The 56,263-nt window shown below is 65.3% G+C and carries 53 protein-coding genes and 2 pseudogenes (2 of these 55 cut by a window edge); 24 read left to right on the top strand and 31 right to left on the bottom strand.

The annotated features are described in order from the left end of the window. The 6 genes from HNQ52_RS07230 to HNQ52_RS07205 all read left to right on the top strand — a co-directional run. Nucleotides 1-535 carry the 3' portion of a glycosyltransferase gene (locus HNQ52_RS07230; RefSeq protein ID WP_183960429.1) on the top strand. It extends 182 nt beyond the left edge of the window, so only the last 535 of its 717 coding nucleotides appear in the window; its start codon lies off the left edge, out of view; the stop codon is at nt 533-535. Continuing rightward, nucleotides 532-861 (top strand): lipid-A-disaccharide synthase N-terminal domain-containing protein, encoded by a 330-nt coding sequence (locus HNQ52_RS07225; RefSeq protein WP_183960428.1) that lies wholly within the window; start codon nt 532-534, stop codon nt 859-861. Before HNQ52_RS07230 ends, HNQ52_RS07225 begins: the two co-directional genes overlap by 4 nt. A gap of 443 nt (nt 862-1,304) precedes the next feature. Then, nucleotides 1,305-1,541 (top strand): 50S ribosomal protein L28, encoded by a 237-nt coding sequence (rpmB, locus tag HNQ52_RS07220; protein WP_183960730.1) that lies wholly within the window; start codon nt 1,305-1,307, stop codon nt 1,539-1,541. 7 nt (nt 1,542-1,548) lie between these two features. After that, nucleotides 1,549-1,716, top strand: a complete 168-nt coding sequence (gene rpmG / locus HNQ52_RS07215) for a 50S ribosomal protein L33 (protein WP_425486485.1) — start codon at nt 1,549-1,551, stop codon at nt 1,714-1,716. Between the two features lie 205 nt (nt 1,717-1,921). After that, complete coding sequence (locus HNQ52_RS07210) at nt 1,922-3,043, top strand: hypothetical protein (RefSeq protein ID WP_183960427.1); 1,122 nt, start codon at nt 1,922-1,924, stop codon at nt 3,041-3,043. Continuing rightward, nucleotides 3,040-4,452 (top strand): MBOAT family O-acyltransferase, encoded by a 1,413-nt coding sequence (locus HNQ52_RS07205; protein ID WP_183960426.1) that lies wholly within the window; start codon nt 3,040-3,042, stop codon nt 4,450-4,452. The genes HNQ52_RS07210 and HNQ52_RS07205 overlap by 4 nt, the downstream gene beginning before the upstream one ends. A gap of 600 nt (nt 4,453-5,052) precedes the next feature. Here HNQ52_RS07205 and HNQ52_RS07200 read toward each other — a convergent pair. Both HNQ52_RS07200 and HNQ52_RS07195 read right to left on the bottom strand, forming a co-directional pair. Beyond that, nucleotides 5,053-5,499, bottom strand: a complete 447-nt coding sequence (locus tag HNQ52_RS07200) for an EF-hand domain-containing protein (RefSeq protein ID WP_183960425.1) — start codon at nt 5,497-5,499, stop codon at nt 5,053-5,055. Between the two features lie 8 nt (nt 5,500-5,507). Continuing rightward, the gene (locus HNQ52_RS07195) at nt 5,508-6,716 is read right to left on the bottom strand and encodes a DesA family fatty acid desaturase (protein ID WP_183960424.1); all 1,209 of its coding nucleotides are present in this window, start codon (nt 6,714-6,716) and stop codon (nt 5,508-5,510) included. A 244-nt stretch (nt 6,717-6,960) separates the two neighbouring features. Here HNQ52_RS07195 and HNQ52_RS07190 point away from each other — a divergent pair, with 244 nt between their 5' ends. From HNQ52_RS07190 to HNQ52_RS17420, 9 genes and pseudogenes are all read left to right on the top strand, one after another. Then, entirely contained in the window at nt 6,961-9,003 is a 2,043-nt protein-coding gene (locus HNQ52_RS07190; protein ID WP_183960423.1) for a sodium-translocating pyrophosphatase, read from the top strand. Nucleotides 9,004-9,142: 139 nt separating this feature from the next. Further along, a complete protein-coding gene (locus tag HNQ52_RS07185) occupies nt 9,143-10,486 on the top strand; it encodes a Fic family protein (RefSeq protein ID WP_183960422.1) in 1,344 nt (447 codons plus the stop codon). Between the two features lie 130 nt (nt 10,487-10,616). Further along, nucleotides 10,617-11,075 carry a hypothetical protein gene (locus HNQ52_RS07180; protein ID WP_183960421.1) on the top strand — a complete coding sequence of 153 codons (459 nt, stop codon included), beginning with the start codon at nt 10,617-10,619 and terminating at the stop codon, nt 11,073-11,075. Continuing rightward, a complete protein-coding gene (locus HNQ52_RS07175; protein WP_183960420.1) occupies nt 11,063-11,467 on the top strand; it encodes a VOC family protein in 405 nt (134 codons plus the stop codon). The genes HNQ52_RS07180 and HNQ52_RS07175 overlap by 13 nt, the downstream gene beginning before the upstream one ends. A 76-nt stretch (nt 11,468-11,543) precedes the next feature. Further along, nucleotides 11,544-11,786, top strand: a pseudogene (locus tag HNQ52_RS07170) (sodium/proton-translocating pyrophosphatase); the annotation flags it as partial. Between the two features lie 259 nt (nt 11,787-12,045). Then, the gene (locus tag HNQ52_RS07165) at nt 12,046-12,513 is read left to right on the top strand and encodes a TIR domain-containing protein (protein ID WP_183960419.1); all 468 of its coding nucleotides are present in this window, start codon (nt 12,046-12,048) and stop codon (nt 12,511-12,513) included. Then, entirely contained in the window at nt 12,513-13,142 is a 630-nt protein-coding gene (locus HNQ52_RS07160; protein ID WP_183960418.1) for an Nmad2 family putative nucleotide modification protein, read from the top strand. Before HNQ52_RS07165 ends, HNQ52_RS07160 begins: the two co-directional genes overlap by 1 nt. 119 nt (nt 13,143-13,261) lie before the next feature. Beyond that, the gene (locus HNQ52_RS07155) at nt 13,262-14,272 is read left to right on the top strand and encodes a pyrophosphatase (protein ID WP_246387646.1); all 1,011 of its coding nucleotides are present in this window, start codon (nt 13,262-13,264) and stop codon (nt 14,270-14,272) included. Next, nucleotides 14,269-14,931, top strand: a complete 663-nt coding sequence (locus HNQ52_RS17420) for a uracil-DNA glycosylase (protein WP_183960417.1) — start codon at nt 14,269-14,271, stop codon at nt 14,929-14,931. Before HNQ52_RS07155 ends, HNQ52_RS17420 begins: the two co-directional genes overlap by 4 nt. Nucleotides 14,932-14,946: 15 nt before the next feature. On the opposite strand, the gene HNQ52_RS07145 is transcribed toward HNQ52_RS17420, so the two are convergent. From HNQ52_RS07145 to HNQ52_RS07125, 5 genes are all read right to left on the bottom strand, one after another. Continuing rightward, on the bottom strand, nt 14,947-15,534 hold the full coding sequence (locus tag HNQ52_RS07145; protein WP_183960416.1) for a Thoeris type III anti-phage system protein ThcA: 588 nt from the start codon (nt 15,532-15,534) through the stop codon (nt 14,947-14,949). After that, on the bottom strand, nt 15,531-16,679 hold the full coding sequence (locus tag HNQ52_RS07140) for a Thoeris type III anti-phage system protein ThcB4 (RefSeq protein WP_183960415.1): 1,149 nt from the start codon (nt 16,677-16,679) through the stop codon (nt 15,531-15,533). Before HNQ52_RS07140 ends, HNQ52_RS07145 begins: the two co-directional genes overlap by 4 nt. A 104-nt stretch (nt 16,680-16,783) precedes the next feature. Continuing rightward, nucleotides 16,784-17,875 (bottom strand): hypothetical protein, encoded by a 1,092-nt coding sequence (locus HNQ52_RS07135; protein WP_183960414.1) that lies wholly within the window; start codon nt 17,873-17,875, stop codon nt 16,784-16,786. A gap of 2 nt (nt 17,876-17,877) precedes the next feature. After that, nucleotides 17,878-18,879 carry an HNH endonuclease gene (locus HNQ52_RS07130; protein WP_221281968.1) on the bottom strand — a complete coding sequence of 334 codons (1,002 nt, stop codon included), beginning with the start codon at nt 18,877-18,879 and terminating at the stop codon, nt 17,878-17,880. Nucleotides 18,880-18,958: 79 nt separating this feature from the next. Next, complete coding sequence (locus HNQ52_RS07125; RefSeq protein WP_183960413.1) at nt 18,959-19,183, bottom strand: helix-turn-helix domain-containing protein; 225 nt, start codon at nt 19,181-19,183, stop codon at nt 18,959-18,961. 120 nt (nt 19,184-19,303) lie between these two features. Here HNQ52_RS07125 and HNQ52_RS07120 point away from each other — a divergent pair, with 120 nt between their 5' ends. Continuing rightward, the gene (locus HNQ52_RS07120; RefSeq protein WP_183960412.1) at nt 19,304-19,588 is read left to right on the top strand and encodes a hypothetical protein; all 285 of its coding nucleotides are present in this window, start codon (nt 19,304-19,306) and stop codon (nt 19,586-19,588) included. Between the two features lie 81 nt (nt 19,589-19,669). Here HNQ52_RS07120 and HNQ52_RS07115 read toward each other — a convergent pair whose 3' ends face one another. The 5 genes from HNQ52_RS07115 to HNQ52_RS07095 form a co-directional block, all read right to left on the bottom strand. Continuing rightward, nucleotides 19,670-20,164, bottom strand: coding sequence for a hypothetical protein (locus HNQ52_RS07115; protein ID WP_183960411.1), 495 nt, complete (start codon nt 20,162-20,164; stop codon nt 19,670-19,672). 135 nt (nt 20,165-20,299) lie between these two features. Then, nucleotides 20,300-23,026 (bottom strand): hypothetical protein, encoded by a 2,727-nt coding sequence (locus tag HNQ52_RS07110; protein WP_183960410.1) that lies wholly within the window; start codon nt 23,024-23,026, stop codon nt 20,300-20,302. A 415-nt stretch (nt 23,027-23,441) separates the two neighbouring features. Further along, nucleotides 23,442-23,705, bottom strand: coding sequence for a hypothetical protein (locus HNQ52_RS07105; protein WP_183960409.1), 264 nt, complete (start codon nt 23,703-23,705; stop codon nt 23,442-23,444). Further along, a complete protein-coding gene (locus HNQ52_RS07100) occupies nt 23,695-24,009 on the bottom strand; it encodes a hypothetical protein (RefSeq protein ID WP_183960408.1) in 315 nt (104 codons plus the stop codon). The genes HNQ52_RS07105 and HNQ52_RS07100 overlap by 11 nt, the downstream gene beginning before the upstream one ends. A 38-nt stretch (nt 24,010-24,047) precedes the next feature. Further along, nucleotides 24,048-25,070 (bottom strand): hypothetical protein, encoded by a 1,023-nt coding sequence (locus HNQ52_RS07095; protein ID WP_221281967.1) that lies wholly within the window; start codon nt 25,068-25,070, stop codon nt 24,048-24,050. Nucleotides 25,071-25,465: 395 nt separating this feature from the next. On the opposite strand from HNQ52_RS07095, the gene HNQ52_RS07090 reads away from it, so the two are divergent. Next, entirely contained in the window at nt 25,466-26,065 is a 600-nt protein-coding gene (locus tag HNQ52_RS07090) for a hypothetical protein (protein ID WP_183960406.1), read from the top strand. Nucleotides 26,066-26,261: 196 nt separating this feature from the next. Here HNQ52_RS07090 and HNQ52_RS07085 read toward each other — a convergent pair whose 3' ends face one another. The 3 genes from HNQ52_RS07085 to HNQ52_RS17100 all read right to left on the bottom strand — a co-directional run bounded on the left by HNQ52_RS07085 (nt 26,262) and on the right by HNQ52_RS17100 (nt 28,646). Then, nucleotides 26,262-27,047 carry a LamG domain-containing protein gene (locus HNQ52_RS07085; RefSeq protein WP_183960405.1) on the bottom strand — a complete coding sequence of 262 codons (786 nt, stop codon included), beginning with the start codon at nt 27,045-27,047 and terminating at the stop codon, nt 26,262-26,264. 164 nt (nt 27,048-27,211) lie between these two features. Continuing rightward, nucleotides 27,212-27,691: an arginase family protein gene (locus tag HNQ52_RS07080; RefSeq protein ID WP_343059234.1), complete on the bottom strand. Its 480-nt coding sequence runs from the start codon at nt 27,689-27,691 to the stop codon at nt 27,212-27,214. 10 nt (nt 27,692-27,701) lie between these two features. Further along, nucleotides 27,702-28,646, bottom strand: a complete 945-nt coding sequence (locus HNQ52_RS17100) for a class I SAM-dependent methyltransferase (RefSeq protein WP_343059233.1) — start codon at nt 28,644-28,646, stop codon at nt 27,702-27,704. A gap of 337 nt (nt 28,647-28,983) precedes the next feature. Here HNQ52_RS17100 and HNQ52_RS07075 point away from each other — a divergent pair, with 337 nt between their 5' ends. Further along, entirely contained in the window at nt 28,984-30,585 is a 1,602-nt protein-coding gene (locus HNQ52_RS07075) for a winged helix-turn-helix domain-containing protein (RefSeq protein ID WP_183960403.1), read from the top strand. Here the strand turns inward: HNQ52_RS07075 and HNQ52_RS07070 are convergent. The 5 genes from HNQ52_RS07070 to HNQ52_RS07050 form a co-directional block, all read right to left on the bottom strand. Continuing rightward, entirely contained in the window at nt 30,560-31,681 is a 1,122-nt protein-coding gene (locus HNQ52_RS07070) for a serine hydrolase domain-containing protein (RefSeq protein WP_183960402.1), read from the bottom strand. The genes HNQ52_RS07075 and HNQ52_RS07070 overlap by 26 nt on opposite strands. 534 nt (nt 31,682-32,215) lie before the next feature. Continuing rightward, complete coding sequence (locus HNQ52_RS07065; protein WP_183960401.1) at nt 32,216-33,586, bottom strand: amidohydrolase family protein; 1,371 nt, start codon at nt 33,584-33,586, stop codon at nt 32,216-32,218. Between the two features lie 69 nt (nt 33,587-33,655). Beyond that, on the bottom strand, nt 33,656-35,062 hold the full coding sequence (locus HNQ52_RS07060) for a sensor domain-containing diguanylate cyclase (RefSeq protein WP_183960400.1): 1,407 nt from the start codon (nt 35,060-35,062) through the stop codon (nt 33,656-33,658). Between the two features lie 11 nt (nt 35,063-35,073). Beyond that, complete coding sequence (locus HNQ52_RS07055) at nt 35,074-36,345, bottom strand: WD40 repeat domain-containing protein (RefSeq protein ID WP_183960399.1); 1,272 nt, start codon at nt 36,343-36,345, stop codon at nt 35,074-35,076. Between the two features lie 182 nt (nt 36,346-36,527). Continuing rightward, nucleotides 36,528-37,325, bottom strand: coding sequence for a DUF2306 domain-containing protein (locus tag HNQ52_RS07050; RefSeq protein WP_183960398.1), 798 nt, complete (start codon nt 37,323-37,325; stop codon nt 36,528-36,530). A gap of 132 nt (nt 37,326-37,457) precedes the next feature. Between HNQ52_RS07050 and HNQ52_RS07045 the strand changes: the two genes are divergently transcribed. The 4 genes from HNQ52_RS07045 to HNQ52_RS17415 all read left to right on the top strand — a co-directional run bounded on the left by HNQ52_RS07045 (nt 37,458) and on the right by HNQ52_RS17415 (nt 45,743). Then, the gene (locus HNQ52_RS07045; RefSeq protein WP_183960397.1) at nt 37,458-38,588 is read left to right on the top strand and encodes a helix-turn-helix domain-containing protein; all 1,131 of its coding nucleotides are present in this window, start codon (nt 37,458-37,460) and stop codon (nt 38,586-38,588) included. 142 nt (nt 38,589-38,730) lie between these two features. Beyond that, on the top strand, nt 38,731-39,903 hold the full coding sequence (locus tag HNQ52_RS07040; RefSeq protein ID WP_183960396.1) for a serine hydrolase domain-containing protein: 1,173 nt from the start codon (nt 38,731-38,733) through the stop codon (nt 39,901-39,903). A 128-nt stretch (nt 39,904-40,031) separates the two neighbouring features. Continuing rightward, entirely contained in the window at nt 40,032-43,034 is a 3,003-nt protein-coding gene (locus HNQ52_RS07035; RefSeq protein WP_183960395.1) for an FG-GAP repeat domain-containing protein, read from the top strand. A gap of 144 nt (nt 43,035-43,178) precedes the next feature. Then, entirely contained in the window at nt 43,179-45,743 is a 2,565-nt protein-coding gene (locus HNQ52_RS17415) for a CHRD domain-containing protein (RefSeq protein ID WP_183960394.1), read from the top strand. Between the two features lie 60 nt (nt 45,744-45,803). Here the strand turns inward: HNQ52_RS17415 and HNQ52_RS07025 are convergent, their stop codons facing one another. The 3 genes from HNQ52_RS07025 to HNQ52_RS07015 form a co-directional block, all read right to left on the bottom strand. Further along, nucleotides 45,804-46,757 (bottom strand): SDR family NAD(P)-dependent oxidoreductase, encoded by a 954-nt coding sequence (locus HNQ52_RS07025; protein WP_183960393.1) that lies wholly within the window; start codon nt 46,755-46,757, stop codon nt 45,804-45,806. A 188-nt stretch (nt 46,758-46,945) separates the two neighbouring features. Next, nucleotides 46,946-47,248: a putative quinol monooxygenase gene (locus tag HNQ52_RS07020; protein WP_183960392.1), complete on the bottom strand. Its 303-nt coding sequence runs from the start codon at nt 47,246-47,248 to the stop codon at nt 46,946-46,948. Nucleotides 47,249-47,380: 132 nt separating this feature from the next. Further along, entirely contained in the window at nt 47,381-47,893 is a 513-nt protein-coding gene (locus HNQ52_RS07015; protein WP_183960391.1) for a P-loop nucleotide/nucleoside kinase family protein, read from the bottom strand. A 148-nt stretch (nt 47,894-48,041) separates the two neighbouring features. Between HNQ52_RS07015 and HNQ52_RS07010 the strand changes: the two are divergent. After that, a pseudogene (locus HNQ52_RS07010) lies at nt 48,042-48,416 on the top strand (transposase); the annotation flags it as partial. Between the two features lie 704 nt (nt 48,417-49,120). Here the strand turns inward: HNQ52_RS07010 and HNQ52_RS07005 are convergent. The 5 genes from HNQ52_RS07005 to HNQ52_RS06985 all read right to left on the bottom strand — a co-directional run bounded on the left by HNQ52_RS07005 (nt 49,121) and on the right by HNQ52_RS06985 (nt 54,228). Further along, the gene (locus HNQ52_RS07005; protein WP_183960389.1) at nt 49,121-49,528 is read right to left on the bottom strand and encodes a hypothetical protein; all 408 of its coding nucleotides are present in this window, start codon (nt 49,526-49,528) and stop codon (nt 49,121-49,123) included. 373 nt (nt 49,529-49,901) lie between these two features. Continuing rightward, entirely contained in the window at nt 49,902-50,450 is a 549-nt protein-coding gene (locus HNQ52_RS07000) for a hypothetical protein (protein ID WP_183960388.1), read from the bottom strand. A gap of 669 nt (nt 50,451-51,119) precedes the next feature. Next, nucleotides 51,120-51,611, bottom strand: coding sequence for a hypothetical protein (locus HNQ52_RS06995; protein WP_183960387.1), 492 nt, complete (start codon nt 51,609-51,611; stop codon nt 51,120-51,122). A 471-nt stretch (nt 51,612-52,082) separates the two neighbouring features. Continuing rightward, complete coding sequence (locus HNQ52_RS06990; protein ID WP_183960386.1) at nt 52,083-52,757, bottom strand: DUF4145 domain-containing protein; 675 nt, start codon at nt 52,755-52,757, stop codon at nt 52,083-52,085. A gap of 85 nt (nt 52,758-52,842) precedes the next feature. After that, nucleotides 52,843-54,228: an RNA-binding domain-containing protein gene (locus HNQ52_RS06985; RefSeq protein ID WP_183960385.1), complete on the bottom strand. Its 1,386-nt coding sequence runs from the start codon at nt 54,226-54,228 to the stop codon at nt 52,843-52,845. A 304-nt stretch (nt 54,229-54,532) separates the two neighbouring features. On the opposite strand from HNQ52_RS06985, the gene bla reads away from it, so the two are divergent. Further along, nucleotides 54,533-55,378, top strand: coding sequence for a subclass B3 metallo-beta-lactamase (bla, locus tag HNQ52_RS06980; protein ID WP_183960384.1), 846 nt, complete (start codon nt 54,533-54,535; stop codon nt 55,376-55,378). A gap of 36 nt (nt 55,379-55,414) precedes the next feature. Here bla and HNQ52_RS06975 read toward each other — a convergent pair whose 3' ends face one another. The 3 genes from HNQ52_RS06975 to HNQ52_RS06965 all read right to left on the bottom strand — a co-directional run. Further along, entirely contained in the window at nt 55,415-55,789 is a 375-nt protein-coding gene (locus HNQ52_RS06975; RefSeq protein ID WP_183960383.1) for a VOC family protein, read from the bottom strand. Nucleotides 55,790-55,802: 13 nt separating this feature from the next. Continuing rightward, entirely contained in the window at nt 55,803-56,078 is a 276-nt protein-coding gene (locus HNQ52_RS06970; RefSeq protein WP_183960382.1) for a DUF2277 domain-containing protein, read from the bottom strand. Between the two features lie 173 nt (nt 56,079-56,251). Further along, nucleotides 56,252-56,263, bottom strand: the end of a protein-coding gene (locus HNQ52_RS06965; RefSeq protein WP_183960381.1) for a TonB-dependent receptor. Its footprint extends 2,739 nt past the window's final position; 12 of the gene's 2,751 nt are visible here — the last part of the coding sequence; the start codon falls outside the window, past its right edge — the gene reads right to left on this strand; it ends in the stop codon at nt 56,252-56,254.

Below are 56,263 nucleotides of genomic sequence, written 5' to 3'. Positions count from 1 at the left end.
GCTGCGCCACCTGCAACAGGGTGGCCAGAGCACCGCGGTGCGCAACGGCGTCAAGGCCGCGCGCGGCCGCTGGATCGCAACGCTCGACGGCGATGGCCAGAACGATCCGGCCGACATCCCGACACTGCTCGCCGCGCGTGACGCCGGCGACCCCGCGACGAAGCTCTACGCCGGCTGGCGCGTGCATCGCAAGGACAGCGGCAGCAAGCGCTGGGCCTCGAAGATCGCCAACGCCATCCGCGCCCGCCTGCTGCGCGACGCCACGCCCGACACCGGCTGCGGCATCAAGCTGTTCGAACGCGAGGCCTTCCTCGACCTGCCCTACTTCGACCACATGCACCGCTACCTGCCCGCGCTGATGCAGCGTGCCGGCTGGAAGACCGTCAGCGTGCCGGTCAACCACCGCGCGCGCGGCAGCGGCGTCTCGAACTACACCAACCTGCACCGCGCGCTGGTCGGCATCGCCGATCTGCGCGGCGTCGCCTGGCTGATCCGGCGCGCCCGGCGTCCCGTCGTCGAGGAACTGCAACGATGAACTCGGAAATCCTCTGGCTGTCGTGGACCGGCCTGCACGTCACGCCGTGGAAATTGATCGGCTACACCGGCGCGTTCCTGTTCGGCGCACGCTGGCTGGTGCAGTTCGTCGCCTCGCGCCGTGCGCGCCGGCCGGTGATTCCGCGCATGTTCTGGTACATGAGCCTGGTCGGCAGCGTGATGACGCTGAGCTACTTCCTGTTCTCGGCCAAGAACGATTCGGTCGGCGTGCTGCAGAACCTCTTTCCGAGTTTCACCGCGGCCTATTCCCTGTGGCTGGACATCAGGCACCGCGGCTGGAACCGCGAGCGGGAGCCGGCAAACTGACGCCGCTCCTCCCGGCAGCAAAAGGCGTGGAAATCGAAAACTCCGCACTTCGCGTTCTTCCTTCTCCCCGCGGGAGAAGGTGCCCGGAAGGGCGGATGAGGGCGCCACCTGTCAATCGGGCGAGGCATCGACTCGGCACATAATTCGAAACGGCGCACCACCGAGCGTCGACGAAGCGCCGCGCCGTGGCGCCCTCATCCGCCTTCGGCACCTTCTCCCGCGGGGAGAAGGAAAGGCAAACCGCTTGCGGGCCCACCTACGCGCAGGCATAATGCGCGGCTCGCTTCGCCCGGCATTCCCGGACAGGCGCCGGCAGCGCGATGCCGGCACCCGCGAAGACACCGCAAGACTCCCGCATCGCGCGCCGGTTTCCATCATGGAAACGCGGCGGGGCCGAGGTTCTCCTGGCCAAGGAGGACACCACGACAACGAACGAGGTGCGTATGGCACGCGTGTGTCAAGTAACCGGAAAGGCGGTGCAGAGCGGCAACAACGTCTCGCACGCCAACAACAGAACCCGCCGCCGCTGGCTGCCCAACCTTCACGAACGCCGCTTCTGGGTGGCGAGCGAGAACCGCTGGGTCAAGCTGCGTGTGTCCAGCCATGCCCTGCGCACCATCGACAAGAACGGCATCGACGCCGTGCTTGCCGAGCTGCGTGCCCGTGGCGAGAAGGTCTGAGGAGTAGATCATGGCATCCAAGCGCGACAAGATCCGCCTCACCTCGTCGGCCGGCACCGGCCACTTCTACACCACCGACAAGAACAAGAAGAACACGCCGAACAAGATCGAAATCAAGAAGTACGATCCGGTCGTGCGCAAGCACGTGATCTACAAGGAAGGCAAGATCAAGTAACCGGTCGACCGCGCCACTGGCGCGGCACGATGGATTCGGGAGCCCGCGCAAGCGGGCTCTTTTTTTGCGTCGGTGAACCCGTTCCCTGCCCCGCACGATGCCCGTGCCGGGCGCACCGCGACCGCTGCGTCGCTGACCACGTGCCGGATTTGTTGCAGCGCCGCCGCGCCTTCATACTGCGCGGCCGTTCACGACCCCGCGACCGATGTTCGATCGCCCCGCCGCCATCGCCGCCCGCCTGCGGGCGCCCGTGCTCCTGGCTCTGGCGATCGCACTGGCGTGGTTCGCGCTCGAAGCGCTGGTGTATCGCAGCGGCGCCTACCTGCGCATTGCCGAACCCGAGTCCAACACCGGCGTCGTCGTCACCAAGCTGCTCGTCGTGGAGCGGCAGTACCGCGCGGATCTGCGCAATGTCCTGGTGCTCGGCGACTCGCGCGTCGGCGAAGGCTTCTCGTCGCAGGCCGCGGCCGGCGACGATGCGTCGATCAACTTCATCAACATCGCCGTGCCCGGCAGCACGCCGCGACTGTGGTACTACCTGCTGCGCGAGATCGACCGGCGCGGCTTCCGCTTCGATGCGATCGTGCTCGGCACCCTGTACCGCGACACGCTTACCGCATCGCGCGCGGACTGGCGCCTGGACCCGCCGCACGCGGCCGCGTTGCTGGGTCTGGGCGATGCCTGGTCGTACCCGGCCACGTTCGAATCGGCGCAGATGCGCGAGCGCGCGCGCCATGCCGTGCTGTTTCCCGCGCTGGCGCTGCGCCAGGATACGCGCGATCTGCTGCGGCATCCGCGCGAGCGCTTGCGCCGGGTCTTCGTCGGTCGTCCGGGCTTTCTGGCCGCGGTGCGCAACTATCCCGGGCGCGACGAGACGATGCCGGCACTGCGTCTTGCCGACGACGGGCGCAGTGTCGTCGACTGGGGCACGGCGACGCCGGAACAACGCGAGCACGTCGACGACTTCCTGCGCAACATCGGCCCGGCGCCGCGGGCGATCGAACAGGCCAACGATCGCTTCCTCGGACGCTGGCTGGGCGCCATCGCGGACCTCGCGCAGCGCCGCGGCGCGCTGCTCGTCACCTATCCGCTGCCGCGCGGGCCGTATCGCGCCGCGCTCGGCGACGAGCGCCCGCTGTCGCCCGCGCTGCGCGCGCTCGATGCGGCGCCGCACGTCGTCGTGCTGTCAGCGAACCTGCTCGCCGCGCTCGAAGCCCCGGAATTCTTCTTCGACGAGCTGCACGCCAATCGCGCCGGGCGCGAGCGCACCGGCGCAATCGTCGGCGAACAGGTGCGAGCGTTGCTGGCGCAGGAAGCGCCGCGATGATGTTCGACACGCTGCAGTTCTGGCTGTTTTTCGCCGCGACGATGCTGCTGCTGGCGACGCTGCGGCAGCGTCCCGCGAAAATCGCGCTGGTGCTGCTGAGCTATGTGTTCTACGGGTTCTGGGACGTGCGGTTCTGCCTGCTGCTGGCGGGCTCCACTGCGGTGAACTACCTGTTCGGGCGCCTGATCGATGCACGCGACGGAGCCGCGCGCAAACGCATGGTCACCTACGCGGTGGTGTTCAACCTCGGCGTGCTGGCGTTCTTCAAATACTTCAACTTCTTCATCGACTCGTTCGCGTCGGTGTTCGGTGTCGATCCGGCCGGCATGGCGCTCAACATCATCCTGCCGGTGGGCATCAGCTTCTTCACCTTCGAAGGCATCGCCTACGCCGTCGACGTGTACCGTCGCCAGCTCAAGGCGGTGCGCGATCCGGTCGACTTCTCGCTCTTCATCGCCTTCTTCCCGCACCTCGTGGCCGGCCCCATCATCCGGCCCACCGACTTTTTCCCGCAGCTCGCGCAGCGCCCGCCGCTGACGAGCGAGGACTCGCGCTGGGGCATGCGCGAAATCCTCAAGGGCCTGATCAAGAAGGTCGCCTTCGCCAATTACTTCGCGCCGATCGCGGACGCGTGGTTCTCCGGCGGCCAGTACGAAGGCGCGGCAGTGCCGGCATGGATCGGCGTGCTCGCGTTCTCGATGCAGATCTACTTCGACTTCTCCGGCTACACCGACATCGCGCGTGGCTGCGCGCGCCTGCTCGGCTACCGCTTCCCGCCCAACTTCGAACGCCCCTATCTCTCGGCCAACATCACCGATTTCTGGCGCCGCTGGCACATCTCGCTGAGCTTCTGGCTGCGCGACTACCTCTACATCTCGCTCGGCGGCAACCGCGTCAGCGTGCCGCGGACCTACGTGAACCTGCTCATCGTCATGGGCCTGGGCGGCCTGTGGCACGGCGCGAGCTGGAACTTCGCGATCTGGGGCCTGTACCACGGCGTCCTGCTGATCGGTCATCGTCTGTGGCGACAGGCGATCGAACGCAGCGGCGTCGCGCGCATCGTCGACCTGCCGGTGCTGGTGCCGATGTGGGTGGCCCTCACCTTCGTCATCGTCACGCTCGGCTGGGTGCCCTTCCGCGCACCGACGCTCGACGCCACGGCGCTCACCTTCGCCGCACTGTGGACGGTGCCCGATCTTTCGTTCGCCGCGATGCACTGGGGCGTGTGGCTGATCCCGCTGGGCACGTTGCTGTTCTGCCTGATCGACCGCAAGCGCCGCCTGCAGGACTGGCTCACGCAACGCGCGCGCCTGCCGGTGGCGGTGATCGCCGCCGTCGCGGCGTTGTGGTTCCTGCAGGTGTTCGCGCAGATCGATGCGCAGGTGCCGTTCGTGTACTTCCAGTTCTGAGCGGCGGCGCACAGGCACGTCGGACACGCGCGACCGGCCGCATCCGCCGATGCCACGCGGCGCAGGGCACGTCGGACGTCGCCGCGGCGAAAGCCGGGGATCAGTGGTTGCTCTGTTGTCCTTGCGTCCCGTGACAACAGCAGGAAACGCCACTGGGCCCCGGCTTCCGCCGGGGCGACGGGCATGGGAGAGGTGCGGGAGCGAATCGCGACGGGCTTCGATGTGCAGTCCACGTTACAGCAGTGTGCGATTCACCGGTTGCATCGCAGGTTCCCGGGGACACCTGAAAATCGTCCTCACCGTCGCCCCGGCGTTCGCCGGGGCGACGGGCATGATGCGGGAGCGAGTCGCGTCGAGCTTCGATGTGCACCCAGCGTTGAAGCAACACGCGATTCAATGCGTGCAGCGGAGGGTCCCGGGCACACCTGAAACCCTCCACACCCCGTCGCCCCGGCGAACGCCGGGGCCCAGTGGCGTTGCTCGGTTTTGCTTGCGTCATCGCAACAACAGGAAAACGCCGCTGGGCCCCGGCGTTCGCCGGGGCGACGGGCATGATGCGAAGAATCCGACTGCAGCATCGCCGCCATCGAACGAGGACACCTACTGCGGCGGCGCCGCCATCTCGCGTGCGTCGAGGTAGCCGCTGTTGTCCAGGTCCTGGCGGTCGAACGCGGCGGAGAGTTCGCGGCGGCGGCCGTCGAGTGTCGGCAGCTTGCGGGCGCGGGTGCCGGGGGGCAGTTCGTCGGCGGTGATCGCGCCGTCGCCGTTGCGGTCCATGCGCATGAAGCCGCGGCTCAGATACTCCTGGTATTCGACGAGCGAGACGCGGCCGTCGCCGTCGGTGTCGAACAGGCGCAGGTATTCGCCGGTGTCGCGTGGGTTCTGCGCGTTGGCGGCACCGGTATCGCGTGGGTTCGGCACGATGGCGGCGCGGGTGTCGCGCGGGTTCTGCGCGGCGACGGCGCCGGACACGAACACGGCGGCGCCCAGCAGGGCAACCGCCGCGAACGTGTTGCGCGCCGCGTGGCGCGCAACGGCGCGCTGCATCACGCCGCTCAGCCGATGCGTGCCGGCACCAGCGCGTAACCGCGCAGGCGGGCGGCGAACTCCTGCAGCGCCTTGATGCCGCTGGCTTCCGCCTCGTGGCACCAGTCCTGGATGCGGTGCAGCGTGGCGCTGGCGTCGTGCGAGCGCTCTTCCAGCACGACCGACAGGCGCGCGCGGAACTCCACCAGCGTGGCCAGGCGCGGACGGTGCTGCACCAGGCCCTGGAGATCGGCACGGGCATCGTGGTCGAGCCAGCGGCCGCCGTCGGCCAGCGCCTTGCGCAGCCGGCGCGGCACATTGCGCAGGCTGTCGCCGGCGTGCGCCGCTTCCTCGCGCAGCGTCGGCAGCATCACGTGGCGGTAGTAGTCGGTCATGGCCTGAAAGCGGTGCGAGAGCAGCGCCTTCAGCGTTTCGGCATCGGGCATGGAGATGTTCGGGCGCACGTCGAGCGACGGCGCCACGCGCAGCACCTTCGCAAGCTTCAGCGCCGACAGCATGCGGATCGCGGCCCAGCCGATGTCGAACTCGAACTTCCGCAGCGCGAACTTGGCCGAGCTCGGAAACGCGTGGTGGTTGTTGTGCAGCTCCTCGCCGCCCACCCACACGCCCCACGGGGTGAGGTTGGTGGCGGTGTCGTGCGTTTCGAAGTTGCGGTAGCCCCACCAGTGGCCGAGGCCGTTGATGACGCCCGCCGCCCAGAACGGGATCCACAGCATCTGCAGCGCCCACACCGCGACGCCGGCAAAGCCGAACAGCGCAAAACTGACGAACAGCAGCAGCACCGGACCCAGCGTCGCGTGCGGGGTGTAGAGCCTGCGTTCGATCCAGTCGTCCGGGCAGCCCTTGCCGTATTTCTCGATCGATTCGCGGTCGGCGCGCGCCTCGCGGTACAGCTCCACGCCGCGCCACATCACGGTGCGGATGCCCTTGAACTGCGGGCTGTGCGGGTCTTCTTCGGTCTCGCACTTGGCGTGGTGCTTGCGATGGATCGCGGCCCACTCCTTCGTGATCATCGACGTGGTGAGCCAGGTCCAGAAGCGGAACACGTGCGCCACGGCAGGGTGGAAATCCACCGCGCGGTGCGCCTGGCTGCGGTGCAGGTACAGCGTCACGGCGAAGATGGTCAGCTGCGTGACGGCGAGGAAATACAGCACGATCGTGCCCCAGCCGGCGCCGGTGAGACCGGTGGCCAGGAAATCGAGAAACGTTGCGGGCATCTGCGGGACTCCTTGGAGATCAACATGATGGGGGCGGCTTTCGGGAAAGTCACCCTTCGCGGGCGTATGGGTTTCGTGAGGGCGGCGGTCCAGCCTGCCCTCCACTCGCAACCGGCTGCGTCCCACCTCGCGCATTGCGCTGCAACATGGCACGGACAGCCCGCTTTGCCATACTCGGGCCACCGGAAACGCGGCCTCGTTGCGAACGTCCGTTCCGGACTCACCACATCTTCGGGGATTTCACATGCTTGAGCAGTACGGCTTGTGGCTGGCGCTTGCCTGCGCGGGATTGGCCATCGTTTACGGAATCGTCTCCACACGCTGGATCCTGGCGCAGCCGGCCGGCAATGAACGGATGCAGCAGATTGCCGCGGCGGTGCAGGAAGGCGCGGGGGCATATCTGCGTCGGCAATACATGACCATCGCCATCGTCGGCGTGATCCTGTTCCTCGTCATCGGCTTCGTGCCGGCGCTCGGCTGGGGCACGGCCATCGGCTTCCTCATCGGCGCGGTGCTGTCGGGCGTGGCCGGCTTCATCGGCATGTTCGTCTCGGTCCGCGCCAACGTGCGTACGGCGCAAGCGGCCACGCTCGGCCTCAACCCGGCGCTCAACGTCAGCTTCAAGGGCGGTGCGATCACCGGCATGCTCGTCGTCGGCCTCGGCCTGATCGGCGTCGCCGGCTACTTCATGTTCGTGCTCAAGGGCCAGACCGGCGAAGACGCGCTGAAAGCCGCGCTCACCCCGATGATCGGCCTCGCCTTCGGCAGCTCGCTGATCTCGATCTTCGCGCGCCTCGGCGGCGGCATCTTCACCAAGGGTGCGGACGTCGGCGCCGACCTCGTCGGCAAAGTCGAAGCCGGCATTCCCGAAGACGACCCGCGCAACCCCGCCGTCATCGCGGACAACGTGGGCGACAACGTGGGCGACTGCGCCGGCATGGCCGCGGACCTGTTCGAAACCTACGCCGTCACCGTCATCGCCGCGATGCTGATCGCCGGCATCGCCTACGCGACGTATGGCTGGAACGGCGTGCTGCTGCCGCTGGTGATGGGCGCCACGTCCATCGTCGCGTCCATCGTCGGCACCTTCTTCGTGAAGGCGCGCGACGGCGGCAAGATCATGAACGCGCTCTACCGCGGCCTCGCCGTCTCCGGCGTGCTCGCGGCCATCGCCTTCTTCTTCGTCATCCGCGACATGTTCGCGCAGGACATCGGCATGCCGCTGTTCTGGTGCGCCATCATCGGCCTGGGCCTCACCGCCGCGATGGTCTACATCACCGAGCTCTACACCGCCACAGAATACGGCGCGGTGCGCCAGGTGGCCGCGGCCTCGGTCACCGGCCACGGCACCAACGTCATCGCCGGCCTCGCCGTCTCGATGAAATCCACCGCCGCGCCCGTGCTGGCCGTGGCCGCCGCCATCTGGGGCTGCTACGAACTCGCCGGCCTCTACGGTGTTGCGATCGCGGCCGTCTCGATGCTCTCGATGGCCGGCATGATCGTCGCGCTGGACGCCTACGGCCCCATCACCGACAACGCCGGCGGCATCGCCGAAATGAGCGGCATGGACCCGGAAATCCGCAAGACCACGGACGCCCTCGACGCCGTCGGCAACACCACCAAGGCGGTGACCAAGGGCTACGCCATCGGTTCGGCCGGCCTCGCGGCGCTGGTGCTGTTCGCGGACTACTCGCACAAGCTCAACGAGAAGTTCATGGGCACCGAAACCATCGTGAACTTCTCGATCGACAACCCGAACGTGGTGATCGGCCTGCTCATCGGCGGCATGATCCCCTACCTCTTCGGCGCCTTCGCGATGCAGGCCGTCGGCCGCGCCGCCGGTGCGGTGGTGGAGGAAGTGCGCCGCCAGTTCCGCGAGATCCGCGGCATCATGGAAGGCACCGGCAAGCCGCAGTACGACAAGGCCGTCGACCTGCTCACGCGCTCGGCGATCAAGGAAATGATCGTCCCCTCGCTGCTGCCGCTGATCATCCCGATCCTCGTGGGCCTCATCCTCGGCCCGGATGCGCTGGGCGGCCTGCTGATGGGCACCATCGTCACCGGCCTGTTCGTGGCGATCAGCATGTGCACCGGCGGCGGCGCCTGGGACAACGCCAAGAAATACATCGAGGAAGGCCACCACGGCGGCAAGGGCTCCGACGCACACAAGGCCGCCGTCACCGGCGACACCGTGGGCGACCCGTACAAGGACACCGCGGGCCCGGCGATCAATCCGTTGATCAAGATCATCAACATCGTGGCGTTGCTGTTGATTCCGGTGCTCTGACGCCCGCCTGAAGGTCCGGACGCATCAAAAAAGGCCCCGACGCGTCGGGGCCTTTTCTTTGCAAAATCAAACAGCTGGAACACAACTACCAATTTTCTACCAATTCATGTAGGTTTTAGTAGAAAATTGACAGGACCGCATGAAGCTCCCCGTTCCCGCCCTGCGCCTCGGCCACCTCGTCCAGCAGCACCACGGCAGGATCGGGCACATTGTCGGGCTGCGTCTCGGTGCCGAGGTGAAGCGTCGCTACGAGCACTGGGATCACCTGCGGCATCTCACGCCGCCTGACGGTCTGCACATCGAGGAGTGGTGGCTCGGCATCAAACTCGCCCGAAACGCGCTGAAGAAGGAACTTCCGCTCCACGACAAGACAGGCATCCCCTTCAGCATTGCCCTGAGCGACAGCATCCAGCGCCGCCTCTTCCTCGTGGCGCGTGATGCCGCGGGCGCGCTGCAGGGCACGGACGCGATGTCCTCCGGCACCGTGCGCGAGCGCTACCTGATCCGCTCGCTGATGGAAGAAGCGATGACCTCCTCGCAACTGGAGGGCGCGTCCACCACCACCCCCATCGCCAAGGACATGCTGCGCTCCGGCCGTCCGCCGCGCGATCACGGCGAACGCATGATCGCCAACAACTATGCCGCGATGCGCGAGCTCATGCGTTGGCGCGATCAACCGTTGACGCCAACCACCATTTTCGAGATTCACCGCCTGCTGACCGACGGCACGCTCGACAACGCAGACGACGCCGGCCGTTTCCGCACCGAGCACGAAGACATCGCCGTGCTCGACCACGCCACCGGCACCGTATTGCACGTTCCACCGCCGGCCGCGGAATTGCCTGCGCGCCTGCAGGCGCTGTGCGACTTCGCCAACCAGGGCGACGACGGCGAACACTTCGTTCACCCGGTGATCCGCGCCATCCTGATCCACTTCATGATCGGCTACGACCACCCCTTCGTCGATGGAAACGGCCGCACCGCGAGAGCGCTGTTCTACTGGTCGATGCTGCGCGCAGGCTTCTGGATGACGGAATACTTCTCCATCTCCAGCATCCTCAGAAAAGCGCCGTCGCAGTACGTGCGCGCCTACCTGCACACCGAATCCGACGAGGGCGACACCACCTACTTCGTCGACCATCAGCTCGACGTACTGCTCAAAGCCATCGAAGGCGTGCGCGCCTACATCGCGCGCAAACAACGCGCGCAACGCGACGCGGAAACCCTGCTGAAACCCGGCAGCAAACTCGCACGACAGCTCAACCACCGCCAGCGCGCACTGCTGCTCAACGCGCTGAAACACCCGGAGAAAACCTTCACCATCGCGATGCATCGGCAAGCGCATGACATCGTCTACCAGACTGCGCGAGCCGACCTGCTGGGGCTGGTGAAAGCGAAGCTGATGCGGCAACACAAGCAGGGCAAGGCCCATGTGTTCGTGGCGCGGCCTGATCTCTCCGAGAAGCTGGACGTTGCACCATGACCGTCGAACATGTGCTCGAACGGGTCTTGCGCACGCCAACATGCCGGCAGACCGATGCATGCCGCCCTGGATGCATTCCCGCCCGGCCATGTCCATGACAGGTCGCGCCCGCCGGCATGCAGTGTCGATCATGACCGCCGCGCTGGGCTACGCCTGCGCGGTGTGGGCGTCCGGCATCCTGCCGGTGATGCTGTGGGCCGATGCGCGACGCGCCGAGAATCTTGCGCGCGGCCACTGGCCCAACATGGATCCCGGCATCGCGATCGCGATGGCCGTCTTGCTGCTCGTCCCGTTCGCGGTGGTGGCGGTAGTGGTGGAACTGGTGCGGATGGCACGCGGTGGCGCGCCGCTCCCCCCTGTCGGCGCGATCTGTCTCGGACTGCTGACGGGCGGGCCACTGGCCTGGTCCCTCGTCGGTGCGGCACGACCGCTGCCGTACTGGATCAGCGCGATGGTGTTCGGCGCGGGCCTGGTGGCCTTCCACGCTTGCCGCCATCGCATTCGCGCGCGCACGCTGGCGACTCGGCCGACGCGCGATCCCGCAGCGTCGGCGGGCCACCCGGACGGAGAGGCCCCGTGGCAAAAGTGACCGGCATCGGCGGCGTGTTCTTCAAGAGCCGCAACGACAGCGCCGCCCTCGCGGACTGGTACAGGACGCATCTGGGCATACCGCTCGAACCGTGGGGCGGCGCCGTGCTGCGCTGGTCGGACGACACCGCCGACGACAAGGGCCTCACGGTGTGGACCGTCGCCGACAAGGACAGCCAGTGGTTCCGCCCGAGCGACTCCGTCTTCATGATCAACTACCGCGTCGACGACCTCGATGCGTTGCTCGCCCAACTGCGCGCGGACGGGATCGAGATCGTCGGCGGACCGGATGCGCACGAGAACGGCAAGTTCGCGTGGATCATGGATCCGGAAGGCAACAAGGTGGAGCTGTGGCAGCCGATGGCGTGGGACGAGAAGAACAAGGGTGGATAGGGTGTTGTGGCGCACGCGCGTCGAACCGTACCGCGAGTTTTCCGGAAGCAAAGTCACTCTGGAACCGTTCTTCTGCATGGGCACCATCGTCACCGGCTTCTTCGTGGCCATCAGCATGTGCACCGGCGGCGGCGCCTGGGACAACGCCAAGAAATACATCGAGGAAGGCCACCATGGCGGCAAGGGCTCCGAAGCCCACAAGGCCGCCGTCACCGGCGACACCGTGGGCGACCCGTACAAGGACACCGCGGGCCCGGCGATCAATCCGTTGATCAAGATCATCAACATCGTGGCGTTGCTGCTGATTCCGGTGCTCTGACGCTTATCGAGAGAAATGCTGGGTCCAACGCCCCGCTAGTGCGGGGCGTTTTTCATGCCATTCCGCCTTGCGAGCATCGCGTCCCTCGGCACCGTGAGAACCGCCTGCGAAGCTCGTGAGAGGTTTGCTTCACTCGTGGCAGCATCGTTCAGTCACGTACGCGAACTACACGTCCGCGACCAGCCACCAGAAAGTGAACTCCCTAGCCAGGGTGATCTTTTCCTGATGCGACCTAAAGCGACCATGAGGGCGAAGCCGCATGTCAGATAAGCGCAACGTATTTATAAGTCACATTCATGAAGACGACCACGGCCTTAAGAAGCTAAAGGACTTGCTGGGCCCAAAAGGCCTGGAACTACGCGACTCATCAATACACGTCGGAAAGTTCAACAAGGCCACCGACGAGGCTTACATAAAAACAAAAATTCTCGCACCAGCCATCAATTGGGCCGGAACGTTTATATGTTACGTATCGCCGCATACAAAAGAGAGCGACTGGGTAAATTGGGAAATTGAGTACGCCGCGAAACAAGGCAAGAGAATCATCGGCGTCTGGGAACACGGAGAGAAGGAATGTGACATCCCACAGGCGCTCAAAGAGCACGCGGACGCCCTCGTAGGCTGGAACGGAGACTCTATAATTTCAGCAATAGATGGCAAGGACATATGGGAAAAGCCTGACGGCGGGCCTTGCGATTCCGTCCCGCTAAAAAGGCACCCTTGCTGATGACACGGATCTATTCTTACGTGGTTCGGTACGATAGTGGCTTTGCACCCAATCCTTTCTACGGACTGTGCACTCTCGCAACATGTAAGCCAACAATCAGAAAGAACGCGAAAGTCGGCGACTGGGTAATTGGAAGCGGAAGCAACGAGAGGAAGATCAGGCGCGGTGGACACCTCGTATATGCCATGCGGGTCACTGACGCCATTACCTTTGATCAATACTCAACGGATCCTCGCTTCGAATCGAAGAAGCCATTCCGCAACGGCAGCCGAAAGCAGAGCTGTGGAGATAACATCTATTTCAGAGAAGGGCCAGACAAAGATTGGCGGCAGAGAGACTCATTTCATTCGCGTCCCGATGGCCTAATGAACGAACAGCACGTCGCACGAGATACAGGAGTGGATAGAGTTCTTATTAGTGACCATTTTCTGTATTTTGGCGGAGAGGGCCCCGCCCTCCCTGAAGACTTGAAGGACAAAAAAGGTAGATCTATATACAAGGCTGGCATAGGTGAGGTCACTTTCGACGACCCCGCCTTAATCACGAAATTTCAGCAGTGGATTGATAGCATTGGAGAACGGGGCTATAAAGGCGCGCCGTACGAATGGTTAACGCTGAGGGGAAAATGAAGACTACAGGCTCACTCCTACTCTCTGACTATGCCGAAAGAATTGTAGCGACCGACATCCTAGACTCGAACGATCTAAATCCCGTCTTGCAAGGGCTCTACGGCGAAGTAGGCGGGATCATGACCACAGCCAAGAAAAATGTGAGAGAGAAATCAGCATATCCTGGCTTTAGGCGGGCGGCCGAAGAAGAATTCGGTGATACTCTGTGGTACTTTGCTGCAGTCTGCAGACGCCTGAATGTTCCGTTTGACGAAGTATTCGCTGAAGCTGCCTCGTACGAAAAATATAGCTCGTATAGCGCAGCCAGCGACATTGAAAGAGGAGCTGTCGCCTATATATCGATGCCGAAGCAAACCTCTGAACCGCTGGATTCGGCCTTGATCCAGCTGGGCAAGGCGGCCGCAAATTTGTTGGAAACCAGATCCCGCAGCGAGCTGGTCCTGTTTGCTCGTTCTTATATTGATGCACTAAACGCAGCCGGGCTGGTGTTTTCGGACGTAGCCAGAGCGAACACTAGGAAAGCAATAGGCGCATTTGTAGAGCCCACGCCAAGCGATTTGGCTGACTTGGATTTTGATTGTACCTTTAGATCAGAAGAGCAGCTGCCCAGGCAGTTTAGAATTTTGGTGAATCAGCGAGCCAGCGGAAGAAGCTATCTTCAATGGAACAATGTATTCATTGGAGACCCGCTAACTGATAATATCGCGGATGAAGACGGTTACCGCTTTCACGATGTCTTTCATTTTTCCTATGCGGCAATCCTGCATTGGTCACCCGTAATGAGAGCGCTCATAAAACAAAAACGCAAGAGCCGCGGAAAGTATGACGAAGAACAAGACAGTGGTCGAGCCATCGTAGTAGAAGAGGGCCTTACCGCGTGGATCTTCTCTCGCGCGAAGGAACTAAATTTTTTCGAGGGGCAGAACAAGGTGTCTTTCGGCATTCTCAAGACAATTGAGCAGTTTGTTAAAGGCTATGAAGTTGATCGCTGCCCTCTTAAGCTGTGGGAAAGAGCAATTCTAGACGGCTACGCTGTTTTTCGCCAGATTAAAGAAAGTCGGGGCGGCTGGATTATTGGCAATCGAGAGCAACGCACAATCCAATTCGCAAAATTTGATCCTACAACATGAAAATTCATCCGTTCGTCCAAGCCGTATCGGCACTGCAGTTCGAGGACTGTTTTAATCCTTACTCAGACAGATGTGCCGTGCATGATCGTCGGGATGCACCTCGCCGCCGCGCAGCTGTGCTTTCTTCTCTTGTAGACCAAGCGGCTAAACACCCCGTCGATGCGCTTTGGATCGGGAGGGACTTGGGCTATCGGGGAGGCCGCCGCACTGGATTGGCACTCACCGATGATATCCACATTCGCAATCATGGTCGGCGCTGGGAAGTTGACCTAAGCCCCGATCGGCCAACTTTAGGCAATGCGGTGTCGGAGCGCACGGCCGCAGTCATATGGAACATGCTGGACAACATTGACGCTCGGATTTTCCTATGGAATGTTTTCCCACTCCACCCGCACGAGCCCGGCGATCCCTTCACTAATCGCCAACATAACGCCCGAGAGCGGCAGGCAGGCGAAAGAATCTTGAAATACTTGATCGAAATTTTACGCCCGTTGCGTATAGTCGCAATTGGCAATGATGCAGCTGCTGCAGCCAGCAGGGTCTCCGCTGGCCTACCTGTGGTTTGTGTAAGGCATCCGAGCTACGGAGGACAAACGCAGTTTCAAAGGCAGATTTCAGAGCTTTACGCCTCTCGGACTAGAATTGAATCCTTGTTCTGAAGCACGACTTGGCAGCTACTTTGCCGACTTATCTAAGCCTTCCGTGATTTGGGCGTGAAAAATTCTAGCGAAATCGATATTTAGCATTTCGTCCTCAGTAAAATTTCCTTGTTTTTTAGCAAGACTGAGCGCACCACCGCCTGGCGACGGAACCGGCAAAACGATTGCGTCGGGTTGGAATTCGCGAAACATTTCACACTCTACCTCGACACCATCCATACCTCCAATGAAGACAGCGGCAACCAGATCTTTGCGGGAAAGCATCTCTTTTCGCATTAAGCTTAGGCTTGCGTCACGGTCCTCATCAACACTATCCGTAAATATTACATTCCGGAAACGCTCGTTTTCCTCGGGGAACACATCCTCGAAAAATTTGCTTTGGTAGAGAATCACAGAGTCTGCGTAATCAACGCCAAGATCATCACAAATAGTCCAGATCATGGGAGTGATGGATGGATGTCCACCCCATACTAGTTTATGTTTCCGAATAACGGCCACAACCAGCTCACGAACTGCGCACTGGATCAGGAATGGGTTTGCCGTCTCGTGGTACGTTCCGTTGGCCACAAGAGGAACGCTAGCAGATAGAAAAATTGCGCTCATTTTTTTGCCTCCCAGTCAGCAAATTCCCACCCCGCATCGCTCGCTTTAATGCATCTTACCGATTTGATATGCTTGCCAAGCCAGTCTAAGTGGTCTAACCAAGTTGGGTGTAAACCGACATGGTCGAATACAATAGCAGTAGGATCATCCGATAGCAGTCCTGAAGCTTCATGTAGCGTTGTGGACGTTGGAACGCCAACTGCTGGATGAACCACCACTTGACGGTCGCCCGGAAGTTGTAAGTGAACGCGGTTACAAGGGCCGACGCCAATAAAGCGTCCGCCGATTAACTCGACGGCGTTTCTTATGTTACTAACAAGGTTAACTGTTCGGACAGCGTGACTTTGACTGCGGACCGCTTCTAGTTGAGCACATATGCGCTCGATCGCCGCATCTGAGATTCGACCGCTCGAAGCGTCAATTTCGCTTTCCAGCAATTCTGCGCGACTGGCGGTTGCCGTGCGAGAAGAAGGAGTGGAGTCTGGCCAGCCCACGCGCAGCACACTTATACCCTTAGCCAACGCTCTGCCGAACTCAGCGCTAGTCCATCGGCTTTCAAAGTAACCAGGGGTATCGAGCATTAGCAACACGTCACAGTCGCAGAGCCGATGCCAGAGCATCGCCTGAAAGTCCTCCGCCGGAGGTATGCCGTGGGTATCCAGGAAAACATCGAATAGCCGAGACGACAATGCATCGAATAGCTGGAGTGCTGCTTCCCTAGCCTCGCCTCTGCGGTAGCTGACAAATATTCGCCGCTGCCTCGGCAGAAGCCCTACGCACTCCAGTAGGGCGGTCGCAACGCGTTCGATACCTCCCTCTGAGTACAGAAGGCAGTTAATAGAGCGGAGGACATCTGGAATTTCTTCCGCCACTCGCCGAGCTTCCGAGGCGACCGGGATTACGGGGATCCCCAGATCGAGGAGACGTGCAACTTGACCGACATCGACAGCTGGCCCTCCAAAGTAAACTGCCGCAGAAGCCTGTTGCTGCTTTGGCTTAAATTGGTTCGGTGGGACCACCCACGCGACCTCATGCTGAAGGCGCAAACTGAACGGCTTAAGCAGACTAGAAATGTGTGTTTCGAGGCCAGCAAGCTGGCCATCAGTAGGAGAGCCGAGAATCGCGAGTGAGTAGAGTGACGACATAGGTTACCTTCGCGAGGAACAGGCGATCGGGTCGGAAAACCGGGCTCCGGAAGCTAGGGCCAGAGTCGAATTCTCGGGGCGGCTGCCGAACGGCGATCGCCATGTCATTTGCAGGAATCTGACTCGGATGGAAGGCGGAGTCGCGGCTCAATTCGGTCCACAGAGGCCCACGCGATGACCTGCACACCTTTTCTATCAGCATCCGCATCACAGGGTCGCAAGTACAACTGCGATCCGGTGTCCAGCACTAGCAAGTATCGTCCGTCGCTTGCATGGGCCGTTGCGTCAGCGCGCAGGCGCAGATCTACCGTCGTGCCGCCCAGACCCATGGCACGCAGACTTGACGCAGCCAGCGCGGCCGCGGAGTTTGGAATTGCCGACGCAATGAACACGATCGACAGTAGCCCGAGCGTCAGCCCGCGGACACCATCGTAGAGGATTTCGCGCCTTCCGAACGCGATCAGCGTGACAGTCAGCCAGCAGAAAAGGCCTCCGATGCCGAGAACCGACAGCATCACAACGTCTGACGAAACACCGAAGATTGTCAGCAGGGCAGCTGGCGCGCCGATGCCGAAGCCCGTGAAGAGTAAGGACGCACCGCCGTAGCTCCAGCCCGCGTTCCACCATGAGATTACGAGGGAGGCCTTGCGGTGCAGGAAAGGAAACACTGCGCAAGGCGTCACGACTGCACACACGACGAACCAGACCCACGCCTGCCCGGGCCCATCTGCGAGGATGTGAACGAAGAGCACACAGGTTGAGACGAGCATCGGCACACCGAACGCCCAGAACGAGATGCGCATGCGCATCGCACCGTCGTCTGAGCTCCCCTTCCATCGAATGGTACGCAAGTAGTCGTGCAGCGACGCGTCTTCCGTCAGCACCGGAAGACGAATCGTCGCTGCCGTCATGCTTAGCAGCACTGCAGGCGTGGCCAACAGCGACGCGGCGGTCCCCGCGAGCCACGGCACCAATGCACCCACTCCGTCACCATGCACGCGCAACGGAATGCCTTCAGCCCGCGCGTAGTTGAGCAGCCAGAGATAGCCGATCGCCAGCGATGCGATGGACAGTAGCGCGAGGTTCGTGGCGAACCACTGGAAGCTGATCGGCGTAACTTTGTTGTCTTCGGCTGGTGTCTGCGCCTCTTCGGCTCGCCCCTGCGCCACGTCCCAACTCTTTCGGCGCCCGCTCATGTTTAAAGATCCGACAACCGCGCTTTAAGGAAGACGTTTGCACGGTGAAACGCCAGATAGTCGCGCTGGCCTTGGCTGAATCCACCCGCGTTCTGCAGCGTGTCGGGATCAAGGCCCATGCGTACGAGCGAAGGCTTGTGCGCCACTGGTGAGATCACCACACCACCTCGGTCCTCGAACGTCAAAAAACCTCGATCGAACAGATGGTCGGCGTCGGGCGTGAGCAGTAGCCCGTTTTCACCATCAAGGCGTTCCGTGTTGTTTGCGTCTCGCCAAGGTTTGCAATGGCTCGCCCGCAGGAACTCCGGGCGGTCCACGCCTGTGAGTCGGCAGCGCGTCTCGATCTGCATCACGCGCTGCTTAAAAAGGCCTTGCCCTCGGCGCGCCTGCACTACGGCTTTGCGAGTCGTCTCCGTTAGCGTCTGATCGTCCTTGACCCGGTTGAGTTCTTGCTCTTCCCATTCAACCAGCCCGCGCCCAGGCACGATCACACCAGTGTCCGCGACTCGGCTTTCCTGAATCACTGTGTGCGCCTGCTGTCCAATCAGATCGGCCAGGGCCATCGCGAAATCGTCTGGTAGGGCAGTGAGGTAGACGCTTTGAAGTCCTCGGCCATCGGGCCGCAATGGCGCATACCGGTGGGGAAGCAGCGGGCCCAGGCGATCCATGTAGTCGGACGGCCTGATCGCATGGGCGAACTCGCGGAACTCCACATCCACGCGCCAACCGATCACGCCCCAGCTCGCCCCGCGTGGGCCAAACTCGATGGGCTTCGGTGCCTCGTAGCCGTGGGATGCGATGATGCCAATGGCTTTGATGCGTGACTCGGCAAACGAGAACACGATGTCGCCCGGCGCAACTTCTCGCATGAATTCGTAAAACGGGTTGGTGCGATCGTTGGACTTACGCTTGGGCGACCACAGGTAGCCACCGGACACTTCATGCCGGTACGTCTGGTTCTGGTTAACCCACCAGTAGCGCATCCGCGATTTCTGTTCGGCCAATTCGATATTTCTGACTCTATCGATCGGCGCCCGATCGCGCTAGCGGCGACGCGTCATTCCACCGCAATTTCGCGGGCGACTACGCGCGGCGTTCGACTTCGGCCACGAGCTGGGCGGCGGTGACATCCAGTGCGGCCGCAAGCCGCAGAATCACGCTCAACGTTGGATTCTTCAGCCCGCGCTCCAACTGACTGACATACGTCCAGTGGATCGATGCCTGAAAGCTCAGCTCTTGCTGCGACAGTCCGCTGCGCAGCCGAGCCTCCTTGAGTACTTCGCCGAATTGTTGGGCAGTCGGGTCCACCCATCGATCGTCGGCCGGCGTAGACTATAGTTCCACAGACTATTGTCTTTATCGAGCCTGCCCATGGAAAGGGTGTTCGCTTGGCTTCGCAGATGGACTCTGCGCGTTGCGATCCTTGCGATGTTTATTGGCTCCGCCCACGCATGGTTGATCCGCGCACCGGACGACCCGCGGCTGAGCGCACGGCAGCAAGTCTCGGCACGTCTGCTGCCTCCGTACGCGGCGTACCTGCTGCTCCTGGATGCGTACCACGCGCTCACGTATCCGCCGGCGGTGCGCGAGGCACAGCGGTACTGCGAGGAGTCGCTGCAGGCGCAGGGTTACGCGGAGTGGACGCGCATGGTCGTGTGCGAGTGCCATGCGCTGGAGGGTAAATCGCTGGACGTGTGTTTCGCGCGGCATTGAGGGCGCGGAGCTGTCAGGTGCATAGCTGGGCGCGGCGGCGCTTTCGGCACGAGGCATGCGTAGCTCCTGCCGCCTCGTCTCTCATCGACGGCGAATCACCTCCACCCCTGCCAACAGCATCAGGAGCAACAGAATGGCTTGGCCGATACCGGAGGTTGTTGGAACGGTTGCGGGTAGCCTCCCGTTGCTGGTGACAACCAGCATTCCCTCCTCGATCACCGAGCAGCTCGGTTCCGGCGGTGGAGCAAGAATCCCGCATACCACCACTTGGGTGTCGTAAATCCCCGCAGGCAGCAAACCGACCTGCACCGCTACCGGACTGACGTAGTTGTCGGGATTTGTCTCATCACAGGCCACGTCGCTGCTCTCTATCGTGGCCGTGATCATCCGCTGCTGATGATCGACAAAAACCTGGACCGGGGAATCGAAACAGCCGACGAAGTCAACACGAAAGCTCACGATGTCACTTTCGGTCGCAGGCTGCGGGACGAAGGAAAAAGACAGGTCCGCGCCGGCGCGAGATTCACCGCCAGTGCAGAAAAAGAAGACCAACGGAATTGCAATGTACTTCTTCATCTTTCGGCAGCCTTTGGCAAAGAGAACACGCCTGCATCGCGGTCTACTGACATGCGGTCGACACCATCCGGGCAGCCGCGCTACTGCCTGGCGATCGACTTGAGTACAGACATTCCCGGCCCGCCTCGCGATCGGTCAGTGCGATGCGCCGGCTTGGTACGCCACTTCGTCTGCGAACATCGCCTTCCCGCCCTGCACGGTGCACCCCATGCTCGACAGCGCAACGTCGGGGAACAGGATCGTGCCGGGATCGGGCGCCGCGGCTACCGCGATGGGGTTCGTCAGCGCGCCCACATCCATCGGCCCGGCATCGCTCGGCGGCTGCAGGTCCGCGCCGTTGATCTGGTAGTACGGCAGCGGGCGCGCGCTGCCGACGAAGCCGCGTTTGCTCCACAGCGGGTCCGAGACGAACGGTGCCTGCGCCGTCACCTGTTCCTTCGCCGACTGCCGCACCTGCCCGACGATGCTGCGGTTGCGGATCTCCGCATTGCTGAGGTTGTGCACGATCGAGCGGCTACGCGTCGCCTTCTGCGTGTCGTCGAGCAAGGTGGCGAGGCGGACGAAGGCGCCCGTGCCGAGGCTGCCGTGCGGATGCTCCAAGTGTTCGAACACCAGCTGCGTGCCGATGCACAGGCGCGTGGTGACGATGGCGCGTTGCGCGCCGCCGCCTTCGACGATGCAGCCCGGCGGCGTGGCCCCGTGTGCGGCCCACGCGCCGTTGCAGGCGGCGTAGTCGCTGTTGTTCCAGTGCGTGAGGTAGGTGGGTTCGCGCAGGTCGAAGGCGCCGACGGCGATGGCATCGCTTTCGAGCCCGAGCGGGCCGCGGTAGACCACCTGGATGGCGAGGTCGGTGGCGTTGACGGGAATCGGCTGGCTGCCGAAATCGAACACCAGGTCCTGCCCGGCGCCGTTCAGCGCCGCGGCGTTCGACGCCACGGGTTTGGACACGGAGAGTTCCTGGAACGGCGTGCGCGTGCCCGCCGTGCCGCAACCGGCGGGTTCGGTGATCGCACCGTCGAACGCGATACGGCGTTCGCCCGAGAGGTCCGGCCTGTAGCACGGGTTGCGGTGGTAGCGCGCGACGGCGACGAGCGTCGGATCGCCCTGCAGCGGCGCGGCCGATGCGGTGGTGGACATCACGTCGCGCCGGATCGGCAGGTTGGCGCCGGATTCGATGACCACGTCGGTGGCATTGCGCACGCGCAGACGCAGCCTGGTGAAGCCGAACACCTTGCTGTCGTCGCTGCGGATCGGATAGCCCTTCGGGTTCACTGTGTGCGGCGTGCCGTGGTCGATGACGGAGAACAGCCCGTCGAGCGGCGGCGTGATCTCGAGCTTGCCGCGGAAGAAGTAGTCGATGAGCCCGGCGGAGTAGGCGATGGCGCGGGGGATCAGGACGTCGGCGTGGATCGAATACTCGTCGAGAGACAGCACTCCGGACTTGAGTGAGGTCTCGTTTGTCTGGAAGTCCTCCCACATGCTGACGGTTCCGAGGGGAAGACGGCCGCCAAAGGCCGCTAGGGCGATGTCGTTGTATGAGCCCTTCAATGGATCGACCAGCACGCCGGTGACGTGTCGTTCAATCAACGTGCCGAACCCTGTGACGGTCCCGACGTCAAGCGTCTTCACACTGAGATCGGGACTGTCCATGTTCGATGGTGGGAGGGAATAGTTTTCGCTGAGAAAGGTTCCCTCGGAATAGAACGACCTGTTCGCAAGATCAGCGAGTCCGCGCCGCTTCTTGAGCGAAGACGGCGTGACTTCCTGTTCCACCTGCCGCGTCGAGAAGTAGTACTGTGGTTCGGAGAAACGTGGGATCGGATAGTTCGCGCCAACGGCGATCGGCGTAGCGGCAGCCGATCCATTCTCGAACGCGGACCGGAATTCGGCTGCTTCGTCCACGGCCTCCGCCGAGATTTCACCACCCGCTCCGCCGCCCGTGGCTCGATAGTTGGTCCACACCTCATATGTTCTGCGCGCCGTAGTCGTGCCTATCGGATAGAAGTAATCAGAGGGGTTGTGCCTGTCGTTGCGGACATGTTGCGGCTGGGCGGCATCCTGGACGAGATGCATCACGTGCCCGAGCGACGCGATCGTTGTGGCCCAACACAGTCGTCGCTCCGCAGCGTTACGCGCACCAAAGTTGGTGGCATCGAATGCGCCTGCGTTTCGTGTCAGCGCGCACCACAGCGCGTGCGTGGCGTCAGCCCACGTGAAGTGATTTCGTCGGCTCAGGTTGAACGTTGTATTCGCATCAGTAACGTTGCTCTTACCGAAGGCCCAGTCAGGGCTGCGGACACACTCTCCGGTGCTCCCCGGAAGCAGTGGGCAGGCAACCTCCGGCTCAAGGGGAATGTCGTGCACTGGATCATAGAAATGATGATAGACACGCATCACGTCCCCATGGGGGTCAGCATCTGGGCGAACATGATTGCTGTAAGAGTCCGGTGTTAGATCATCCTCCCGAATCGCACCGCGCATCAGCCAAGCCTTGAGCCGGAACTGTTCGAGGTAGTCACGACGGTAGTCGCCGGTGGCGTCGGAAATCATGTTCAGCCGGTCGTATTCGGTTGGCGGGCGCCGCATGTCCGCCGGAAAATCGCCGAACCAATTGAGGTGGGCGAAGTCAAGGTATGCATTTGGATTTGCACCGTACGCGGCGCCGGGCGGGACTTGGAAGGGTCTTTCGCCAGGCGCTTCGACACCGAAGCGGGCAAGGCCCAGCGCGACGCGAAGCTCAGGCTGAGCCAATACCGATCGATCGAACGCTTTCGAAGTGACAAGCGCGTGGGTATCGACTTCGTAGGCGACAGCTGATGCAAGAGGTGCCAGTGCGAGCAGGGTTGCTGAGATTCGACGCATTCGGCAAGTTCCTTCTGCCAGTAGATTGAGGGGATCATTGAGCGCGCAGCGAGTGCTCGATCAGCCACAGAGCGCGCCCTACTGCTGCCGCGAAGATCAAGGCATTCGCAAGTGCAGCCAGAAGCCATGGACGCGAGCGACGTTGGTAAAAAAGAGTCAGCGCATGGGTTAGAGCTACAACCACCACAAGCATGTGCAGTGCGTGAATCGACCAGATCCATGTCGCGCGCGAGAACCATGGCATCGCCGGCGCAATGATCCCGGTGAATACCGCGATGACCGCGTTCGTCGAGACACAGAATCCCGCTATACGTTGCTCGAATCGTGGCGATTTCAATTGAGCCTATGGACGATCGCGTTGCTGTGACGAGAGGTGGGGAGACGTACGCGGCGAGCGCGCGTCGACGAAAGAGATCTAGAAGAGGGAAAATACGACCAGCGCTTCCACCAGCGCCAGAGACAGAACAGGCGCAACAATGGCTCGAGGATCTTCGTAACGCACGGCGACAACCAGACCGGTCAGCACGGTCACGGCGCTGAACATTGCCCACAACAGCGGGATGCGTCTGTCGTACGCAAGGTTTCCAGTCGAAGGAGTCATGGCAGTTGCCGCCAGAAATAGTATCTGCATCGCCAGAAGAAGCGGCGCAGCATTCCGGGCGCGCGGCTTAGTGTCCATACCGTATGCCCCCCAAGGCTTGAATCGTGAGAACCAGAAGAATCGGAAGCAGAGGAATGGCGGCCGAGATGAGCGGAAGGACCAACCGACCACGTTGTTTGTATCTCGCTGCGCGAATGCAGAGCGAAAGACTGATCAACGACACCAGAAAGAAGACGATCAGCGCCGTCCGAAAATGCCGATTTGAATTCAGAACGATGAGGAATGATGCGAACTCGCAGATCAGTGCAAATGCAGCGATCTTGTGCATGCGCGAAACGACGCAGCTCGGGCCAGCCGGGCTGCCGTTGTCGATCTGACTCATTAACTGACTCCCGCGTTCGAATGTGCTGTCACATCCATTTACATCGCTCCGATACGCCAGACACCGTCTGTCCCGCGGCTCCATTGCACGCGGAACGCATTCGAGGTTCCGGGCACCCCCGGATTGGGTCGAGCGAGCAGCAATTCGGCCTCACCCCGCGAGAAACGCGCATCGATAATCGTTCCGAGCTCCCCGGCGACAGTCGGCAGCTGCGGCTTGATCGCCGTCCAGAACGGTTCGAAGCGTTCCTGCATGTCGATCGTCAGGGTGTTCAACGCGCCGTCGACGTTTTGTGCGGCGAGCCGCGTGCGCATGGTTCCAAACGCGCTGCACAGCGTGTAGCGCGTCTGCTGCGGATGCACCGCGAGGAACCACGTGGCGAGGGGCACCTGGAGGGGTGCGGTGTTGGGGTTGGTGTCGTCGAGAGTGGCGGTGCCGGTGATCTTCGTGAGGCCGGGCTGCAGGTAGGTGGCCTTGAGGGCGTTTGCATTGGTGGTGTCGACGTCGATGCTGCCGTTGCCGTCGGTATCGAGGCGGATGCGGGTGAGGGCGAGGGGTTCGCCGGGTTGGAGCGCGATGTCGAAGGCGATGGCCGTGGGCGCCATGGCCGAAACGGTGCGTGGGAGCACGCGGGCGCGGGGTGCGAGCGCGGGGTCGTAGGTGATGTGGTGGACGATCGATGGGCCGGGCCCGTCGATGCCGTGCAGCTGCACGGTGATGGCGTTGGCGCCGGGTTCGAGCGCGATCGGAGGCGTGACGAATTCGGTGTTCGAGTGCGCGACCACGCGGTCGCCGGCGACGATGCCGGTGTTGGGTGGGCCGGTGAAGCTGCCCCTGAGCACGATGCGGTCGAGGCCCGTGGCGGCGTTGTCCGGCGGGTCGGCGATGCTGAGCGTGAGTGGCGTTGCGTCGCCGGGCAGGGTGTAGGCGGGAAGGATGTTCGCGGGCTCGAAGCCATCGGCGAGCATGTTGTCGGTGACGCCGCAGACCTCGTCGGCGCGCGCCGCGGACGACGCGGCCACCATCGCGAACACAAGAACACCCACGCATCCGTTGCGCATACGCACCACTCCTGTCGGCGGATCGGAAAACGCGACGAGTTGCTCGTCGCTGTTCATCCGCCGTACGGGCGGTGCGGTGGGTGGGCGCAGCGTCGTCGGTGCGTGGCGACGAACGGATACTTTTGCGGTGCGAGTGGCGACGGCGCGGCGCGGCAGGCAGGTGAGTCGGGTACTGCGGTTGCGTGAGCGACCGCCGTGCCAATGTGCCGGCTGTCCCACTACCCGGCCAGCGTCGACGTTCCGCGCTGCCCCGCCCCGGAACCGAATCCGGCGCCGGACGGCGCGTCACGCGTCTAGACTGCAGGCCTCGCGCCCACACGCGCTCCCTGCCCGACCCGACCGTGGCGAAGCGACCGACACCTCCGCGCCCGTTCCACAGCGAAGCGCGCACGTCCGTGCGCCCGCCCGCGATACGCGCGGCGTGGCAGCGGATCGACGTCTTCGAGCTGGCCACCGGCGTCTTCGTGCTCGTCGCCTCGCTGCTGCCGGCGAGTCCGTGGTTCGGGCACGCGAACGGCATCGTCGCCACCACGCTGGTCTTCGAGTTCGGCATGGCGTGGCTGGCGATGTTCGCGCACGGCGCGTCGTTCGCGTCGACGCGCGCGGCGCGTTTCGCGCTGCTCGGTGTGGGCGCGGCGATGGTGGCCGTGGCGGGGATCCACCATGCGGTGCAGCTGGAACGGACGGCGCTGATCCTGCCGGGCGTGTGGATCGTCGCGATGCGGCTGCGCGCACCGCGCGGCGTCCGCGCGTTCGACGCCCTGCATTGCCGGTGCGTGGCCTTCGAGGCCATGACCGCGTGGCTCACCCTGATCGGCGTGTTCGTGGTGTACGTGCTCGTGCACGCGCTCTCGGGCGGCACCGGCCCGGCCCGGATGCAGCAGGACGGCCGCTTCGCGATCGTGTGGGGTGGGTTCTACGCCGCGCTGGCCGTGCTGATGCCGGTGGCGCGGCGCCTGGCGCTCCGGTGGCGGGTGCCGCCGCAGGCGCCGTGAGGCGCGCGCGGAACGGTGTCGGGCCGCTCGTCAGCGCAGCGGCAGCATCAACGGCATGCCGTGGATGGGTGACGCGTGGACGCCGTAAGTTTGAAAGCCGTGTTCCAGATAACAGGCCTTCGCCGACGCAGGGTGCCGTTCCTCGCCGTCGCTGCCGCAACCGTTCGGCTCCAGCCGCCCGGCATCCGCCTCGCGACTAGCCCGCGTCGCCGTCGCCCGCGCCTTCGAGCCCGTCGGCAAAGATGGTGCCGTCGCTGTCGAAGGCCGTGATGTCGACGCTGTCGAGCGAGAAATCGTTCCAAGGCGAATCGATCAGGCCGCGCGCGTAGTTTCCGAACCACAGCGCATCCGGCATCGGCACGTCCGGGTCGCGGGCCGACACGAACACGCGCGTGCCGTCGACCCAGACTTCGGTCCGCGCCGCGAGCCAGCACACCTCGACATCGTGCGACAGCTCGGCGCCACTGCTGTCCTGAAAGGCGATCGTGCGCGGCGCGTCGATTGCCGTCGCTACCGAGACGAGGTATCCGACGCTGGAGTCCTGGCATGCGGCGAAGAAGGTCGTCGACGGGTTGTCGCCGCCGTCGATCGGCAGCCCGCGGCTGCCGACGAGGCTGCATGCGCCGTGGACGGCCACGCGTTCGAAGGTGGCGGTCCATCGCACCGAGAACCCGCCGGACGCCGGGATCAGCGGGGTGGCCGCGGTGACGAACGGAAAGCTCGTGGTGTCGCCGGCGGCGACACGGGCAAGGCCGCCGGCGACGCTGACGCTGCCGGCGTTCGCATCGACCGTCCAGACGGCAGGATCGAGTTGCGTGCCGTCGAAATCGTCACGCAGCACGCGCGTCGGGGACCGCGCGCCGGAACACTGCGTCGCGACGGGTTGGGCGCCTTTCGACGGCAAAGCGGCCCGGGCTTCGAGCGGCAGCAGGAAGACCGCGCCGAGGCAGGACGACAGCAGGATGCGGTACAGGGGAGACATCGGCGTTATCCGATCGGGGGACAACACGGGGCACGGAAAACCGTGGCCGGTTTTGCCATCGCGCAATGTGCGGCGTTCGGATCTCGTCCCTCGGGGCCCCAGCGATTCGCAGGCGCAGGAGGTGGGGCAGTCCCTGCACCAACGGTGCGCAAAGCGGCCGCGCGTCAGCCCCGCATCGCCGCTTCGCAGATCCGCGCGATCACTTCGCTGCCGTGGCGTGCGCCCTCTTCGTCGGCCGGGGCGAATTCGGTCAGCGTGAGGCCCACGAGGTCGGCGTCGCGCGCAATGCGTTCGACCAACGCAATTGCATCCGGGATCCGCAGCCGGCCGTCGGTGTAGGCCAGATGCGGAAACTCCTGCGGATCGAGCACGTCGAGATCGAAATGGATGTGCACCGGCCCGTCGAAGGTGGACTGCGGATCGAGCACCTGCAGCCCGAGCTCGCGCTGCAGCGCCCAGTCCCCCACGTCGCCGACGCGGATGCCGAAGTAGCGGAAGCGTGACGGGTCGAGCGGCATGCCCAGCAACGGCCGGAGCGGTTCCGGCGCGCGACCCAGGATGGCGCTCACCGGCATGCCGTGGAAGTTGCCGCTGGGCGAGGCCTCCGGCGTGTTGGCATCGAGATGCGCATCGACCCGGATCACGCGCAGGCCATCATCGCCGGCCCACCGCGCAGAGGGTAACGTTCGGAATTCGGACGCTGCCATCCGCGGTGACGTACTGCCGAAGCGCGGCCGCGAGTCTGCGCCGATACTCTGCGAGCTGCCCGGGCGATCTGTCGGACAGCAATGCGGCAAACACCGGCGACACATCCATGAGGTACCGGGTGCAGTCGTCGGTGGACGCAAACGCCAGGGTCAGCGTCATCGCTTCCACGCGGACTTCCGAGAACCCGGCATGAAGCAGTTCCTGCTCCAGCGAACGTTCGGGCGGCGTCGGCTCCTGCGCGCAGCCCGACGGCGCATCGAACATCCCGCAGGCGACGGACATCGCATGGCGCGCCAGCGGACGGGCGTCCGGCCCTGCTTGCCAGACAGCGGTGGCGAACGATCCACCGGGTGTCAGCATGCGTCGTATCGCGACCAACGTGTTCGAGGGATTGGAGAGATCCGTCGGACCCCATCGCCATAAGACGGCGTCGAAGCTGCCCTCGTGGAAATCCAGTCGCGCTGCATCTGCTTCGACGAACGCCACGTTCGTCAGACCCGACGCAAGGGCTCTCTTCCGGGCGATATCGAGCATCCCGGTCGAGATGTCCGTCGCGACGACGCGCCCCGCAGGACCGACAAGGCGTGCTGCCACCAGGGCGGGCTCGCCGATGCCGGTCGCGATGTCGAGCACGCGCTGACCCGGTTCGATCTCCGCCAATTCGATCATGCGATCGCTGACGGAGCCGGCCCCGCTCTCGATGGTCGGCCACCATTTCTGCCATCCCGCAGCAACGCTGTCCCACGCCAGACGTTGTGCGTCGGCTCGATCGCTCACGGGTTCATCCCTTTCCTTCCACCATCGGCACTCGGCGACACCGAAGTGACGGGCGAGCGCCGGTTGGCGGCAATCGATGATCGCGGTGATGGTATCAGCAGCGAAAAGCGGCACTGCGTTCGCGAATCCACGGTGACCCTCGGCACCCTCGTAGGGCCGACGTTGTCTCCTGGGTGCCTGCTCGGAGATCCACGACGCCGTGACGGAACATGTGCGACGAGAGTTGCTCCCCGCCTCTGCCGCCATTCCACGATACCTTTGCCGCTCCGCCGCAACATCGGCGGTATCGCCGAGCACAAGCTTCGGCGCAGGAACGATCGTCGGCGGTGCCTCTTCCGACTGCGCTCGTTCCCCATCTTGCCTCGATCAGGACCCGGCGACCCCTACCGATCGGCCTTGCGCGGGCCACGCGCGCTGCGCACACTCGCGCGATGTTTCGCCGAGTCGTCGCATGTCGAGCACCACGCCCAGCCGGTTTCGTCTCGACGATCTGATCATCGATCTCGAGCGGCAGCGCGTGACGCGCGCGGATGCGGTGCTCGATGTGTCGGGTCTGAGTTTCCGTCTGCTCGCCTGCCTGCTGCGGCGGGGCGTGGAGGTGGTGCCGTTCGACACGCTGATTGCGCAGGTGTGGGCACCGGCCGTGGTCAACGAGGAAACCGTGACGCAGCGCGTGAAGCTGTTGCGCCAGGCGCTGGGCGATGACGGGCGGCAGCCGCGGTACGTGCGTTCGGTGCGTGGTCGCGGGTACCAGTTGTGCGCGATGCCCGAGGCGCTCGCGGACGCGGACGCGGAGGCAGCGGGCGACGCGACGGCGCCGCCGCGGCGCGCGCGGGCGTGGTTGGCCGTGCCGGTGGTGCTCGTGCTCATCCTCGCCGCGGCGTCTGCGATGCGCGGCCGCGATCCGACGACGCCACCGCCGACGCCGCGCGACGAGACGCTGGAACGCGCGCGGCATTATTTCGCGATGGGCCAGCGCGACAACAACGAACGCGCCGTGGCGCTGTACGAACAGGCCCTTCAGGTGCAGCCGTCGCGCGAGGCGCGGCTGGGCCTGAGTGTCGCGTTGAGCGCGCGCGTGTGCCTGTACGACTTTCCGTGGGAACAGGCCGACCGCGCCCGGCAACTCGCCGAGTCGCTGATCGCGGAGGACGGCAGCGATGCAGCCGCGCATTCCGCGCGCGGCTATGCCCTCGATTGCCTGGGACGCATCGACGATGCCATCGCGAGCTACACGCGCGCGATCGCGCTCGATCCCGCCGGGCGGGAGGACAGCGTCGCCTCCCTGGCCTATCTGCTCGGCGTGAAGGGCCAGCTGGCCGAGGCCTTGCGCCTGAATCTCTCGGTGCTCGATCACCGCTCGCGGCTGCGCCATCTCGACAACCAGATCGCACGCGATCTGGAGCTGCTCGGCTTCGACGTCGAGGCCGAGCAGTGGTACGCGCGCAGCTTTCGCCTGCAGCCCGACAATGTGTTCGCCAACGTCGCGTGGCCGACGTTCCTGTTCCGGCAGGGCCGCTACAGCGAGGCCGAACGCGCCGCCGACGAGGCGCTCGCGCGGCCGCACCATCCCGAGTTGCAGGTGCTGCTCGGGCAATTGGCGCTGCTGCGCGGGGATCGCGCGCGTGCCGCGGATTTCTTCGCGCAGGCCGAGCAGGCGCGGCCGCATCTGGGGCGGTTGCGCACCTTGCGCCTGCTGCACGGCGAGCAACCCGCGACGCCGGCACGGATCGCGGCGCGCATCGCCGAGCTCGACGCGCCGACGACGCCGGAGAACCAGTGGCCCGAGACGTTCCTGGAGCTGGGCTGGCTCGAATGCGCGCGCGGCGACACCGCCGCCGCGCGCGTCGCGATCGACCGCGCGATCGACGCGGGCATGCTCGATCGCGCGTCGCTGCTCGCCTCGCCGCTGTTCGCCTGCGTGCGCGAGGTGCCGGGCTTCGCCGCCGCGCTCGACCGCATCGCCGCGCGCGTCGGCGAGGAACGCGCGCGGGTGCTGGCCGCGCCGTGGCTGCCGGCGGATCTGCTCACGGTGACGCCGTCAGCGCCTTGATCAGATACTCGCGCAGGATCGTCTGCGATTGCGGATGCGCGTAGCCCTGGTTGTAGGCCTCGCTGGTGATGACGGCCACGAGGTTCTGCTCGGGCACGATCAGCACGTAGTTGCCGCCGTTGCCGGCCATCGCCCAGGCCCACTGTCGGGGCTTGCCCTCGGTGGTGCCCAAGCGCCAGAAGAGATAACCGTACTCGGTGTTCTCACGCGGCACGGCGCGCGGCGTGAGCGCGGCGTCGATGTAGCGCTCAGAGATGACCTGCCTGCCCTGCCAGCGGCCGCGCGCGCGCACCATCTCGGCGAGCTTGAGCAGGTCGCGCGAGCGGTAGCGCGTGCCGCCGCCGCCCATGGTCACGCCGCCCGAGGCGACGTTCCAGCGCACCTTCGTGATGCCGAGCGGCGCTTCCAGCACCTCGTGCGCGAATGCCGACAGCGACTTGCCCGTGGCGCGTTCGACCACGGCGCCGAGCACCAGCGTGCCCGCGGTGCAGTAGGAAAAACTGCGCCCGTACGGCGCATCCGCCGGCAAGGTGTCCCACGGCGCGTAGCCGCGCATCGGCAGGTCGAGCGCGAACTGCAGCCAGTCCTCGGCCACGTACATGCGTTCCTCGTTGCCCGAGGAGAACTGGTTGTCGTCGTTGCATTCCCACGGTGCGCTCATGGTCAGCAGGTCCTCGAGCGTGAAGGCGAGCTTGCGTGCGTCCGGGTGCGCCCAGCGACGGTCCTCGAAGAAGCCGAAGACCCTGGCATCGACGCCGGAGATCAGGCCGCGATCGATGGCGGCGCCGACCAGCAGCGAGGTGACGCTCTTGCTCGCCGAGCGCACATCGTTCAGGCGCTCGCGCTCGCCGCCGTTGAAATACGCCTCGTGGACGAGCTTGCCGTCGCGGGCGACGAGGACGCTGGTGATCTTCTTGAACGTCTGGTCCTCGATGCGCGCGGACAGCGCGGCGAGCCGGGCCGCGTCCACGCCCACCTCGGCCGGCGCGGCGACGGTCCAGCCGTCGTCGAGCGCCTCGGGCCGATCGGTGGGCGCGGCCGCGAGGGCGTCGGCGGCGGCGAGGAGGACCAGCAGGCTGGGGAGGAAACGTCGCATCGTCGTGGTGTCCGTCGGGGAGGGACGACCAGCTCAGCGCCGATGCGAATGAAGTGTCGGAAGTCCGGATGAAGAATTCTGAAGGTCTTGGCAATCAGGGGCTTGGCGGTGTGCGTGGGCGCCGTGCGCGAGACCTGGCGGGCGTCGGACGCGATGCCGTGGTGTCGTCGGTCGAACCGACTTGCACGCCTATCGGCTCACTACCGGGATAGTAGGGCGCTGTACGGTTCGCGGAACAGGTCGGGGATGAGGCCTCGCTTGCGTTTCGGCATCTCCTCCACCGGCCTGAGGTGGGCGCCGACGAGTCTCGCGATGCAACGCGGCGGCGTGTGCACGTTGCACGGACCGCTCCCATCCGTCGTCGTCGTGCGGCGACCGGCGCGTTCGCTTGGTACGCGGCAGCAAACCGGGCAACGTCACTGGGTCCCGGTGTTCGCCGGGACGACGGACGGTTGATCGTGTTCCCGGAGGCCTGGGGCGCTTGCCACACGCAGCGCGTCGATGCCATCGGAGCCTGGGCGCATCGACGACAACTCAGTGCCAGCCCACCTTGCCCTTCGCCGCGGCGCGCAGTTTCGCGGGGTCGTAGCCGGCGCCGTCCTTGAACACGATGTCGATCCACTGCAACGCACGGATGTCCTTCGACGGGTCGTCGCGCGTGACGATCAGGTCGGCGCGGTAGCCGGGGGCGATGCGGCCGGTGCGGTCGCCGATGCCGAGCAGCGCCGCACCGTTCGAGGTGGCCATGCGGATCACTTCCATCGGTGTCCAGCCGTCTTCGACCAGCAGTTCGAGCGCGCGATGGTCCGCGTAGCCGGCGACGAGTCCGAAATCCATGGCGTCCGCGCCGATGCCGAGGCGGCCGCCAGCCTCGACGAAGGCACGTTCGAGCTTGCGCAGTTCGCGCAGGCCGGCCTCGTCCGGGAGCCACGGTGGCATCGCCTTGGTCGTGGCATCAAAGGCTTCGCGCGCCTGCGGTGCGAGCATCGACAGGGCCTCGTCGCCGAGCGGGCGGCCGATGGCAGCGGGCGTGGCCACGAGCACCACGTCTTCGTCGACGAGCGTGCGGATCAGCGCGCGCACCCTGGGGTCGTCCGGCTGCGCGACGAAGCCGGCGACGTTCGGCGCGAAGCCCAGATCCTTCGCGCACGACAGGAAGGCATGCTCGATCGAATCGATGCCGAGCCTGGCGGCCTCCGCGCAGCCGAGGTCGCGCAGGTGGCCGGTCACCTTCACGCCGTGCCGGTGCGCTTCGTCAATGACGGCCTGCGCCAGCGGCGCGTCGACCGCGTCGTAGAGTTTGAGCGAGGTGAAGCCGCGACTCGCCCAGAAGGCCGCCGCGGCGCGTCCTTCGTCCGGCGAGGCGAGAACGGTGTCGCCGAGGAAGTCACCGGCCGCGCCGTTGAAATACGGGCCGGTGAGGTGCATCGACGGGCCGGGCGCGAGACCGGCGTCGATGCGGCGCTTGAGGTTGCGGTCCACCTCCGGATGCTCGGCGCCACCGGTGCGCAGCGTGGTGACGCCGGCGGCAAGATAGAGCTTCGGATAGCTGACCGGCTGCGCGTGCCAGACCGCGCGGCCGGAGAAATACATCATGTGTTCGTGCAGCATCACGAGCCCCGGCATCACCGTGCGCCCGTCGAGCGCGACGACGTGCGCGCCGTCCGGTGCCTGCAGCTCCGCGCCGACGGCGGCGATCACGCCGTTCTCGATCAGGATCGACACGCCGTCCGCCGGTGCCTTGCCTGTGCCGTCGATGACGCGCGCATGGGTGAGCAGCACCTTCGGCGCGTCGACGGTGAGGAATTCTGCGCGCCATGGCGCTACGTCCTGCGCCGCGGCGGTGGATCCGAAGACGAGTGCGGCCGCAGCGAACGCAGTGCGGGCGAATCGATGGAGGTACATGCATGCACTCGCTGGCGGATTCATGGAACAACGGAGAAACGCGGCAGCGTAGGCCACGGGTCGTCAGCCTCACACCACCCGATCGCGCCCCGCCTGCTTGGCCCGGTAGAGCGCCTCGTCGGCGCGGGCGAACCAGCCGTCGAAGGGCTCGCCGGGGTGCTGGATGGCGATGCCGACGCTCGCCGTCAGGTGCACGCCTTCGCCGATGCGCACGTCGCGCAGCGCCACGATGGCTGCCTGCATGCGCGCCTTGGCCATGTCGGAATCGCAGCCCGGCAACAGCATCATGAATTCGTCGCCGCCGAAGCGCGCGACCACGTCGCCGGCGCGTGCATGCGCGCGCAGCGTTTCCACCAGCGCCACCAGCGCCTGGTCGCCGAGGCGGTGGCCGTGGCTGTCGTTGATCGCCTTGAAATGGTCGAGGTCGACGACGGCGAGTGCATGCGTCGATGCCCCGCCCGCCTGTTCCGCCAACTGCACCTTCTCGAGCAGGTAGTCGCGCGTGGCGGCACCGGTGAGCGGATCGAACATCAGGCGCTGGCGCAGCTGGCGATTGGCCGCTTCGAGCAGGGGAATGGCCAGACCGAAATACGCCGTCGTCGCGATGATGGCGATCGCCAGCTGGTAGATGTAGACGAACTGGCCCAGTTCCAGCAGCCAGAGCAACACCACCACGAGGAAGCTGATCACCGCCAGGCTGACCGTGGTGGCCATCGGCGATTCGGTGTACGTGAGCCACAGCTGCGGAATCAGCACGAAGAAGATCAGGAACGCGCTTTCGTAGCTCTGGCCGCGATCGGCGACCAGCATCACCAGGATCACCAGCACCACGTTGAAGAGCAGCTTGTAGCCGAACGGGCTGCGCAGGCGCTCGCGATGCAGGAAGGCGTGCGCGTCCGCCCACAGGTCGCTGCGCCGGAGCAGGCGCAGGAGCACCGCGCCGAACAGCGGACCGAGCACCACCAGCGCAACGAAGTCGCCGATCCAGAACACCAGCGCGGTCGCCACCGGCCCCTCCGGGCCGAGCTGATCGAAGGCCGCCAGCGTCGCGATCGCACCGATGGTGGCCAGTGCCGACGACAGCGTGGCAATGACCAGGAAGGCGATGATCTGGTTCGGCAGGCGATGGCCGAGCCGGCGTGCGATGCGCCGGAGCACGAAGGCCCCGAGACCGTAGCAGCCGATGTGGGCGACCGCGTTTGCCAGCCCGAAGCCGACCACGTTGGCCCAGTCCATGTCGATCCGGTAGATCGACAGCGACCACAGCGTGCCGCCGAAGGAGGCCAGCACCAGATACGGGATCACGCGCGGACCCAGCACCGCGATGCTGGCGAAGGTGAGCGCGGCGGGCGGATACCAGAGACTGGCGTGGGTGGCGAATTCGCCGAGATGACCAAGACCCCAGACGCCGACCCACGCGATGGCGAGGGCCAGGCCCCTGAGCCAGCGCGGCCAGCGTGCCGCGGTTGCGGTCATCGATGCTTCGGTCACGCACCGGCCCAGTAGTAGACGCGGCCATCGTCGCTGGCACCGACGATGGCGCGGCCGTTGGCGGCGATGGCCATCGGCCAGTTCATCTTCGGCGTCGGATAGCTCCACAGCAGGCTGTTGGCGATATTGTCGAACAGGTAGAAGTTGCCGGCGCTTTCCGTCGTCTCGTGGCCGGGATCGGGTTTGCCGTCGGTGGCGGTGACGAGGGTCGCGGCGCGATCGAGGCTGACGCCCGGGTTCACGGCGAACCGGGTCGGCGTGCACCAGCGTTGCACCGGCACCGGCGGGGTCGCCTGCGCGTCGCAGGTGAGACTGATGACCGCGCCCTGCGGTGCGCCCGGATCCGGATCGGCCACCAGGTTGACGCCGTAGGCAAGGCTGACGGTGCCGGACGCGGAGCCGGCGATGTCGAACGCATAGGCGATGTTCGCCGCCACGGGACATCGGTGGCGCCACACCGGCAGGCGCGTCGCGCCGGCGAGGAAACACACGCAGCTCGCGTCGTGCAGCGCACCGCCCCAGGCGGAGCCGTCCGCGGTGACTGCCACGCGCATGACGCCGGAGTCGAAGTCCGTCGTCGTGATGTCCTCGAAGCCGCCGACCGGGGAGATCGACGCGGACACGACTGCACCGACCGTGGCGGTCGCGGTCGAGCCGGCCGTCGCGCTGGCGGTTGCGCTCGTCGTCGCGCTCTGCACGTAGTGGATGCTGCCGGCCACGGCGCGCGTGCCGTCGCCGCTGAGCATCGCGCTTTCGATGGTGTGGTGTGCGGCCACGCTGTAGGTGTCGACCTGCGCGAACACCGGCGTGGAACCGCGCCGATAGAGCGCAATGGTGTCCAGGTAGCAGGCAAGCAAGGTGTTGCCGTCGTCGCTCAGGCTGACCTGGTTCACGCGCGCGGGCAGTGCGGTGTTTTCGTACAGGGACGCACCCGTGCCGCCGTCGAAGGCGACGAGGAAGCCGCTCGATCCGTCGGCGAGTTCGCCACCGGCCGCCACGGTGGTTCCGTCGGCGCTGATGGCGACCCAGAACACGCCCTGGTAGGCCTGCGGTGTGCCGACCGGCTGCCGCCAACGCTGGTTGCCGTCGGCATCGAAACACACCACGGCGAACTGTCCCTGGCCGAACTCCTGGCTGGTGCCGGCGACGACACGCGCGCCGTCCGCGCTGATGGCGCAGGAGTTGACCTGTTCGGTCAGCGACAGCGCGTGCTGCCAGGCGGGCTTGGATGGAATGGACTGCGGCAAGGCCTGCTCCCGGGGCGCCATGGACACTGTTCGCGAGAATAGCAGTGGAGCCGCGGGCGGACCGCCGGCTCGGCCGGCGGAAACGCCCGGGACCAGGTTCCCGTTGTCGCGGTCGACGCATCGACTGCGACAACGGCCTGCGCACGCGTCCGCGACCATGCCGGGCGAGGACGCGGGAGCCCGAGCACCAGCGCGCGCCGTGCTCAGAAATGCGGCAGCCACATGAAGGCGAATGCCGCCGCCGTGCCGAGCGCCGTCAGCACGGCGCAGAGCCCCAGCAGCAGCGCCACCGCACGCTGGGCCACGGGCGTGGCGCGTTCGGCGCGAAAATACAGTTCGGCCACCACCAGCGGAACTAGGTAGCAACCGAAGACCCAGAACAGGTCGAACGGCCCGTCGAGGCGCGGCGTGTTGCCGCGCGGTCCCTGGTTCAGCAGCACCCAGGCCATCAGCCCGAGCCGCAGCGTCCAGACGCCGCTGACCAGCAGGAACGCGCGAATGGCCCAGCGCCGGTGTTCGGCGAAGCGGCGCTGTCGCGCCCGTCGCCAGGCCAGGGTCACGGCCAGCCCGATCAGCGCGCCGTTGAAGCTGATCGCGATGGCCGACACGTCTCCGAGCCGCGAGCCGCGCAGCCAGGTCATGTAGAGCCCGCTCGCCACGGCCACCAGCGACAGTGTCATGAACACCCGGCCCGCAAGCCGGTGCCAGCGCGGATGGCTGCGGCGCAGCGCCGGCACCAGTTGCAGCACGCCCAGCAGGTTCAGCACCGCCGCGGCTGCCACGTGGCCGAGCAGCGACGCATTGCCCAGCGTGTCGCCCGCGACATGCCCGGTGATGAGCGAGGTGCGATTCACCGCGGCGCCGTCGCCCAGCAGCAGCGGCCACGCCAGCACCCACACGATGTACGCCGCGAACAGCCACTGGCCGGCCGCGGCCGCGACGAACCAGGCGCGGGCGGCCCACGGCAACAGGCGGGACACAACGGGAGGATCGACGTGCATGGCAGGGTCTCCGGACAGGGACACCCACGGTGCTGCGCCGGCGCGTGGCATGTCCTGCCGATTTCCGAATCCGGACAGCGCCCGTGACTTCCGGACGAGGCGCCCCTGCGTCGAAGCGCCCACCATGGCCCGATGTTCCACGTCACCGGAGCGTCGGCCGTGGTCGACTGGATTCCCGCCCTGCAGGCCACCGCGCTGTGCCTGTCCGTGCTCTGGCTGCTGCTGGCGCTGTCGGCTCGCCCGCGATCGGCGCTGGCGATCGTGTGGGCGGTGTTCTGCGGTTCGATCGCGATGATGATGGCGCGCGGACTGGTGGGCCCCGATGCGGGCCTGTGGTACGCGCTGCTGGGTGCGGGCGCCTGCGCGACCTGCAACGGCTTCTGGCTGGTGTCGCGCGCGCTGTTCCGCCAGGGACCGCCGTTCGCCGCGCGGCATCTGGCCTACGCGGGCACGGTGGCGGCGCTGATCGTCGTGGTGCAGCAGCGCGCCGCCCTGCCGCCCGTGGTGGCGGTGACGGCGGCCGAGTCGCTCGGTCTGCTCAGTTCGGTCGCGCTGGTGCTGGCGTTCCGGGAAGGGCTGCGTGGCTGGCACCGCCATCGGGGCACGGAGCGCGCGATGCGTGTCGCGTTCCTGACCACGTACGGCGGCTGCGTGGCGTTGTGCCTGGTGGCGCCGGTGCTGCTCGACGCCGCCGGCACGGGCAACGTGCACGCGGTCTGCGCGGCGGCCGCGGCGGCCACCATCCTGCTGGTGACGCAAGGGCTGGTGACGTGGCGGCTGCGGCATCCGCTTGCGCCGGCCCCGGACGCCACCGCGCCGGACGCCGCGCCGCTCGCGCCCGCCGCGGCATCGCCGCTCGACACCGCGAGCCGGGCCGAAGACATCGCGCTCGCCGCGCTGCTCGAGCAGCACATGCGCAGCCAACGCCCCTACCTGCACGCCGAACTCACGCTGAGCCACCTCGCGCATGCGCTGCAGGTGGGCGAGTACCGCATCAGCCGCGCCATCCGCGGCCCGCTGGGTTGCCGCAACGTCAGCCAGTACGTCAACGCCTACCGCCTGGACCACGCCCGCACACTGCTGCTCGATCCCGCCCGCGACCCGTGGTCCACGCTGGTGGTGGGCATGGAAAGCGGGTTCGGTTCGCTCGGCGCATTCCAGCGCGCGTTCAAGGCGGCGAACGGCTGCACGCCGGGCGAGTTCCGCGCCGCGCGACGGCAGCCGGGGTCGGACGCCGTCGCGACGGCAGAGCTGATGCGGTGATGCCGCACCCTTCGGCGACAGGCTGATCGGCGACAGGCTGACGCCAGGCACGGCATCGGCGTGCCGGCTGACTTCCGACCTATTGTTGCGAACGCGGCCGGCGCCTACGGTGCATGGCATTCAGCCATGGAGTCGATGCCGCATGTTGTCCCGTCGTTCGTTGCTGGTGTCGACCTCGGCCGCATTGGCCTCCACCGCGTTCGCGCGCCCTGCGATCGCAGCCGCCGCGCCGCCGGCGCCGTGGGGAGAGCGCGGCGCGCTGCTCGATCGCCTCGTGGACGAGGCCGTGCAGTCGCAACGGGTGCCGGGCGTCGCCCTCGTGGTGTGGGAGGGTGGCCGCGCGGTGTACGGGCGCTGGGCCGGAACGGCCAATCTGGAAACCGGAACCGCGGTCGATGCCGGCAGCGTGTTCCGGGTCGGATCGATCTCCAAGCAGGTGACGGCGGTCCTGCTGCTGCAACTCGCGGCGCAGGGCCGGCTCGCGCTGTCCGATGCCGCGTCGGACCACCTGCCGTTCCTCAAGCGCCACGCACCGTTCAGCCTGCTCGAACTGCTGCAGCACACCGCGGGCGTGCACGACGGCGAGTACGATCTGTCCGGCCTCGGCGCGTCGCACGTCGAGCAGGCGCGACGCATCGCGCAGCAGCAGCCGTTCTTCGACTTCGATCCGGGAACGGCCTGGCTGTACAGCAACGCCAACTACCTGCTGGCGGGCGCCGTCATCGAACAGGTGGCGGGCAAGCCGCTGGCGGCGCTTGCGGCCGAGACGCTCTTCGCGCCGCTGCAACTCGGGCACACCGCGTTCGACGCACCCATGCAGATCGTGCCCGGACGCGTGTCCGGCTACACGCCCACCGGCGTGGCGACCGCGCCGTTCGACAACGCCGACTACTTCGACGTGCGCCTGGCCGGCGCGGCCGGCGCGCTGCGCTCGACGGCCGACGATCTGTGCCGCTGGCTCGAGGCGGTGTTCGGCGAAGGCGGATTGCCCGCCGAGTTCGCGCGCCGGATGGTGGAACCCGGGCGCCTGCGCAACGGCGAGCCCGCGAGCACGCGGCGCTTTTCCGAGGCCGACCGCGCGATGGGCGACACGCAGTACGGCCTCGGACTCATGCTCGACCGCGCCACGCGCGACCAGTCGCTGATTGTGCAGCACCACGGCGGCATCAACGGATTCGCCGCCTTTGCCGCGCGGCACGTCCCGTCCGGCCTTAGCTACGCCTGCCTGTGCAATGCAGACACCTATCCCGGACTGCCGTTGCGCGATGTCCGCCGGACGATCTTCCGCGACATTCTGCCGATCGCGACCGGATAAGCCGCGAGTCGGCAGCGCGGCCCGCGCCGCGGCGGCGACCGTCGCGGATCCTGCTCCACGCTGGCAGGAAGCCGCCCCGTTTTCCGTGCCCCCGATGACGCCGCCCTCGCGGTATCGGGAGCATGACCATGTCGACGCGTTCGCTGCACGGGACCTTGCTGCTGTTCGGACTGGCCTTGGCCGGCCGGATCCATGCCGAAGCGCTGCCGTTCGCGCCGGAGGAGGCGCTGGCGGCGGTGACGGGCATCACGCTGGCGCAGGCCGTGGACCTGGACGCGGACGGCGACGAGGACATCCTGGCCGCGCGCGGTGGCGGCAGCGGGGAGATCGGATGGCTGCGCAACGATCGCAGCGGCTTCGCCGCGTTCGAGGTACTGCACACGATCAGCGAGGAGCCGCCGTCGGCCAAGGGGGCGAAGGGCGCATTGTCCGATGCCGTCACGCTGACGCTGGCGGACCTCGATGCCGACCACCAGCTCGATCTGGTCGTGGGCGCGGAGAACCGGCGGCTCTACTGGATCCGGCGCAACGGCTTCACGCCCGGGGGAGCGCCGGACTTCAGCGAACGCGGGCGGGCCGGGGCCGGCTTCGACGGTATCGTGGCGGTCGCCGCGGGGCGGCTCGATGCGGATCAGTATCCCGATCTGCTCGTCGTGAACGCGGCCGATCCCTACCTGTACGTGCTGCCGAACAATGGCACACGGCCGATCGAGTTCCGCGAGCCCGATCCGCTGCCGGTCGGCAACACGGTGGACGCGGTGGAGGCGGCGGTGCTCGCCGACCTCGACGACGACGGCCTGCTCGACGTGGCCTACGCCGGCCCCAGCGCCGGCGGCTTCCAGGAGGGATTGTCGGTCGCCAGCGTGTTCCGCTTCGCCGGCACGGCAAACGAAGGCCTGGAGGGGCCGATGCCGGTGTTCGAGCGCAATGCCGGCGCGGGATTGCGGCCGCGGTTCGATCTGTTCGCGGCGGCGCCGCTCGACACGACGGGCCCGGCGCTGGTGTTCGCCACCACGGTGTTCGACGACGCCGTGCCGCTGCTGTCGGAAGTGCGCGTCCTGCACTCCGTCGGCGGCGGTGCGTTCGGCGACGCGGTGGTGCTGGACAGCAGTAACGACGCGCGCCATCGCGCGGTCGCGTTCGAGGATCTCGACCGCAACGGCGATGCCGATCTGCTGCTGGCGCGTTCGGACGCGCTGCTGCGCGTGGAGAACTCCGCGCTGCCGCCGGCCGGCGGCGCGGTCGCGCTGCCGGTCGACGGCGATGCCGGGCGCGTGCTGCTGGCGTTCGACGTGGATCTGGACGGCGATCGCGACATCGTCCGTGCGCGCGACGACGGCAGCCTGCATCTGCTGCGCAACACGCGCCTGCACGGCCGCAGCTTCGTCGACGACTTCGTGCCGCGCACCGCCGTGGACGTGGCGGACGACGGCGCGCCGTTTGTCGGCACGGTGGAGATCGCGCGCGTGCCGGGCCGCCAGCGCTTCGCGCCCGACACGCTGCTGTTCACCGACTTCACCGCCGGACGATTGCATCGCATGGGAGGCTTCTTCCGCGCGCCGCCGCCGCTGGAGGATCTGTTCGTCCTGACTCCGCCGACGCTCGTGCTCGACGATGTCGGCGCGGCGCGGCGCCTGGCCATCGCCGATCTCGACCTCGACGGCGATGCCGATTTCCTGCTCGGCAACGGCGAATCCGCGGCGGCGCCGGCGGCGGGCCAGAACCGCATGTTCGTCGGCCGGATGCGGCGCGACGGCGTGGACGTGTTGCCGCTGGGCTGCACCGAGGCCGACGACCTGCGCGGCGTCGCGGTCGGCGACATGACCGGCGACGGCGTGCCGGAGATCGCGTATGCGGCGGAAGACAACGACCGCGTCGCGCTGGTGTTCCGCATCGACTGCCTCGACGAATTCCTCGTGTCCACGCCGCAACTGGGCCTTCCGAACCGGCCCAACGCGGTGGCGATCGCCGACCTCGACGGCGATCTGTTCGGCGATCTGGTGGTCGCGGCGCGTGCCGACGACGAGGGCGACACGATGGGCGACCTGCTCGGCTGGTACCGCTTCGACCCCGCCGGCGGCGGTGCGCTGGAGCCGCTGCGTCGCATCGGCCGCGTCGACGGCGCGCGCGAACTGCTCGTGGTGGACCTGGATCGCGATGGCCGTCCCGACCTGGTGACCTCGGCCGGCAGCACGCCGGAGGACCCGGCGCGTGGCGCGGTGCTGCTGTTCCGCAATCTCGGCCCGCAAGCGCAACCCGATGCCCTGTTCGAGGCGCCGCGCGTGCTGCTCGGAGGCGTCGTGGGCCCAGGCGGCGCGGCGTTTTCCGACATCGATCACGACGGGGACCTGGATCTGTTCGCGCCGTCCGAAGCGGTCGCCAGCAGTGCGGAACAGCGCGCGCAGTGCGGTGTCGCGTTCGCCGAGCAGATCGGTCCGCTGCAGTTTGCCGCGGCGCGCTGCCTCGACCGCGGCACGCTCGAAGGGCGTTATTCGCGCGTGGCCCTGGCCGACCTCGACGGCGACGGCGTCGACGACGTGGGCGCGACGAGTTTCCCCGACGGCCGCCTCGGCCTGTTCGCCGCGCACCGGCCCTTCCAGTTCCTGTTGCGGCTGCGCGACGAGCCCACGCAGCGGCTGATCGGCGAGGGCACCGAATCGTGCCCGTATGCGCTTGCGCTCGACCATCTCGGCCATCCCGGCGAGGGCCCGATGGGCGTGTCGAGCCTGCGCGTGGACGTGCCGGACTTCAGCACGCCGGCACTGATCGGTGCACTGGTGTTGCGCCGCGACGACGGCGACGGTGTTCCCGAACCGGACGACGACACGGAACTGGGCCGCGACGCGCTGGCCGAGATCAACGAGGTCGCGACGGGCATGCGCTGGACCCTGGACGTGCCGCCGGCTGCCGCGGACGCCGCCGTGCTGCCCGGCAGCGCGCTCCACTGGCTGTGCGTGCTGGGCCCGCCGCGGATCGCGAACACGCGGCTGCGGCTCGGCATCGTCCAGACGCAGGCGCGCCTCGTCGATCTCGAAGGCGGCGTCGCGGTGGACGGACTGCAGCGCAACGCCATCGCGCCCGGCTTCGAGCTCCGCGCGCGACGCGTGTTCTCCGACGGGCTGGAGGAGTGACGCGACGGTGCCGGGGTCGGATGCGGCCACCCGCACGCTGCACGTGAATGGCCGTCGTCGCGGCGGGCGCAACGCATCGAAACCGCAGCCCCGCCCGCGTCGGCGTACCATGCACGCACGTCCGTGCATGCCGGAGACGCGATCATGTCCAGGATGTTCCGCCCGTCCGCTTGGCTCGTCGTGGCACTGCTCTGCAGCCCGCCGGCGCATGCCGCGGTCACCTCGGCCTTCGGCGCAGGCGAGCTCGCCGTCGTCAGCGATGGCGCCGACGCGATCACCGTCGGATGCACCGCGGTCGGCGGCAACGTGCAGGTCAACGGCGCCGATCCGGACACCGGCGCCGTCGCCTGCGCGCTGGTCACCGAACTCGCCGTCAGCGGCGGACCGGGCGCGAACGCCATCGACATCACCGGCGTGGTGGCGACGAGCTTCACCGCGCTCGCGACGCGATCCGTCGACGGCGGCGCGGGCAACGACACCATCGCCGGCTCGCCGGGCGCGGACGTGCTCCTGGGCGGGACGGACGACGACACCGTCGACGGCAACCAGGGCAGCGACGTGCTGTTCCTCGGCGACGGCGACGACACCGCCGCCTGGCAGCCGGGCGATGGCAGCGACGTGGTCGAAGGCCAGGGCGGCGACGACGTGCTGCTGTTCGCGGGCTCCGCGGCGGGCGAGGTCATCGACATCGCGGCCAACGGCCAGCGCCTGCGCTTCTTCCGCAACATCGGCGCGGTGAGCATCGATGCCGACGGCCTCGAAGGCGTGGAGTACGACGCGCTGGGCGGCGCCGACACCGTCGTGGTCAATCCACTCGCGAGCACCGACGTGACCCGGATCGCGCTCCGCCTGGCGTCGGCGCCGGGCGGCGACGTCGGCGACGCGCAGACCGATCACGTGTCGATCGTCGGCGGTGCCGGCGCGGAGAGCATCGCGGCCGATGCGGGCACCGGCACGGTCGTCGTCGCTGCCGGGCTCACCGGAGTCACGATCACATCGATGGAGCCCGCGTTCGACACCCTTGGCCTCGACGGCGGCGACGGAAACGACACCCTCGTGATCGGCGCCGGCCTGGCCGGACGGGTGGCGGCGCTGTCGGTCGCCGGCGGTGCCGGCGTCGACACGGTGATCGCGCGCGGTAGCGGCGGCGCCGACGCCCTGCGAGTGAACGCCGCGACGCCCTTCGTCTCGGCCGAGGGACTCGCGCTGATCCACGCACTGGCGTCGGAGAGCGTGCGTATCGAGGGCCTGGGCGGCGACGACACGCTCGACGCCAGCGGCAACGTCGCCGCGCTGTTCGCCCTGACGTTCGACGGCGGCGACGGCGCCGACACGCTGCTGGGCGGCAACGGAGCCGACGTGCTGCTCGGCGGCAACGGCAGCGACCGGCTCGACGGCAACCAGGGCGCCGACATCGCGTTCGGCGGCGATGGCGACGACGTGTTCGTCTGGGACCCCGGCGACGGCAGCGACGTGCTCGAAGGCCAGGCGGACAGCGACACCCTGCAGTTCAACGCCAGCAACGCGAACGAAACCATCGCGCTGCAGGCGAACGGACAGCGACTGGTGTTGACGCGCGACATCGGCGCGATCGTGACGGACATGGATGCGATCGAACAGGTCGAGATCCGTCTGCTCGGCGGCGCCGACAGCGTCGCGATCGGCGATCTCGCTTCCACCGACGCGCGCCGTCTGCGCGTGTTCACCGCCGGCACGCTCGGCGGGACGCTCGGCGATGGCCAGGCCGACGCCGTCAGCCTCGACGGCGGCACCGCTGCCGACGCACTGTCGGTGTCCGCGACGACGGATGCGGTACGCGTTGCGCGCGGCGCGCTGCTGCTGGACGTGCAGGCCACCGAACCGACCACGGACCGCCTCGTGGTCAACGGCCGGGGCGGCAGCGACACGCTGACCTTGGCCCCTGCGGCCGCGGCGGCGATCCTCGTCACGCTCGACGGCGGCGGCGGCAGCGCGACGCCCGGCGATGTCGTGGCGATCGACGGCGACGCCGCGGCGGAAGATTACGTGATCGCGCAGGCCGGCGCGCGTGTGGCGGTGACACGGTCGGCGCCGTCCCCGTTCGTCGTCGACATCGCCAACGCGCACTGGCTGCAGCTCTCCCTGGGTGGCGGCGCCGACACCGTGTCCACGCAGGGCCTGGATGCCACCGGCCAGATCCTCGACGGCGGCGCACCGGCCACCGTGCCCGGCGACAGGCTCGACGTGGCGGACTTCAGCGGCGACGTCTTCGTCTCGCCGATCCTGTTGTCCGGCGCGGCGCCGATCGTGCACGCAGGCTTCGAGCAGAGTTCGAACCAGCAGGTGATCGAAGCCTTCCTGACCGGCGGCCAGGAAACGCCGCCGAACCCGTCTGCCGCGCGCGGCCACGGCACCGTCACGCTCAACGGCGCGCAGGATGCGATCGTGGTGTTTCTCGACTATTCGGGCCTCGTCGGCAACAACACGGCGGTGCATATCCACGGGCCGGCGCCACGGCGCGTCGCGGCCGCGCCGATCATCGACCTGCCGACGTCCGGCAGCGGCAGCGACAGCTTCACGGTGGGGCCGATCGCCATCACGCCCGCGCAGCGCGCCGAACTCAAGTCCGGCCTGTGGTACTTCAACGTGCACTCGACCGCGCCCGGATCGTCCGGCGGCGAGATCCGCGGCCAGATCGACAACGTGCAGTTCGAGGACGGGTTCGAATGAGTGACGCGCCGGTGCAACGCACGGCCGGCCATGCGCGGCGTGCTGTCCGTGCCCTGCAGCTCAGGACAGATACGGCCGCGTGAGCTCTTCCGACACCTGCCACAGCGTCGCGGCCATCGCCGCGTCGGTCTGCGCCGCACTCTGCTCCGCCGGCGCGAAATCGCGCAGGAACGCGCCGCTGATGCCGGCCATCGCCGGATGCGCGGCCACGTAGCACGGCGTCGCCGCACCGTGCCCGACGCTGCGCGCGTGCGCGCCGTAGGCATTGCCGACGTTGCGCAGGATGTTGGTGCGCACGTGCCCCGGCGACACGCAGTTCGAGGTGGCCGCGCTGCCGCGCAACCGCCGCGCCAGCTCCAGCGAGAACAGCCCGTTCGCGGGCTTGGAATGGCTGTAGCCGCGCTCGTGCCACCCTTCGCCGGAGAGCCGGTCGAACTGGATGCCGCCCGGCGGTGCGTTGCGGTGGTCGCCGCTGCCGAGCACCACCACGCGGCCCTGCGGCGCGGCGCGCACCCGATCGATCAGCCGGTGCGCGAACAGGAAATGCCCCAGATGGTTGACCACGAATTGCTTCTCCAGCCCGTACACCTGTTCGTGTTCGCCGAGCACGATGCCGGCGTTGCAGATCAGCATGTCGATCGGCACTTCGCGCGCGGCGATCGCGCGCGTGCAGGCCACCACCGACTCGAAATTGCCCAGATCGAGCACCACCGCCGTGGCCGAACCCTCGATGCGCGCGCAGGCGTCGCGCCCCTTCTCGACGCTGCGCGCGGTGCCGATCACATGCGCCCCGCGCTGCGCGAGCACGCGCATCGTCTCGAAGCCGAGGCCGGAGTTGCAGCCCGTCACCACGGCGGTCTTGCCGCGCAGGTCGAGGCCGCGCGTCACCTCCTCGGCGGTCGACCCGGGGCCGAACGCCGGTGCTGGCGCGACCGCGGCGCGAGCCAGCGCCGGGGCCGCCGCAACCAGCAATGCGGTGTGCAGAAAGCGGCGGCGCGACGCGCGATGTGGCATGGGCAATCCGGTGGACAAGGAAACGAAGTACCGCGCGCGATCAACCGCGAACGCAGCGTTGCAGGCGGATCGATGCAGCCCTCGCGACAGCCGACTGCGCAAACGCGATCGGACGAGCGCAACGCGATGATCGAAGGCCGACGCCCGCTCGAACGCACGCGAGCACCGGCTCGGGCCCGACCCGTTCGTCAGCCGGGGGCCCGGATGCCATAGCCACCCGCCGGCACGGTCTCGATGTGCTGGTCTAACCCCGCAATCAGCGGCATGGCGCGCGCGATCGCGTCCTTGACCTGCGGCAGCGACAGCGACGCCTGGTGACTGGCCCGACTGTCCCAGACTTCCGTCACCCACAGCGCGTCGGCATCGCCCGGATCCTGCGCGACCACATAACTCAGGCAGCCCGGCATCGCCGACACATCCTCCAGAAGGATGGCAACCAGCGCGTCGCGTTGCCCCGGCACGGCCCTGAACTTGCCGATCAGCCCATACATTGCGTTCTCCCCAAGCGGTGATGCCGTGCGCGGGACGGCAAGCCGCACCGTCCCGGCCGCAACTGTAGCAACGAACCCTGCGTCTGCCGCGAAGACCGCCCGATGCCTCCGGATCGACCGACCTGTTAGCCATCACAGCGCAAGCTCAGTGGATACGACTTCGATTCGATGTTCCAGAAGCTCGATGGCGTCCGGGCTCTGCCACATGTCGCTGGCGAGCTCGAAGATTGCATCAGAAACGACCATTGAGAAGGTGGGGCCCTTCTCGACATTCCGACGAGCGACTCGTTCGCGGCGAACCTCACGTGGCGCCTCGAGAACATGGACTTTGAGTTCAATCTCCGCGAGGCGAGCTTGCTCATAAAAGGCCTCCCGGCTTTGCCTTTGAACGAGCCCGAGTTCGAGAATGGGCGTCGTTCCGGACCCGAGCAGCGCCTGGGCGTGAGTCCAAATGTGTTGCGCAAGACGCTCTTTGCGGGCAAGGTACCAAGGCATCACATCGACGCTGGGTCGATCTGGGCTGAACAGCCGCGCGAACCACTCGTCAAGCGCGATGTGAACACCACCAATCCGCGATGCAAGAGCTGAGGCGTACGTTGACTTGCCTGCGCCAACTGGGCCTTCAATGAGATATATGAGCCGCATATAGGTAAGTTCGTGATGGCTAACCACCTAAGTTAAGCCGCCGCCCGAGAGCGTGCGGATGAAGCGAGCAACTCTCAGCGGTCGGCTTGAACTGGCCGCCATCGATCGAGCAATGCATACACTACTCAAGACACACACCACCCCGGCACTTCGTTCGTCGAAAGGCATGGGCCCGATCTTTCAGGCAACGAGCCTAGCCTTGTTGCCCGAACTTGGCACGCTCACGCGCCAGCAGATCGCAAAGCTCGTCGGCGTGGCGCCGATGAACCGAGACAGCGGACAGACGCAGGGCAAACGCCGCATTCGCGGGGGTCGCGCGCCGGTGCGCGTCGCGCTGTACATGGCAACCCTTTCGGCCGTGCGCTGGGATCCAACCCTCCGGGCGCACTACCAACAGCTGCGTGCGCGAGGGAAGCTCGGAAAGGTGGCGTTGGTGGCCTGCATGCGCAAGCTGCTGACGATCGTGAACGCGCGGAGGCGTGACGAACTACGCGGCGCTGGAGGCGCGTTGGAGGGAGCGTGAAACCTCTCCGCACAAGACAGTTGCTGAATTAAGGCGCGCCGCGAAGCGGCGTCGGCTTGGACGAATTGTTAGCTTGTAGCGATGCGCTTCGTAGCCACGGCAAACGTGCGCCAAGCGCGAAGGCGACTGCAACAGGAATGCTGAGGCCAGCCGCCGCGCTAAAAGATTCTATTGCGCAGGCAGATGGATGCGAGGAGCACCATAGGTTATGGGGCGCGACAAGTACCCACCCCGCCATGGTTGCAGAGAATAGGAGCGCTGTCGCGAGGATGCCCGCCAACGAAGCGAACCGAAAGCGGCGCAACACAGCGAGCGCCGGCAAACCCAGAACCGTGAGGCCAGCAACTACAAACGGTGTAGCAAGAACAAAGAAGTAGAGGCTCCAGCCAACCCAGCGAGTCCTTGCCTCCGCAGCTGTGACGTGCCCAAGAGCAATTTTTTCTTGGCCCAGCTGCCAAGACTCAAAGGCTGAATATGCGAGTGTCGCCGCGATTGCGGCCAGGAAGCCAAGAGCCAGGCGCGACCTCCCAATCCCAAGAAATGACGCAGGGCTGATTGCGCGCCCACGACCGAGAAAGGCGATTGCTGCAAGTCCCAACACGCCCAACAAAACTGGTAGTTGAAAAATCACCGCAGCGAAGTCAGTTGCCATGCCAGCTAACACCGCGTTAAGCGGCCGCGGGCCGACAACTTATCAGGAATCATCAAGGCCTCTCCCCGCGGTCCGCTTGAACGCATAGTTGGATCTCACCAGGACTAACATCGTGTCGAATGGAAGAAACCGCGATGTGATTGCGCACTACTGCCTCCGACAGGAAGAGGGCTGGGCCTTCGAAATGCCTGATCTCTGAGAGCGCTACGGCAAGCTCGACGCGATACGGTGAGGCGGCAGGAACCAAGCGGTAGGTGCCGTTTTGTACTGTGAACAAGCCGCGCTTGTTTGGCACTTCGAAGCGGGGCTCAAGCGGGTTACCCGCATTGTCCCAGAACAACCACTCCCCCGCCTCAACATCCAGGCCCTCGCAGTAAGCGACTGCATCTGCCTCAGGCGGAAAGACCATGAGGGACTGCTCTTCATTGTTTGCGACGAAGATCACAGTGAGATCTAACACCGGAGTTAAGCCGCCGCCCGCGACGGCGTGGGGATCAAGCGACCAACTCCCAGCGGTCGGCTTGAAGGACTAGTTAGAAGGCTGCGAGCCGCGACGCGCATGCTCTGCGAGCCTGCCATGGTAAGTGCGACCCGACAAGATGCAGTGCCTGCCCTAGCAACGGGCGTCACGGTGCAATCCACGCTGCCTTGCACACGCCACCTCGCACTCAAGAGCAGAAATCGGTGTGACGACGACGCAAAACGCTCACCGAGCAGCCTGCTAACGCCGTGTTAAGCGGCCGCTGGCCGACCACACCCCAGGAAACATGGAAGCCTCTCCCAGCGGTCCGCTTGAACGCATAGTTAGAGCGCCCCAAAGTTGACAAGACTGCTCAGCGCCCAAGGCTCGAGAATCGCTCGATCGCCTCGCCACGAATCCTCTGATACGGATCGGACGAACCGTAATGTTTTCTTGCTTGAGCAAGGAGCCTCCAGTTGGCATCTCGAAGAGCCAGACCGACCGCTAGCCTTTCGCTTCCGCTGGACATTGCGAATTCGGCCTCCAACTCTGCAACGGCTTGCTCAATGAGTGCGAGGTGATCAGCCGATGCCTCGGGCCTGACGTTTCCCTCGCGCTCCCAGTAGTCGACAAGCCTTGAGTCGAGGCGACCTATGCGCTCCAACGCACCCGAAGACGCCACCTCAACTGCTTTCTGGACCTCTCCTCTCAGCTCAACCTTGCCAATGCCTGCTACTTCAATGCTACTGATGAGTGGGCCGAGCCATGGCACAAGCGCAAGAACAAGGAGAAGCACCGTTACGTAGTCGATGGCAAGCCACGGCCAGAGGACGTGAACAAGGGCGGCCCCAAGTGCGATTAGAGTGATCGCACCGCGCAACTTCCGAACTTCGGCTTTGCCTTGCGTTTTTGCAGAGTTCACGGAAACCCCAAGCAGTGCGCTCTAACACCTAAGTTAAGCCGCGCCGCGAAGCGGCGTCGGCTTGAATGAATTGTTAGATGCGCTCACAGTTAGACTCGACAGCCGCCTCTTTGTACATAGAGTTGACTGGAATGGAGCGCGACCGCGTGCCGTTGAACTCAAGGATGCGAGACTCATAGACGGACTTCTTAGCCAGCTGCTCGTCTTGCGCCTTCTGACCGGCCTCCTTTGTGACCGACGGATCTGATGCCGAGAGAAACTCGACATGGTTAATCCGAGACCTCACTACGTCACCTGCAAGCTCCCAAGTGCCGGCACTGCGATCTTGAAGTGTAAGAGGCACCTTGCCTGGAGACGAGATTACGCTGCGGGTGTGACCAGTGAAAGTGCCGTCCGGAAGCCTAGTTGTTTCATCAGTTACCGTGACGGTGAAGCCCGGTCCCTGCATGACAGTTGGGCCACACCGCCAAGTACCAGCCAGATCTGACGGACTAACGGGCGTCGCGGCTGTTGCGGAGCCGGAAGCGGCGAGGAATATGGCAGCTGCAATTTTCCGATGCATATTTGCTCCCAAGAGCATCTAACGCCGTGTTAAGCCGCCGCCGCGCGACAGCGTGTGGATGATAGAGCAACTTCCTCGGCGGTCGGCTTGAACACATAGTTATGCGCCTACTCCGCATCAAAGACTTTGCCGGAACCTCGTTGGGCAAACACCTCTCCATATGTGATCTGTCCATTGTGCAGCGAGTAGGGAAGGTAGACAACGACGGAGTAGCGCTCAACGTGGTCGAGCTCGACGGCGATGGCATCGGACTTCTCTCCCGAGGAAGGTATTGAAACCTTGGCGTCGTAAACGAGTGCTGTTGCTCTGTACGTGCCATACTTCGCGCCCTTTGCAAACCCCTGCTTCAAGAGGTCAATGATTGTCTGCGACTTCGGACGCTCGGAACCCGTGGATGCCGCGACAGCGACAATCGACCCGTCTGGTGACAGCACCTGGCCGTAGGGAAAGAACTCACCGTGCTCCGCGAGCATTTTCTCCGCGAAGGGTACCGCAGTATTCATGAGGTTCTCGCACTCAGTCTTAGCGTTCGACAAGGCTGACTCCGTCGCATGAAGAGATGTACTGAGGATCAGCAGGCTTAAGACGAACTTTAACATCGGGCATAACACCTGAATTAAGCCGCGCCGCGAAGCGGCGTCGGCTTGAATGAATTGTTAGGCCACAATTCTCCTAGCAACCAAGCGGCAAGCTTACGTGGGCCACGGCGATTGTCATTGGCCGAATTGGACGCCTCACTGCATGCTGAGAGAAAGAGTTGTCCAGCGGAGCCAAGAACTGGCAGGCCAATTTGCTCCCGGAGTGCCACTGCCTCACTAGCCAGCGATAAGAGCCGCTCGTTGCGGTCGCCGATCTGGTGTGTCCGAACGTAATCGGGGTGGAACGCGGAGTTGAAAAACAACGTGTCTCCATGCTGTGCGGTTTGCGGCAGCGCGGCAGCAAGCAACTCAAGCAGCTCACCCTCGGTGGCCGCGAGCTGAGTCTCTAGCTTGGCTTGCCGAGATGCATTCATTGGGGTATAACACCTGAGTTAAGCCGCGCCGCGAAACGGCGTCGGCTTGAATGAATTGTTAGGCCCCTTTGAGTGCTGGCTTACCCATCTCTTGAAGCTTTTGGTTGAGGGACGTCCTGCGTTGCTCAAGTTTTGCGGGTTGCACAAACACGAAGTCGAAGAGAGAGTCCACCACCTCTAGAATCCACTCCGCCTCCCCGGGCTCTACGTCAACTATCTCTCCGGTATTGGTGTACTTAATAGGATGTGCTGCAAAATTTCCAATCTGACGGACAGCATCTATCGCGTCGGTGAGGTAAGTGGGCGCTTTTGATGAAGCGATAAACTCATCAATCTCTTTAGACAAGTCGTGCTTAGTTATGCCAAGCTTCTCGCGAAGCACCTTCTGTAGCAGCCTGCGCGAGAGCGCAGCACTGGCTTTGGCACTATAGTCAAGCGCTGCGTTTGCTTCCTGGAGATCGGCCGCGAAATCAGCAGGAACCTCAGGCGCAACGGAAAAATCATTTTGCTCTGGATATATGATCAGCGATTCGGCTGCTTCATGAAAAATAAGATTTTCACCGATCAAGTAGCCTCTTCCGGACTCGCGGACAACTATCGTCTCGTAGCAAGACGGACACTGCTGGATCGTGAACTTGAACGCACCATCCGTACCTTCTTCTTGGTCTTCCCAATAGGTGCCGATGTGATCTGGTTGCGGGTAGAACTCACGTTTACAGGTTGGGCAGCGCATTGAAGTTTCCTGAGGGCCTAACACCTGAGTTAAGCCGCGCCACGAAGTGGCGTCGGCTTGAACGAACTGTTAGACGGCAGGCCGGTCATTTCGCTTTAAGTCGCCACGCGGCCTTGTTGCCCTTAAGTTCGGGGATCATCTCAATGCTTCCCGCATCCCGAAGCTTGTAGAACTCTGATTTGACTGCGTTTTCGCTTTTTATGCCGGTAATGTCTCGCGCCTGCTTATTTGTAATTATTGTATTCTTGGAGAGGAATTCCATGATCGCCTCCTGCGGGGTGGCAAGGGATGCGTGTGGAATAACAACTCGGACATAGTTGTCCTCTTCAAGGATCTCCGGGTTGCGCATCTTCCACTCTTTCATCTTCTGAAAGGCCGTATTAAGGCCCTCTCCAATGTCTTTGTTTGGCGCATTCTTGTACTTCGAAAGCATGCCTACAATCTTCGGATTTCGCGCATACCGCACGTCAAGAATGTTCTCTCGGCTTACGAAGCCAGGCAACCGTCCCGGGCTGAGCACCTCAATACGGTTGTCGAAGATAAGGATTTGGACATCATCCGAAACCGAGTAATCGCGATGAATCACTGCATTGACCACAATCTCCCAGAGAGTCTCTGGTGGGTACTGCATTGATTTTGCGCCATCCGTAGTCCAGACATTGATAGAGGACATTATTTCAGTCACGCGCTCGACAGAAGCACGTATCAGCGGATACAGAGGCCCTTCAATGGTCTCAGTAAATCCCAAGTGATCGCGCTCCGGATCATCTTCTTTAGTTTCGTATCTGATAATCTTTACAGAGCATTTCTTCGGAATGACAACGCTCGGCTCATTTGAAAAAAGCAGCAGTCCGCAGGCTTTTGGCTTGAAAGTCTTGCGATCGATCAGTCCCTTGTTGAGTGAAAGATCGAGCGGATCAGTTTTAGGCGAGTATTCGCCCAAAAATACGTTGATTTCATCTGAGTCCACCACATCTTCCGCGTCCGCGGAGTCAACTTGCATGTCTTCATAGGAAGACGCGCCCTTCGCAAATCCTAGTGCAGTGATTCTCTCTGCCTCTCTGATGGGAAGGGACTGCGCGCCTTTGCGCTCGTACACAGTTCCGTCTGCTGTTTGGTGAACGGACTGACTTTTATCGACTTGGATATGAAGAACGTAATTTTCCGAAAGTGATGATCTTAGAAACTCCAAGGTCATTGGCGGTGACGGAGATAGCTCCATTAAAGATTGGATAAGCTGATTGAATTCCTCCATGCTGGGCGCGCCAGCCCACCGCTTCTCCGGGTCTGCCTGGTCCTTGTCGTCCGCGATGCCAACGTAGACGTCGCCGCCGTCTGCGTTCGCAAATGCGCAAACGATCTTCTGAAGTTTGGCGCCCTTTATTTGAGCGGCCTTCCGATCATAGAAGTGGCCTTCCGGCTGGCAGGAAAGAGCCAGTGCATCTGCCTTTGATACCTCACGTACCTGCATGGTTTCTCCTGCCGTCTGACACCTATTCGACACCGTCCCAGTGTCGCATAACACTGGGGTGTAACGCGGTCCTTCGCATCGAAAATTCCTTTGCGATCAAGGCCGCGTGGTCGAATCGCATGTCGCTTTGTGGGGCGTAACGCCGGGGTCAATGCCGGGTGAGGAGACAGCGTTCGTCATCGGACGGAGGCGGTCGCGCGTTGGGGTCGTGCCGTTGCAGTGCCCTCGGATTGCCTTCTGCTCGCCCGCGGGCTGCCCGGGCATGCGGCCTAGACTGCACGGCCCTTTCGTCCGGATGTCTGCCATGTCGTTGTTTCTCAGCGCCGCCGCTGTTTCGATTGCGTGTTCTGTCTGTCTGATCGTGTTTCCCGTGTCCGCAGCGCAGCCGGCGTCGTGGTCCGCACCGCATGCCCCGGTGCGGCTGGGCGAGCGCACGTGGTACGTCGGCACGGCGGGGATTTCCGTGCTGGTGGTGCGCGGAGAGGCGGGCAGCATCCTGCTCGATACCGGCGTGCCGGCGTCGGCGGAGGCGGTGCTTGCGAATCTCGACGCGGTGGGGGTGCGGCCGGAGGACGTGAAGGCCATCGTCACGAGCCACGCGCATGCCGATCATGTCGGGGCCATCGCCGCGATCCGGGCGCGCACCGGCGCGCGCGTGCATGCGCTGGAGGCGAGTGCGTCGCTGCTCGCGGACGGTGGCCGCAACGATCTGTTTTTCGGCGACGATCTGCCCTACCCGCCGGCGGAGGTGGACGTGCGCATCGGCGACGGCGATGCGGTGACGGTGGGCGATGTGTCGCTGCGCGCGCACGCAACGCCGGGGCACACGCCGGGCAGCACCACGTGGACGTGGGCCGACACCGTGGAAGGCAAACCTGTGACGATGGTGTTTGCCGACAGCCTCACGGCGCCGGGCTACCGTCTGGTCGACGATCCGCGCGCGGCCGACACCGTGGCGCAGTTCCGGCGCGCGTTCGCGACGCTGCGCGCGCTGCCGTGCGATGTGCTGGTCACGCCGCACCCGGAGGCATCGGGCCTGTTCGAGCGCATCGAGGCCGGCACGCTGATCGACGCGACGGCCTGCGCGCGGTACGCCGATCGCACCGAGGCCGCGCTCGACGCGCAGATCGCGAAACAGGCCGCGGAGTAACGCGGAGCCCGCAGCGAGCGCGGCCACGCAATGCCGTCAGCGCCGTTCTTCCATGAGCCCGACGAGGTTGCCGTCGGGATCGCGCACGAAGCCGGTCCACAGCGCGTGGTCCGGCAGCTGTGCGGCCAGTTGCGGCGCGCGCTCGGCGGTGGCGCCGCGCGCCACGATGGCGGCGTAGGTGGCCTCGATGTCCTGCACCTTGAAGTACAGGATCGAGTTCGCGCCCACGGCACCGGCGCCCTGCGGTGTGGTGAGCATGATGCGCACCGGGCCGGCGGCGAGAAAGGCAAGCGTCGGCGCGGGGCTGAAGAGGAAGCTCAGGCCGAGCGCATCGCGGTAGAATGCGAGCGCGCTGTCGACGTCGCTTACCGTGATGGCGACTTGGCCGATGTCGGCGGCGGTGTCGGTCATGTGCGTGTCCTGCTCAGGTGCGGGGTGCGAAGCGCAGCGCGGAACGTTCGCGTGCACGCGCGGCTTCCACGTCGCGGTCGCGCGGGACGGCCTGCGTCACGAGCGAGGCGAGCAGCGTCCGGGCGGCGTCGGTTACCTCGCCCACCGCGGCATCGAATGCGGCCTGGTTGGCTTTCGATGGCGCGTTGAAGCCGCTGAGCTTGCGCACGAACTGCAGCGCGGCGGCCCGCACTTCCTGCTCGGTGGCGGGCGGAGCGAAGTTGAAGAGCGTCTTGATGTTTCGGCACATCGCAGGATCCATCGTCATGGGTCGGCGGACGCCGTGCGCGACGGCGCGCAGACCGCGACGGACGGCATGCCAAGGATAGGCCGATGCGGCGCCGCGATGTGAACATGCCGTGATGAAAAAAACCCGCCGGCGCGAGCCGGCGGGTCCCGAACGCTGACGGCGGGGACGTGCCGTCAGAATTTGTA

The organism is Chiayiivirga flava (genome assembly GCF_014202825.1).
Taxonomy (GTDB): Bacteria; Pseudomonadota; Gammaproteobacteria; order Xanthomonadales; family Xanthomonadaceae; genus Chiayiivirga; species Chiayiivirga flava.
Note: the sequence above shows the minus strand (reverse complement) of the source record. Positions and strands in the feature narration are given on the sequence as shown.

Excerpts from the sequence above, each read along its gene's own strand:
- HNQ52_RS07120 (WP_183960412.1), top strand. The coding sequence starts at position 19,304 with ATGTTTATTGGCTCCGCCCACGCATGGTTGATCCGCGCACCGGACGAC.
- HNQ52_RS17420 (WP_183960417.1), top strand. The coding sequence starts at position 14,269 with ATGAAAATTCATCCGTTCGTCCAAGCCGTATCGGCACTGCAGTTCGAG.
- HNQ52_RS06990 (WP_183960386.1), bottom strand. The coding sequence starts at position 52,757 with ATGCGCTGCCCAACCTGTAAACGTGAGTTCTACCCGCAACCAGATCAC.
- HNQ52_RS07035 (WP_183960395.1), top strand. The coding sequence starts at position 40,032 with ATGTCGACGCGTTCGCTGCACGGGACCTTGCTGCTGTTCGGACTGGCC.
- HNQ52_RS07200 (WP_183960425.1), bottom strand. The coding sequence starts at position 5,499 with ATGCAGCGCGCCGTTGCGCGCCACGCGGCGCGCAACACGTTCGCGGCG.
- HNQ52_RS06975 (WP_183960383.1), bottom strand. The coding sequence starts at position 55,789 with ATGACCGACACCGCCGCCGACATCGGCCAAGTCGCCATCACGGTAAGC.
- HNQ52_RS07145 (WP_183960416.1), bottom strand. The coding sequence starts at position 15,534 with ATGAGCGCAATTTTTCTATCTGCTAGCGTTCCTCTTGTGGCCAACGGA.
- HNQ52_RS07110 (WP_183960410.1), bottom strand. The coding sequence starts at position 23,026 with ATGCGTCGAATCTCAGCAACCCTGCTCGCACTGGCACCTCTTGCATCA.
- HNQ52_RS07100 (WP_183960408.1), bottom strand. The coding sequence starts at position 24,009 with ATGAGTCAGATCGACAACGGCAGCCCGGCTGGCCCGAGCTGCGTCGTT.
- HNQ52_RS07070 (WP_183960402.1), bottom strand. The coding sequence starts at position 31,681 with ATGCGACGTTTCCTCCCCAGCCTGCTGGTCCTCCTCGCCGCCGCCGAC.
- HNQ52_RS06995 (WP_183960387.1), bottom strand. The coding sequence starts at position 51,611 with ATGTTAAAGTTCGTCTTAAGCCTGCTGATCCTCAGTACATCTCTTCAT.
- HNQ52_RS07205 (WP_183960426.1), top strand. The coding sequence starts at position 3,040 with ATGATGTTCGACACGCTGCAGTTCTGGCTGTTTTTCGCCGCGACGATG.
- HNQ52_RS07155 (WP_246387646.1), top strand. The coding sequence starts at position 13,262 with ATGACCACAGCCAAGAAAAATGTGAGAGAGAAATCAGCATATCCTGGC.
- rpmB (WP_183960730.1), top strand. The coding sequence starts at position 1,305 with ATGGCACGCGTGTGTCAAGTAACCGGAAAGGCGGTGCAGAGCGGCAAC.
- HNQ52_RS07160 (WP_183960418.1), top strand. The coding sequence starts at position 12,513 with ATGACACGGATCTATTCTTACGTGGTTCGGTACGATAGTGGCTTTGCA.
- bla (WP_183960384.1), top strand. The coding sequence starts at position 54,533 with ATGTCGTTGTTTCTCAGCGCCGCCGCTGTTTCGATTGCGTGTTCTGTC.
- HNQ52_RS07165 (WP_183960419.1), top strand. The coding sequence starts at position 12,046 with ATGTCAGATAAGCGCAACGTATTTATAAGTCACATTCATGAAGACGAC.
- HNQ52_RS07180 (WP_183960421.1), top strand. The coding sequence starts at position 10,617 with ATGACCGCCGCGCTGGGCTACGCCTGCGCGGTGTGGGCGTCCGGCATC.
- HNQ52_RS07065 (WP_183960401.1), bottom strand. The coding sequence starts at position 33,586 with ATGTACCTCCATCGATTCGCCCGCACTGCGTTCGCTGCGGCCGCACTC.
- HNQ52_RS07050 (WP_183960398.1), bottom strand. The coding sequence starts at position 37,325 with ATGCACGTCGATCCTCCCGTTGTGTCCCGCCTGTTGCCGTGGGCCGCC.
- HNQ52_RS17415 (WP_183960394.1), top strand. The coding sequence starts at position 43,179 with ATGTCCAGGATGTTCCGCCCGTCCGCTTGGCTCGTCGTGGCACTGCTC.
- HNQ52_RS06970 (WP_183960382.1), bottom strand. The coding sequence starts at position 56,078 with ATGTGCCGAAACATCAAGACGCTCTTCAACTTCGCTCCGCCCGCCACC.
- HNQ52_RS07195 (WP_183960424.1), bottom strand. The coding sequence starts at position 6,716 with ATGCCCGCAACGTTTCTCGATTTCCTGGCCACCGGTCTCACCGGCGCC.
- HNQ52_RS07055 (WP_183960399.1), bottom strand. The coding sequence starts at position 36,345 with ATGGCGCCCCGGGAGCAGGCCTTGCCGCAGTCCATTCCATCCAAGCCC.
- HNQ52_RS07190 (WP_183960423.1), top strand. The coding sequence starts at position 6,961 with ATGCTTGAGCAGTACGGCTTGTGGCTGGCGCTTGCCTGCGCGGGATTG.
- HNQ52_RS06985 (WP_183960385.1), bottom strand. The coding sequence starts at position 54,228 with ATGCAGGTACGTGAGGTATCAAAGGCAGATGCACTGGCTCTTTCCTGC.
- HNQ52_RS07045 (WP_183960397.1), top strand. The coding sequence starts at position 37,458 with ATGTTCCACGTCACCGGAGCGTCGGCCGTGGTCGACTGGATTCCCGCC.
- HNQ52_RS07185 (WP_183960422.1), top strand. The coding sequence starts at position 9,143 with ATGAAGCTCCCCGTTCCCGCCCTGCGCCTCGGCCACCTCGTCCAGCAG.
- HNQ52_RS07075 (WP_183960403.1), top strand. The coding sequence starts at position 28,984 with ATGTCGAGCACCACGCCCAGCCGGTTTCGTCTCGACGATCTGATCATC.
- HNQ52_RS07060 (WP_183960400.1), bottom strand. The coding sequence starts at position 35,062 with ATGACCGCAACCGCGGCACGCTGGCCGCGCTGGCTCAGGGGCCTGGCC.
- HNQ52_RS07225 (WP_183960428.1), top strand. The coding sequence starts at position 532 with ATGAACTCGGAAATCCTCTGGCTGTCGTGGACCGGCCTGCACGTCACG.
- HNQ52_RS07015 (WP_183960391.1), bottom strand. The coding sequence starts at position 47,893 with ATGCGGCTCATATATCTCATTGAAGGCCCAGTTGGCGCAGGCAAGTCA.
- HNQ52_RS07085 (WP_183960405.1), bottom strand. The coding sequence starts at position 27,047 with ATGTCTCCCCTGTACCGCATCCTGCTGTCGTCCTGCCTCGGCGCGGTC.
- HNQ52_RS07020 (WP_183960392.1), bottom strand. The coding sequence starts at position 47,248 with ATGTATGGGCTGATCGGCAAGTTCAGGGCCGTGCCGGGGCAACGCGAC.
- HNQ52_RS07025 (WP_183960393.1), bottom strand. The coding sequence starts at position 46,757 with ATGCCACATCGCGCGTCGCGCCGCCGCTTTCTGCACACCGCATTGCTG.
- HNQ52_RS07040 (WP_183960396.1), top strand. The coding sequence starts at position 38,731 with ATGTTGTCCCGTCGTTCGTTGCTGGTGTCGACCTCGGCCGCATTGGCC.
- HNQ52_RS07210 (WP_183960427.1), top strand. The coding sequence starts at position 1,922 with ATGTTCGATCGCCCCGCCGCCATCGCCGCCCGCCTGCGGGCGCCCGTG.
- HNQ52_RS07140 (WP_183960415.1), bottom strand. The coding sequence starts at position 16,679 with ATGTCGTCACTCTACTCACTCGCGATTCTCGGCTCTCCTACTGATGGC.
- HNQ52_RS07115 (WP_183960411.1), bottom strand. The coding sequence starts at position 20,164 with ATGAAGAAGTACATTGCAATTCCGTTGGTCTTCTTTTTCTGCACTGGC.
- HNQ52_RS07135 (WP_183960414.1), bottom strand. The coding sequence starts at position 17,875 with ATGAGCGGGCGCCGAAAGAGTTGGGACGTGGCGCAGGGGCGAGCCGAA.
- HNQ52_RS07105 (WP_183960409.1), bottom strand. The coding sequence starts at position 23,705 with ATGGACACTAAGCCGCGCGCCCGGAATGCTGCGCCGCTTCTTCTGGCG.
- HNQ52_RS07095 (WP_221281967.1), bottom strand. The coding sequence starts at position 25,070 with ATGCGCAACGGATGCGTGGGTGTTCTTGTGTTCGCGATGGTGGCCGCG.